This window comes from Kitasatospora sp. NPDC004272 (assembly GCF_053603035.1).
On the sequence record NZ_JBSGET010000010.1, the window covers coordinates 1 to 54,379 of the forward strand.

Sequence of the window (54,379 nt, forward strand, 5' to 3'; positions counted from 1 at the left end):
CGTGCCCGTAGCAGATCACCGCGTCGCCGAGCTGCCGTCACCGAGAGATGCGAGACCTGGCAGCCGATATCCGAGGCGGCGGCGCCGGTGTCGGCGGCGGGCAGCGCGGCCCCGCTGGCCCCCGCGGTGGGCTGCTGCGGCCCGCTCGGCGCGGTGGGCGACTCGGAGGCGGACGGGCAGCGCGCGGGCACCCAGGCGAACCGCACCACGTACGAGCCGCCCGGGGCGAGCAGCACCTCGGTGGGCAGCGCCGCCGGGTCGGGCAGCGAGTCGGCCGGGTCGCCCGCGCCGTGCGCGAGCACCTGGACGCCGCTCGCCCCGGCGCCCGGGACGAGGGTGCCGGCCCCGGCGAGGCGGCAGGCGTGCGGGCCGGTGTTGGTCAGCCGGAACCAGCCGTAGACCTTGCCGTCGGCCGGATCCGCGGCGGCCTGCCGGGCGTCGCCCCGGCCGAGGTCGGTGCGGGCGCAGAGCGGGGCGGCGGTGGGCGAGACGCCCGGACTGCCGGTCGCGGAGGGGCTCGCGGACGCCTCCGGGCCCGGGCTCGTGGCACCGGCGGGCGGCACCGCGGCCGAGCTGTGCGGGTGCCCGGGGTGGCTGCCGGGGGTCTTCACCGGGCTGCTGCCCGCCCCGGGGGCGGCCTGCCCACCGGTCGGGTCCCCGGACAGGTCGAACGGTCCGGTGACGTTCACCACCGGCAGCGCGGCGATCGCGGCGGCCAGCACCACCGCCCCGCCCAGCGCCCGTCGGCGAACGGCGCGTCGGCGCGGCACGGCGGCGCGCAGCCGGGGCAGCGCGCCGGGTTCGGGTTCGAGGGCGGCGACGGCGCGGTGCAGCCGGGCGCGCAGCAACTCCTCGGTCAGCGCGCCCGCGATCGGCGCGTCCGCGACGGCGTCGGCCCGTCCGCCACCGGACGGCCCGCCACCGGACGGCCCGTCACCAGCCGGTCCGCCACCGGCTGGTCCGTCGCCTGCCGCTCTCCCGCCGGGGTGGGAAGGTCGGCCCTCAGTCATCGCCGTGCTCCATCCGCGCCCGCAGGGCGGCGATCCCGCGCGACCCGTACGCCTTCACCGAGCCGAGGGAAATGCCGAGCACCTCCGCGACCTGTGCCTCCGTCAGATCGGCGTAGTAGCGCAGCACCAGCACCTCCCGCTGACGGCGTTGCAACCCCCGGAGCGCGGCCTTGAGTTCGTCGCGCTCCAGCGCATCGTAAGCCCCCTCTTCTGCACTGGCCATGTCAGGCATGGGCTTGGGCAGCAGGCGGAGGCCGAGCAGGCGGCGGCGCAGCGTGGACCGGGACAGGTTGACCACGGTCTGCCGCAGGTAGGCGAGGGTCTTCTCGGGGTCGCGGACCCGGCGCCGGGCGGCGTGCACCCGGATGAACGCCTCCTGGACGACGTCCTCGCAGGAGGAGAGGTCGTCCAGCAGCAGCGCGGCGAGCCGCAACAGGGAACGGTAGTGGGCCCGGTAGGCGTCGGTGAGCTGGTCGACGCTGGCCCCGGTCGCGTCCGCTGCCGCCGCAGCAAAGCCCATCCGACTACCGGCCCGCCGGGCCGCCCCGGGCAGGACGACCGCCACCGCCGCCCCCGTCACGTTCCTCACGATGGTTGGACACACGATCCCCTGTCCTGGTTGCCCCGGCCGGGGGCGTTGTTGCGCGGGAAGAAGGAATCCCCCTCCCGAGCGCACTGGCTCCGAAGGGGGATTCTGGCAGACCCGGCGGACGGGCCGGGTCCGCTTCACCCCTCCCGCACACAACCGTTGCGGTGTGGGTATCCGGGGCGGGCCCGGACGCGTGTCGTCCGGCGCCGACGGCGGCGGCTCAGCGGCCGGTGCCGCCGTAGACGACCGCCTCGTCGCTCTCGCTGTCCAGGCCGAACGCGCTGTGCACGGCGCGGACCGCCTCCGGCACGTCCTCCGCGCGGGTGACCACCGAGATCCGGATCTCCGAGGTGGAGATCAGCTCGATGTTCACGCCCGCCTCGGAGAGCGCCTCGAAGAAGGTCGCGGTGACGCCCGGGTTGGAGCGCATGCCGGCGCCGACCAGCGAGATCTTGCCGATCGCGTCGTCGAAGCGCAGCGACTCGAAGCCGATGCCCTCCTTGACCCGGTTCAGCGCGTCCAGCGCCTTCTGGCCCTCGTTGGTGGGCAGCGTGAAGGAGATGTCGGTCAGACCGGTGGCCGCGGCCGACACGTTCTGCACGACCATGTCGATGTTGACCTCGGCATCCGCGATCGCGCGGAAGATCCGGGCCGCCTCGCCCGGCTTGTCGGGCACGCCGACGACGGTGACCTTGGCCTCCGACGTGTCGTGGGCGACTCCGGAGATGATGGCCTGCTCCATCTCGCCCCCTTCGGGCTTCTGGTTCGGGTTGGTGCCGCTGACGATCGTCCCCGGCAGACCGGAGAACGACGATCGTACGTGAATCGGGATGTTGTAGCGCCGTGCGTACTCCACACAGCGGTCGAGCAGCACCTTCGAGCCGGACGAGGCCAGCTCCAGCATGTCCTCGAAGGCGATCCAGTCGATCTTGCGGGCCTTCTTGACCACCCGCGGGTCGGCGGTGAACACGCCGTCCACGTCGGTGTAGATCTCGCAGACCTCGGCCCCCAGCGCGGCCGCCAGCGCCACCGCGGTGGTGTCCGAGCCGCCGCGGCCCAGCGTGGTGATGTCCTTGGAGACCTGCGACACGCCCTGGAAACCGGCCACGATCGCGATGTTGCCCTCGTCCAGGGCGGCCCGGATCCGACCCGGCGTCACGTCGATGATGCGCGCCTTGTTGTGGGTCGAGTCGGTGATCACACCGGCCTGGCTGCCGGTGAACGACTGGGCGTCGAAGCCCAGCGTCCGGATCGCCATGGCCAGCAGCGCCATCGAGATGCGCTCTCCGGCGGTCAGCAGCATGTCGAACTCACGGCCGGACGGAATAGGGGTCACCTGTTCCGCGAGCTCGATGAGTTCGTCCGTGGTGTCACCCATCGCGGAGACCACGACGACGACCTCGTGGCCGGCCTTCTTGGTGTCCACGATGCGGCGGGCGACGCGCTTGATGCCTTCGGCATCCGCGACGGATGAGCCGCCGTACTTCTGCACGACAAGGCCCACGGGGGCTCCTCGACTTGGGGTGGTAGGTCGTCCTCAGTCTAACGAGCAGGGGTTCTCCGGCTGACGCCTTTCACATGCTGAGATACGAATATCGAACTCTGGTCACCGCCGACCGGCAGGTCTGCGGGCGCCGGCCGCCCGCTCCGAAGAATCGCCGCCGGAGCCCGGCCCGGCTCCCGGAATCTTCGCTTCCGGGCGGCCGATGACTGTTGCGTCACATCCGGACTCTTCCGACCACTTCCGATCGTTTTCGGTCGACCGTGGTCGATTTCCGGCCGGGCCCGAGCCGCGCCCGGGGCTGCTTCCGAGCCGCTTCCGGGCCACGCCCGAGCCGCTTCGGAGCCTTCTTCGGAGCCGCTTCGGAGCCGCTTCCGGCCCTGCCGGGGCCTGTGGACGGCTACAGGCCGAGCTCGGCCGCCATCAGGTCGCCCGCCTGCTGCTCCAGTTGCTCGTCCGTCAGCCCGTCGTCGTCGGTGTCCGCCCCGTCCGGGACCGCGCCGAGCGGCGAGTCCAGCCGGACGTGCGCGATCAGCGACTGCAGTGCGCGCAGCACCGCCGTGCAGGTCGAGCCCCAGTTGGACAGGTACGAGAACTGCCACCACCACAGCGCCTCGGAGACCCGGCCCTCGCGGTAGTGCGTCAGCCCGTGGTTCAGCTCGCTGACCACGCCCGCCAGGTCGTCCGAGATCCGGAACGCGCTCGGCTTCTCCGGCGGCCCGTACGGGTCGAACACCTCGTGGTAGACGTCGATCGGCGCCAGCAGCTCGGCGAGCCGCTCGCGCAGCTCCACCCCGTCCGGCTCCGGCCCGGCGTCCGGCTCGAAGCGGTCCTCGGGCAGCACGTCCTCGATCGCGCCCAGTCGGCCGCCCGCCAGCAGCAGTTGGGAGACCTCCAGCAGCAGCAGCGAGATCGCGCTGCCCGGCTCGTCGCCCTTGGCCACCTCGGTGACGGCCAGCACGAAGCTCTCCACCGAGTCGGAGATCTGCACCGCGAAGTCGTCCGGGGCCCCGGTCCGCCCCAGCGGGCCCGGAGTTTCGGTGGTGGTGTCGGTTCGGTCAGACATCGAGCAGTCGTCTCCCTTCGAACGCCCGGCCGAGGGTGACCTCGTCGGCGTACTCCAAGTCCCCGCCGACGGGCAGTCCGCTCGCCAGCCGGGTGACCTTGAGGCCCATCGGCTTGCACAGCCGGGCCAGGTAGGTCGCGGTCGCCTCCCCCTCCAGATTGGGGTCGGTGGCCAGGATCAGCTCGGTGACCGTGCCGTCCGCGAGCCGTGTCATCAGCTCGCGGATCCGCAGGTCGTCCGGACCGACCCCCTCGATCGGGCTGATCGCCCCGCCCAGCACGTGGTAGCGGCCGCGGAACTCGCGCGTCCGCTCGATCGCCACTACGTCCTTGGGCTCCTCCACCACGCAGATCACCGCGAGGTCGCGGCGCGGATCCAGGCAGACCCGGCAGTGCTCGGCCTCCGCGACGTTGCCGCAGACCGCGCAGAACCGGACCTTCTCCTTGACCTGCTGCAGTGCGTGCGCCAGCCGGCGCACGTCCACCGGATCGGCTTGCAGGATGTGGAAGGCGATCCGCTGGGCGCTCTTCGGACCGACCCCGGGCAGCCTGCCCAGCTCGTCGATCAGGTCCTGCACCACGCCCTCGTACACCTGCAACGCCTTCCTTCGAACCGGAGTCCGCTCCGGTGCCGTACCGGAGTCCGCTCCGGTGCCATCATCCAACGAATCGGGCGCCGGACACACCGCCCGACGCCCTACTGGCCCATAAATCACACAACTTGTCACTGCGGGTTCCGCCGCCTGCACCGGGTGTGCCCGGAGCCGCCGACCCCGGCCCGCCGATGCCCGGGCCTGGGCCTGAGCCTGGGCCTGGGCCGAGACCGGACGGGGTCGGCGGTCGGATCAGATCGGGTCGGGTCGGGTCGGATCAGAACGGCAGGCCCGGGATGCCGCTGCCGCCGCCCAGTCCCTGGGTCAGCGGGCCCATCCGCTCGGCCTGCAGCTTCTGCGCGGCCGCGGCGGCGTCGCGCACCGCGGCCACCACCAGGTCGGCCAGGGTCTCGGTGTCCTCCGGGTCGACCGCCGCCGGGGCGATGGTCAGCGCGAGCAGTTCGCCCGCACCCGTCACCGTCGCCTCCACCAGGCCGCCGCCCGCGGAACCGGACACCCTCGCCTCGGCCAGCTCCTGCTGGGCCCGGGCGAGGTCCTCCTGCATCTTCTGCGCCTGCTTGAGCAGCTGCTGCATGTTCGGCTGGCCACCAGGGAACACGGGACTCTCCTCGATCCGTCGACACTCCACACACGACTGCGCGGCACCGGTGCGCCCGGCCGGAACCGCCCGCACCCGCCCCTCGCCCCCGAGCCTACGCGGCCGCCCGTGAACCCCACGTCAGTCGCGGGACCAGGGACGGGCCGGGGCCGGGGCCGGGGCCGGCCCCGGGGGCGACCCGGCCGGGGCCGGGGGCCGGCCGGGCCGTCAGCTGCCCGGGCGGTGGTGGATCTCCTCCAGCACAGTGGCGCCCAGCTCGCGGACGATCAACTCCTGGGCGGAGAACACGTCCTCGACCAGATCCGGGTCGTCCTCCTCCGGGACGTCGTCCTCCGGCGCCACCACCGGCTGGGACTGCACCGGCTGCGGATTCGACCGGACCGGCGGCGCGGACGGGGCCCGGTGCGGCGGCGCCGACGCCTGCGGCTGCTGCTGCACGGGCGGGAACGCCGGGACGGGCGCCTGCTGCACCGGAGCCGGCACGACCGCCTGCGGGGCGGGCGCGGGGGCCTGCTGCACCGGAGCCGGCTGAACGGGACGGGGCGCCTGCGGGGCGCCCCAGCCACCGGCCGCCGGAGCGGGCGGCGCCGCGGACACCGCCGACGGCGCGTTGGTCGCGCCCGACGGGTCGACGATGCACTCCACCCGCCAGTCCACGCCCAGCGCGTCCGTGAGCGCCTGCCGCAGCACCTCGTCGCTGTGGCTGCCGACGAAGCTGTCCCGGGCGCCCGCGTTCACGAACGACACCTGCAGCGTGCTGCCGTCGAACCCGGCCACCTGGCCGTTCTGGCTCAGCAGGATCCAGGTGAACCGGCGGCGGTTCTTCACCGCTTCGAGGATCTGCGGCCACATCTGCCGGATCTGCGCCGCACCCTGCTGCGCCGCCGCCGAGGGCTGCGCACCGGCGGGCGGCTGGACCGGAACCGGGACGGGCGGCTGAACGGGCGCCGGGGCCTGGGCCGATGCCGCTGCCGGGGTCGGGGTCGGAACCGGGGCCGGGGCCTCCGGGGCGGGGGCCGCGGCCGGGGGCTGCTGGCCGCCGGGCGGGAAGCTGCGCGGGATCGGCCAGGCACCCGGGGCGGGGCCGGCCGGGGCGGGCGGCTGCGGGGCGGGCGCGAGGGCCTGCGGCGCGGGAGCCTGCGGCGCGGGCGCGGGCTGGAAGGACGTCGGCTGGACGGGGGCGGGCGCCGGGGCTTGCGGTGCGGGGAACCCGGGGGCGGCCGGCGCAACCGGCTGGAAGGCCGCCGGCGCGGCGAACCCGCCCGTCGCGGCCCGCCGTTCCAGCTTGTCCAGCCGGGCCTGCACCGAGAGCTCGTCCCCGTACGCGCCCGGCAGCATCACCCGGGCGCAGATCAGCTCCAACTGCAGCCGGGGCGCGGCGTTCCCGCGCATCTCGGTCAGCCCGGTGTTCACCAGGTCCGCGGCGCGGCTCAGCTCGGCCGGGCCGAAGCGGTCGGCCTGCGCCTGCATCACCGCGATCCGGTCGGCCGGGGCGTCGATCAGGCTCTTCTCCCCCGCGTCCGGCACGGTGGCCAGGATCACCAGGTCGCGCAGCCGCTCCAGCAGGTCCGTCACGAACCGGCGCGGGTCGTGCCCGCCCTCGACCACCCGGTCGACCACCTGGAACACCGTCGCGCCGTCCTGCGCGGCGAAGGCGTCCACCACCTCGTCCAACAGCGCCGCGTCGGTGTACCCCAGCAGCGCCGTCGCCATCTGGTACGTCACGCCGGCCTCGCCGGCGCCCGCCAGCAGCTGGTCCATCACCGACATCGAGTCACGCACCGAACCGGCGCCGGACCGCACCACCAGCGGGAACACCGCGTCCTCGACCTGGATGCCCTCCCGGCCGCAGACCTGCGTCAGGTAGTCGCGCAGCGTGCCCGGCGGGACCAGCCGGAACGGGTAGTGGTGGGTGCGGGACCGGATCGTCCCGATCACCTTCTCCGGCTCGGTGGTCGCGAAGATGAACTTCAGGTGCTCCGGCGGCTCCTCGACCACCTTCAGCAGCGCGTTGAAGCCGGCCGAGGTCACCATGTGCGCCTCGTCCAGGATGAAGATCTTGTACCGGCTGTGCACCGGCGCGAAGAACGCCCGCTCGCGCAGCTCGCGCGCGTCGTCCACACCACCGTGCGAGGCGGCGTCGATCTCGATCACGTCGATCGAACCGGGGCCGCCGGTCGCCAAGTCCCGGCAGGACTGGCACTCCCCGCACGGATCGGGGGTCGGCCCCTGCTCACAGTTCAGGCAGCGGGCCAGGATGCGGGCGCTCGTCGTCTTCCCGCACCCGCGCGGCCCGCTGAACAGGTACGCGTGGTTGACCCTGTTGTTGCGCAGGGCCTGCTGGAGCGGGGCGGTCACGTGCTCCTGCCCGATGACCTCCGCGAAGGTCTCGGGGCGGTAGCGGCGGTACAGGGCTAGGGACACACCCCCGAAGATATCGGGCCCAACCGACAAACGCGGCCGCCCACCCGCACTCCCCCGCACTCCCCCCGGAAACGCAAGGACCCCCCGTGCACCCGCCAGAGCCCACTTACCCTTGCTGCCTTCCGGCCCTGGGGGGGTTCAGCGAGATAGCGCCACACGAGGGGCTGCCCCAAGAGTAGCGGATCCCAGCCCCCGTTCCCCCCACCCACCCCACCCCGATCCACCGACCGCCCACCCCGCCACCCACCTGCGAGAGCATGGTCGCAACCACCCCTCGACATGTACTAAGCTCTCCCACGGAGGATTCGCCTAGAGGCCTAGGGCGCACGCTTGGAAAGCGTGTTGGGGGCAACCCCTCACGAGTTCGAATCTCGTATCCTCCGCCTGATCGGAGGCCCGGACCGCCCAGCGGTCCGGGCCTTCGGCGTTTCCTGGCGATCGATCAGAACGACTTGAGAGGGCATGCCGGAGATCGCGCCAGGAGCGCACCACGTCGGCCCCCAGCCGCAGGACCGTCCTCGTCGATCGGAGCAGCGCGGCGGCGACCGCCATGAACCCAAGTACTGCACTACCCACTACTGCTGCGGATCTCCACACGTCAGGTCCCTCCAGGCGTTCCCGCCATGCTCTCGAACTATGGCGCGGGAGTCTGCACCTAGTTAGGTGCATCTGCACATTGACTTCGGAACGTATTCCGAAGTAGCGTGGCCGCATGTCCACTCTCACCGTGTCGTTCTCCGACCTGTCGAAGAACTCGAAGCGCGTCGCGGACACCGTCGAGCAGGCCCAGCGCGTCCACGTCACCCGTCGTGACGGCGAGGACCTGTACCTGACCACCGAACGCCACGACCGTCAGCGCGAGGAGACCGCCGACGTCACCGCACGGCTCTTCGCAGCTCTGATCACCAGCGACGAGGGGGCGCGCGCAGTACTCCTCGCCCTCCCTGAGGTCTTTCCCTGGACCCGGCACCTGTCGGCCGAGGAGGTCCGCGAGTTCGTCGTCGACCTCGTGGACGCCACCCGCGACGTGGTGGAGCTGGACGTCCACGCCAACCTGCACCGCGTGATCGTCGAGTGGCGTGCCACCGCCAGGATCCTGGCGGACCCCGAACTGAGCGCCCAGCTCGCCGGACCGCTCTCGGGCGAGGACCACGGCGAGGTACTCGCTCCATGAGCCCCAAGCGCGGGGACGACGTCCCGCCGCCACCGGTCGGCGACGAGTGGCGGCTGCGGTTCGCCACCAGCGAGGCTGCCAAAGGATGGGGCGACCTCTGCACGGAAGCGCCGGGGAACACCCGGCGCTGCTTCGAAGCCCTCCGCACCGACCCCCTGTCCGCAAGTGACCCCGATCGGCAGCACCGGCTCCGAGGCCGCCTTTCGACGCGTGTTCTCGGCGGCGACGAACTACCGCAGTGGGAGTACGAGGTGACCGCCGGCGGGCGCGTGCGCTACCTCGTCGACGAGCCGGGCCGGACCGTCCACCTCGTCTACGCCTCACCCCGGCATCCCAAGGACACGGACAGCTGACCGGCAGCGGAGCGGATCGATCCGGCTCCAGGCGACAGGCGGCGCGGTCTCAGTTCTGGCCTCATTCCTACCCGTCCAATCAGGTTCAGCCGCCGCCCAGCTGTGCAATTCGCCGCAGGTCAGGACAGGGGTGAACCTCAGCGAACGGGGCCCAGGAGATTTGGAAAGCGTGTTGGGGGCAACCCCTCACGAGTTCGAATCTCGCACCCTCCGCCTGACCGAAGGCCCGGACCGCAGCGCGCGGTCCGGGCCTTCGGCGCTTCCGCCTCCTGCTGGTGCGCCATCCTGGTGTCTCCGGACGGCTTCGGCAGGGTGTTGGCGTCCTCCTACGCGGTGAGGTGTCCCATCGGTAAGAAGAGCGGATCGGCACTGGCCTCGTGGCTGCACGGTCTCGATGCCGCCGAGTTGGAGCGGATCCTGGCGGCGCGCCCTGACGCCGTGGCGGCTCCGGAGCCGCGGTCGGTCGGTGAGCTGGCGGATCGTCTTCAGCGCCCGGCGTCAGTGGCGCTGGTCCTGCCCCGGCTCGCGCTGCCGTGCCTGCAGGTGGCCGAGGCCCTCGCCGTGCTGACGGTTGCGTCGCCGGACGAACTGGCGTTCCTGCTGGGGGCGTCGCAGGGCGAACGCGCCCGCGGGTTCACCGCCACGGTGCAGGCGCTGATGGACCGCGCCCTGGTGTGGCCGGACGGCAACGGCCGGCTCCACATGGCGGCACCGCTGCGGAACGCGTGGGCCTCGCCCCTGGGGCTCGACGCACCGCTCGGGCAACTGCTCGCGGGCGTGAACTCCGACGAGTTGGGCCGGATGCTGGCGAAGCTCGGCGTCAAGCCCGCGGCCAACCGGAAAGAGCGGCGGCTGGCAGCACTGGTCGAGCACCACGGCGATCCGGCTCGGGTCGCCGCGTTGGTGGCCAAGGCGCCCAGCGCCACCCGCGAACTCCTCGATCGGCTCGCGCTCAAGGCTCCGAAGCGAACGGGCTTCGTCCTGTTCGGGGCGCCGCAGGCCGACGCCGGGCCCGGCGAACAGTGGGCGGTCGAGCGAGGGCTGCTGGTCCGGGACCGGTACCGCTACGGGCCCGCCCGGATGCCCGCGGAGGTGGCGCTCGTCCTGCGCGGCCCGGACTGGCACGCCCCGTTCGCACCCGTCCCGCCCGAGGTGCCTTCCGTTCCCGCCGCCGGCCCGGACGTCGAGCGGGAAGCCGCGGCCGCCTCCATGGCGCTCGCCGCCCACGCCGTGTCCGTCCTGGGAGTGTGCGCCGCCGCCCCGCCCGCCCGGCTCAAGACCGGCGGGATCGGCACCCGCGAGCTGTCCCGGATCGGGAAAGCGGCGCAGTGCGACGAGATCCCGGTACGCCTCGTGCTGGAGACGGCGAGCGCGGCCGGGCTGCTGGCCCGGGACGGCGACCGGGTCACGGCGACCACGGCCTACGACAGCTGGGCCGGGAAGGACCCCGCCGACCAGTTCGCGGTGCTGCTCCGGGCCTGGTGGGCACTCCCGCTGACCCCTGGCGGGAGCCGCGACGAGGACGGGAAGGCGCGGCCGGCCCTCGCCGGGACACCGCCCTGCGAGGGCTGCGTCCAGGCCCGGCACGGGCTGCTCACGGCCGCGTCACAGCTCCCGGCCGGCAAGGGCGCGGCAGGGTCGGCGGACCTCGGGGCGCTGCTGCGGTGGCTCCGCCCGCTCGCCGACGAACTCCCCCAGGACGCCACGCCGTTCGCCACCCTGGTCAGGGAGGCGGAACTGCTCGGCGTACTCGCCCTCGGGGCCGTGTCCCCGCTCGGGGCCGCCCTGCTCGCCGAGGACGCCGAAGCGCTCACCGACGCCTGCCGGCGTCTGCTGCCCGCCGCCAGCGGGACCGCCCGCTTCGGCAGCGACCTCACGGCCGTGGTCGCCGGTACGCCGTCGGCGCACCTCTTCGAACTGCTGGACTCCGTCGCGGACCGGGAGACTGCCGGTGCGGCGTCCGTGTGGCGGTTCAGCCCGGGCAGCGTCCGCCGCGCCCTGGACGCCGGCCGCACCCCGGACGCCCTCACGACCGACCTGGCCGCCGTCGCCGTCGAGCCGCTTCCCCAACCGCTCTCGTACCTGATCCACGACACCGCGCGCGGCCACGGCCGGGTGCGGGTCGTCTCCGCGGCCTGCGTGATCCACGGCCAGGAGCCCGCCCTGCTGGCCGAACTGGTCGCCCACCGCCGGCTCTCCCCGCTCGGCCTGCGACAGCTGGCACCGACGGTGCTGATCAGCCGGACCCCGGCGGACGAGACCCTCGCCGCGCTGCGCGCCGCGGGTTACGCCCCGGTCGCGGAGGAGCCCGACGGATCCGTCCGGATCGAACGGGCCCGGCGCCACCGCGCGGCGAGCCCGGTCCCGCCCCCTCGTCGTCCCGGTGGCGGGACCCGCACCCAGCGGACGGACGCCCACGCTGCGGCCGTGGGGGCGGCCGTCGACCTGCACGCCCTCGCCTGCCGGCTCCGGGACGCCCCACAGGACCTCGCAGAGCCCGACCCGTACGACGGCCGTCCGTACGCGAGCGACACCGAGGAGATCATCGCCGGGGACGCACGCAACCTCTCCTTCACCGATGCCCGCCAGCTGGCCCATGCCGTCGACGAAGGGCACTCGATCACCATCGAGTACGTCGCCACCTCGGGCAGCACGACCGTCCGCACCCTCAGCCGCCTCGAACTCGATTCCCCCTACCTCCACGCCTGGTGCCACCTGCGGAACGACGAGCGGGTGTTCACCCTCTCCCGCATCCACGCGGTGATGCCGGTGGTGTCGGTGGTGTCCTCGTAGCCCGCGACGCGCGCAGGGGCGCTCGGACTCCGTGGCCGTGGCCGTGGCCCGGGGTCGGGCCCCCGGGCCGCCGGACCCCGGGCCGCCGTCGCGGTCGGAGGCCCGGGCCGCGGGTGCGGTCCGGGCCTGTGGAGGTCGTGGCGTGGCGGGTGCGTCGGGGGCCGGGTGGGGCGGTCAGAGGGGGAACATTCCGCGGTAGGGCTCGGCGATGCGTTCCTGGTGGGATCCGAAGTCGACCAGGACGGCGCTGTCGCCCTCGGCGGCGATGACCCGGCCGAGGCCGTAGGCGTCGTGGGTGACGCGGTCGCCGACGGCGAAGTGCTTGCGGGGTGCTTCGGCCTTGGCCTTGAAGGGGCTGGTGGGCAGGTGTCGGCGGACTGCTTCAGGCTTTTTCATCCAGTCCAGTATGCGCCGCGGAGCGGGGGTGGCGCCCCTTTCTGACGGCTCGAATTCTGGATGCCCGATATGCCGGATGTGTCGAACGGCACTCTCCGGCGCGGTGGCGGGCCGGTCGGGTGACGGAGGGTGGCCGCCGCGTCCGGCGGGCGGATGATCGGATCAACTATCTTGAGGCGATGGTGGGTTGGTGGCGGAGGCGGGTCCGGTCCGCCGAAGCGGCGCGCGACCCGGTCGAAAACTGGGGGGAAATGTCCCCCCACTGCGGACTCCGGGCTGCTACAGTCGAAGGAGTTGCAGTAGTGGTTCCCATGAACTTGTGTGCGCCTGCTGATGAATCGCGGGCGCATTTTTGTTTTCCGGATGTTTTCCGGGCGGGCGCTCATCGCGGTGACTCGGTGCCCGTAACGTGCGGGTTCCGGAAGGTCCCTTGAAGGAGATTTTTTACATGGCTAATGGCACCGTGAAGTGGTTCAACGCGGAAAAGGGCTTCGGCTTCATCGAGCAGGAGGGTGGCGGCCCGGACGTCTTCGCCCACTACTCGAACATCAACGCCAGCGGCTTCCGCGAGCTGCTTGAGGGCCAGAAGGTCGAGTTCGACGTCACGCAGGGCCAGAAGGGCCCGCAGGCCGAGAACATTCGCCCGCTGTAGTTCCCACTGCCGCGGCGACCGCCTGGCAGCGAAGGGCCCGTACTGCGCACATCGTGCGCGGTGCGGGCCCTTTTCGGTTCCGGCTCCGGCTCCGGGAAAGGGTCGGTCGGGTCGGGTCAGGGGGCCGGCCGGTGGGGCGGGGTCTCCCGGGCGCCGACCCAGCCGGCGAAGTCTTCGATGCCGTCGATGAGGGCTTCGAAGCGGAAGGAGTGGAAGAGGTCGAAGGCGTGGTGGGCGCCGGGGAGCTCGGCGTAGACGACGGGGGAGGCGGAGACGGCGCGCAGGGCGCCGACGAGGGCTCGGGGGTTGTCCGTCTCGACCAGTTCGTCCAGGTCGCCGTGGGCGATGAGGAAGGGGGGCGCGTCCGGGCGGACGAGGTTGACCGGGGAGGTCGCGGGATTCCCGTCGAAGTAGGTCCCGAGGTAGCCGTTGAGGACGATGGCCGCGGTCACCGAGGTGTCCGCCTCCTCGAAGCCGGGCTGGTAGGCGGGGTCGTCGGCGGTGAGGGCGGCGAGCGCCGCCATGTGGCCGCCCGCGGAACTGCCCGAGACGTACACCGCGGCCCCGGGGTGCGCGCCGTACTCGGTGGCGTGCTCGCGGGCCCAGGCGATGACCTTCTTCGCGTCGATCAGGTGGTCCGGGTGCGAAGAGGCGGGCCGCAGGCGGTAGTTGGCGCTGATGCAGACCCAGCCCCGGCTGGCGAGGCGGTACAGCAGCGGGAGGGACTGGGTGTCCTTGCGGCCCTGGTCGTAGTGGCCGCCGTGGAAGTGGATCAGCACCGGGCCGCCCTCGGGGCGGGCGCGGTGGTGGTAGACGTCCAGCAGGTTGCGGACGCCCGCGTCGCCGTAGCCGAGGTTCGCCACCCGCCTGACCTCGCGGCGGCGGCGGAAGACCGGCCGGAGCAGGATGCGGGCCAGCGGCGGCCGGTGCCGGGTGGCCGCGCCTGCGCCGAGCGCCTCGTCCAGGGCCCCTCCGACCACGGCCGCGGTGCGCAGGCCGCGTCGGGCGACCACGGCGAGTCCGACGGCGGGGACGACGGCCAGGGCGACGGCGGCCCAGTCGGCCGCGGTGGTGATGTCGCCCTCCGCGAAGGCCAGGGCGGTGGCCGCCGCCAGGCCGTAGAGGGCGAGGAAGGGCAGCTCGTTGAAGACCAGCCCCAGCCGGTAGCTGAACCAGAACAGCGGGGCCGGCCCCCGGACCGGGACCAGGCAGAACACCGTGATCACGGTGGCCAGCACCACCGTCGTCAGATAACCCGCGGCCATCCGCGCCACTCCCCGTTCGACACTCGGTTCGTCCCACCCCGCCCGTGGTATCCCGTCCGTCCTATCACGGGCGGGCACCTCCGGAGCGGGGAAGGGGAGAAGACAGGGGATGGGGGGGATGGGGGCGGGAGGGACTGGGCGGGGAGGGCCGGGTCATCGGCGCAGGGCGCGCCAGCCGAGCAGGGTGGTGGCGGCCAGGGCGGCGGCCGCCAGGGCGAAACCCGCGCGGGGGCCGGCCAGCTGGATGGCGGCGGAGAGCAGCAGGCCGGTGAGCGGGAGGGTGCCGGGCAGGGCCATCGACCAGGCGGCCATCACCCGGCCGCGCAGGGCGTCGGTGGAGCGGAGCTGGACCAGGGTGTTCGCGGCGGTGATGAAGCGGATGCCGGTGAAGCCGGCCGCCGCGATGGCGGCGAAGGCGACGGGCGGGTCGGGGCTGGCCGCCAGCAGGAGGACGGTCAGCGCGGTGGCCAGGGCCAGGTTCCTGACCTGGCGGCCGGTGGGGTCGCCCCGGCCGGCGGCGAGGACCGCGCCGGGCAGGGCACCGAGGCCGAACGCGGCCATCAGGGCGCCGTAGCCGCCGCCGTCCAGGTGCAGGGTGCGGGAGGCGAAGAGCGGGAGGGCGACGCCGAGGTTGAAGAGCATCCCGGCGGCGGCCGCGATCGGCAGGCAGGCCCGGATCGGTGGGTCGTCCCGCACGTAGCGCAGCCCCGCCCGGAGCGCCCCGGCGGTGCGGACCGCCGGGGCGGCGGCGGAGGCTGCCGGGGCGGAGGTGGCGGGGGCGGCGGGGCGGACGGCCGCGGAGGCGGCGGGGCGGACGGCCAGCAGGACGGCCAGCGGTGGGAGGAAGGCCAGCGCGTTGGCGAGGAAGCAGGCCCAGGCGCCGACGGTGCCCAGCAGCAGGCCGCCGGCGGCGGGGCCGAGGACCCGGGAGGCGTTCATCGTCACCTCGTACAGGCTCACCGCGCCGGCGATCCGTTCGGCGCCGACCAGGTCGACCACATACACCTGGCGGGCCGGGGCGTCGAGGGCGGTGACCACGCCGCTGAGGGCGGCGGGCAGCAGCAGGACGGGCAGCGGGGGCCGCAGCGGGGCGAGCGCGGCGAGGGCCAGCCCCAGGGCGACGAAGGCGAGTTGGGTGGCGATCAGGAGCCGGCGCCGGTCGGTGCGGTCCACCAGGACGCCGGCCCAGGGGCCCAGCAGCAGGAGCGGGCCCCAGGTGACGACCGTGATCACGCCCAGCCACCACGCGCTGTGGGTGCGCTGCAGGACGAGCCAGGACATCGCCACGGCCTGGGTCATGGTGCCGGAGGCGGACAGCACCTGGGCGCCGAACCACCAGCGGAAGGCGGGGGCGCGCAACGGCTGGCCGATCCGGGCCAGGGCGCCCCGGCGGGTGGTGCCGGTGTGCCGCGGGGCGGAGCAGGTGTCCACGTGTCCCTCCCTCGTCTCGGGTCGCCGCGCGTACGCATCGGCGGGGCGGCCCGGCGGGCGGATCGACAGGGTGCGGTGCTGGGCGAGGTGGTACCGGACCGGGGGTGCCGGGCGAGGTGGTACCGGGCGGGGGTGCCAGCAAAGCAGCGCCGGGGCGGGGCGCGCACGGCCTCCGGTGGGCGTCCGGGCGAATTTCGGCCGTGCGGTGGTCCGGCCCGGGAGGCGCGGTCCCGCGACCGCTGCGGCCCCGGTTCGGCGCACGCCCGGTGTGGACGGCCGTCGGCCCGTACGTCCGGGGGAGAACGGACGGGCCGTTGGAACGGGCGTTGCCCGCGGCCGGTCAGGCCGTGTACGGGGTGTGCTCGCGGCCGGCCCGCAGGGTGCGGGCCCACCAGGTGAGCTGGTCGAGCATCCGCTTGGCGGCGCCGTTCGCGGTGGTGGCGTCGTGCGGCTGCCCGTCGGCGTCGAACTTCTCCCAGGCCATGTGGAAGCTGAGGCTGTCGCGGACGGTCGCGGCGTGCAGCTCGGCGAAGACCTGCCGCAGGTGCTCGACGGCGCGCAGGCCGCCGCTCATGCCGCCGTACGAGACGAAGGCGACCGGCTTGGCCTGCCACTGGCTGTAGTGCCAGTCGATCGCGGCCTTCAGCGAGGCCGGGTAGGAGTGGTTGTACTCGGGGGTGACGACGACGAAGGCGTCGGCGGCCGCGATCCGCGGGGTGAGGGCCGCGACCCCCGGGGTGGGTTCGGCACCCAGCCGGTGCGGGACGTCGGCGTCCGCGAGGTCGATCAGGTCGACGCCGAACTCGCCGTAGCCCCGGGCCTGTTCGGTGAACCAGCGGGCGACGGTCGGGCCGAAGCGGTTCTCCCGGGTGGAGCCGATGATGACGGCGAGCTGCAGGGGGGCGGCGGTGTCGGTCATGGCGGTGTCGGTCATGGCGGGTGTCCCTTCGCGGTCGGGCCGCTCGCTGCGGCCTGGCTGACGTCGGGAACGCTACGGAGCCGGGTACCGGGCGCGCATCCGTCGGATGACCTGGTCCGGTGCGGGGGCGGTCCCCGGTCATTCGACGGATGCGCGGGGCCGCGGCCGGTTCCTAGCGTCGACGGCATGGATGACACGACGCGGGCCAGGCGGCCGGGGGCGGCCCGGAACGGGACGGAGCGGGGCGGGCGACGGGCACTGACCCTCGGGGTGGTGCTGCTGGGCATGCTCACCCTGGCGATGTCGATGTCGGGGACGACCGTGGCGCTGTCCGACATCGGGGCCGAACTCGGCGCCTCCGGGCCCGCGTTGCAGTGGGTGGTGACCGGCTACTTCCTGACCGCGTCCAGCTTCATGCTGGTGTTCGGGGCGCTCGGCGACCTGTTCGGGCGGCGGCGCACCTACCGGGCGGGGGCCGCGGTGTTCGCGGTCGGGCTGGGGCTGAGCGCGCTCGCGCCCGGCGCCTGGTTCCTGGACGCGGCCCGGGCGCTGGCCGGGCTCGGCGCGGCGGGCGTGATGTCCGGCGGCGGCGCGCTGCTCGCCTCCGCCTTCGAGGGGCCGGCCCGGACTAGGGCGTTCGCGGCCTTCGGCACCACCGGCGGGGTGGGCCTGGCGCTCGGCCCGACGCTGACCGGCGCGCTGGTCGGGTCGGTGGGCTGGCGGGTCGCGTTCGGGCTGTTCGCGGCCGTCGGGGCGCTGGTCGCGGGCGGGGCCGGACTGCTCGCCGAGCCGCGCCCGGCCGGCCGGGCCCGGCTGGACGTGCCGGGCGCGGCGCTGTTCGTGGCGGGCCTCGGCCTGCTGATGGCCGGAGTCACCCAGGGGCCCGCCAACGGCTGGACCAGCCCGCCGGTGCTCGGCGCGTTCGGCACCGGTCCGGTGCTGCTGGCGGCCTTCGCGCTGCGGCAGGCCCGGGCCGCCCACCCGGTGCTCGACCTGACGCTGGTGCGCGACCGCCGCTACCTGGCCTGGACGGTCGCGGGCCTGGCCTCGTCGGCCGGCTTCGCCGGGTCGCTGACCTACCTGCCGACGTACTTCCAGGGCGTCGACGGGGCCTCGGCCGGGCGGGCGGGCGCGACCATGCTGTGGCTGACCGCGCCGGTCCTGGTCGTGCCGCTGCTCAGCGGGCGGCTGCTGACCCGGGGCGTGCCGGCCCGGGTCGTCATCGCGGTGGCGCTGGCGCTGGTCGCGGCGGGCAACGCCTGGCTGACCGTCCTGGCGCCGGGCGCGGGCAGCGCCGTCCTGGCCGGGCCGCTGCTGGCCGTCGGCACCGGCACCGGACTGGCCAACGGCATCGTCGACGGGCAGGCCATGAACCAGGTGGGCCCGGCCCGGGCCGGGATGGCCGCCGGGTTCCTCAACACCGTCCGCAGCGGCGGCCAGGCGATGGTGATCGCCGGGCTCGGCGCCGCCCTGCTCACCCTGGTCACCTCCCGGGTCGGCTCCGCGCGGGTGGCCGCCGAGGTGGTCTCCGGGCAGCTGACCGGCGGTGAACCCGCCTTCCTGGCCGAGCAGTTCACCTCGGCCTGGCACGTCGTGCTGTGGACCGTCGCCGCCCTGGTCGGCGCCGCGCTGGCCGCCGTCACGGCCCTGCTGCGCACCGGCCCGGCCCGGGGGACGGCCCCGAGCCGCCCGGCAGCAGCGGAGACGGGGACGGGGACAGGGGTGGGGGCGGAGGCGGAGGCGGGGGCTGCGGGGACCGTCCAGCAGGCTGGATGAACTCCTGCTACCGGCAAGGAATTTGGCCGATTCCACTGCCTCGCTGGGTAGTTGGGCGGCCGTCCGGGATGCGGTTCGCCACCCGGGCCCGGAACGGGACGCCAACTAGGCTGGTTCGCATGCTGCATGGACGCACGACGGAGACCGCCGCGATCGACCGGTTGCTGGACGGGGCCCGGGAGGGACGGGGCGGGGCCGTGGTCCTGCGCGGGGAGCCGGGGATCGGGAAGAGCGCCCTGCTGGCGTACGCCGCGCGGCGGGGCGAGCAGCGGGAGATGCGGGTGCTGCGCGGCGCGGGCATCGAGGGCGAAGGTGAACTGCCTTTCGCCGGGCTGCACTTGCTGCTGGCGGGGGTGCTCGACCGGCTGGGGTCGCTCCCCGGGGCGCAGGCCGCCGCGCTGCGCGGCGCGCTCGGGCTGCGGGCGGAGGCCGCGTCCGGCGACCGGTTCCTGGCCGGGCTCGGGGTGCTCACGCTGCTGTCCGAACTGGCCGCCGAACAGCCGGTGTTGGCGGTGGTGGACGACGCGCACCTGCTGGACGCGGAGTCGCTGCGGGTGCTGCTGTTCGCGGCCCGGCGGCTGGGCGCGGAGCGGGTGGCTGTGCTGCTGGCGGTGCGCGGGGGCACCGGCGACGGCGACGGCCCGGACACCCCCGGGCTGCCCGAACTGCCGGTCGGGCCGCTGGACGCGGCCGCCGCCGAACTGGTCCTCGCCTCGGCCGCGGGGGCCGACCGGCTGCCCGGTCCGGCCCGGACGCTGGTGCTCAAGGAGGCGATGGGCAACCCGCTCGCGCTGCTCGAACTGCCCGCCGCCCAAAGGTCGTCGGAGCACTACGCGTCCCCGTACGGGGTGGCCTGCCTGCCCGCGCACAGCCGGCTGCTGCGCACCTTCACCGACAGCGTGGCGACGCTGCCGCCCGGCACCCGGACGGTGCTGCTGGTCGCGGCGACGGACGAGCGGGGGCGGCTGGACGCCGTGCTGGCCGCGGCCGGGCGGCTGGGCGCCGGGCTGGACGACCTGGAGCCGGCCGAGCGGGCCCGGCTGGTGCGGGTCGAGGACGGACGGGTCCGGTTCCGGCACTCGGTGATCCGGGTCGCCGTCTACCAGGGGGCCGGTACCGCCCGGCAGGTCGCCGCGCACCGGGCACTGGCCGAGGTCCTGGCCGAGGCGCCGGGCGGGGCACCGGACGGAGCCCCTGGCGAGGTCCTGACGGGCGGCGGCGGGAGCGACGGGAGCGGCGAGGACTGCGGGGGCGACCCCGAGCTGGCCCGGCAGCGGGCCTGGCACCTGGCCTCCGCCGCGACCGGACCCGACGCCGAGGCGGCCCGGCTGCTGGAGCGCAGTGCCGAACACGCCCGCGCCCGGGGCGGGTTCGACGCCGTCGCGGCCGCCTACCAGCGGGCCGCCGCGCTCACCGCCGATCCGGCCGAGCGCGGCCGCCGGCTCTTCGAGGCGGCGTCGGCCGCCGCCGACGCCGGGCGCCTGGAGCAGGCCGACGGGCTGGCCCGGGAGGCCGGGCCGTACCTCGCCGACCCGGTGCGGCGGGCCCGGGCGGCCCGGCTGCGGGCCGCCGTCGCCGACGAGCAGGACCGCTCGCGCGACGCCCACGCCATGTTCACCGAGGCCGCCGGGGAGGTGGAGAGCGCCGACCCGGAACTGGCCGGGGCGCTGCTGTTCCAGGCCGCGCAGGCCGCCTGGCACGCGGGCGACCAGCAGGCGATCGAGCGCAGCGCCGAGCGGGCCGCCGAGCTCGCCCTGCCCGGCGCCGAACGGATCACCGCGCTGGCCCGGGTGGCCGCCGGCCAGCACCGGTTGGAGCCCGCCGCGCTCGCCGACGGCGCCGGTGCCGTCCGCGAACTCCTCTCCTCCGCCTACGGGTCGGACTCCCCGACGGCGCTGCGCGAGCAGGTCCGGCTGGGCTGGTGGCACCTGTTCGACGGCCGGACCGACCAGGCCCACGAGCTGGCCGCCGCGGTCGAGCGCCGCTGCCGGGAGACCGGCGCGCTCGGCGTCCTGGCGGTGGCCCAGATGCTGCTGGCCCGCACCCAGCTGATGCTGGGCCGGCACCGCGACGCGCTCACCACCGCCACCGACGGGCTGCGCTCGGCCGAGGACAGCGGGCAGGCCCGGGTCCGGATCCACCTGGCCACCGTGCTGGCCCAGTTGGCCGCGCTGCGCGGCGACGAGGACGCCTGCCGGGCGCACGCCGAGGAGGCGCTGGCCCGCGGCATCGCCCCGTCCACCGTGCACGCGGGCACCGCCCTGGCCGTCCTCGACCTGGGCCTGGGCCGCACCGAGGCCGCGCTGGACCGGCTGACCGCGCTCGCCGCGTCCCCCGACCGGCAGGGCATCATCGCCGCCCTGCCCGACCTGGTCGAGGCCGCCGCCCGGCTGGAGCGGCCCGAACGCGGCCGCACCGCCGAGAGCTGGTACCGGGAGCACGCCGCGCTCGGCGGGCAGCCCTGGGCCCGGGCGCTCGCGCTGCGCTGCCGCGCCCTGCTCACCGAGGACCCGGACACCGCCACCGCCCACTACGAGGAGGCGCTGCGGCTGCACCAGCAGGACGGCGGCTCCCCGTTCGACCTGGCCCGCACCCGGCTGCTGTACGGCGAACGGCTGCGCCGCCGGCGCCGCACCGCCGAGGCCCGCACCCAACTGCGTTCCGCCCTGCACGCGTTCGAGCAGCTGGGCGCCGCGCCCTGGGCCGAGCGGGCCCGCGGCGAACTGCGCGCCACCGGTGAGAGCACCGCCCAGGCCGCCGGTCCCGGCCCGCTGGACCTGCTCACCCCGCAGGAGCTCCAGGTGGCCCGGCTGGCCGCGGAGGGCCTCAGCAACAAGGACATCGGCAGCCGCCTGTTCATCAGCCCCCGCACCGCGGGCTACCACCTCTCCCACACGTACGCGAAACTCGGGATCACCTCCCGCACCGAACTGGCCCGGATCGCCTTCTGATCCGGCCGGGCGCGGGGAGGACGGACACAGGAGGCGGCATGGCGACGGACAGCGGTCCCACGGAGCGGACGGGAGCACCCGGGCAGCCGGCGGGAGCGCCCGGGAAGCGGGCGACGGTGCCCGGGCAGCCGGTGGCGGTACCCGGGCAGCGGGCGGCGGCGGGCGGGCGTCCCGCCGGGCCCCCGGTCGGGCGGCGGGTGGACCGGCGGGTGGCGATCCTGGTCGGCGTCCTGCTGCTGCTGTGCCTGCCGCCGTGGTGGACGCTGCTCGCGGCGGGCACCGGCTGGCCGCTGCCGGTGGTGCTCGCGGGCACGGCCGTGCTGCTGGCCTGGGCGGTCGGCTTCCCGGTCCTGATGGTCCGGGGCCACAGTCCGCGCAGCCGCGACGACCGGGCGGCCCGGATCGCGGACACCAGCCTCGGCGTGGTGTGGGTGCTGTGGACCTGCTCGGTGCTGGGCGCCCTGGCCGACCTGCTGCTGGCCGCGGCCGGCGTCGGCGGCACCGGCCGGGCCCGGCTGGTCGCGGCGGCGGTCGTGCTGCTGGCGGCCGGGGTGCTGGCGTGGGGCCACCACGAGGCGATGCGGGTGCCCCGGGTGCGGCGGCTGGACGTCCACCTGCCGCGGCTCGGCGCCGGGCTGGACGGCCTGCGGGTGGTGCTGCTGGCCGACACCCACTACGGGCCGATCGACCGGGCGGCCTGGTCGGCGGGCGTCACCGCGGCGGTCAACGCGCTGGACGCGGACGTGGTGGTGCACGCCGGTGACATCGCGGACGGCACGCCCGTCCAGCGCCGCGCCCAGTCCGCGCCGCTCGGGGCGGTCGAGGCCCGGCTGGCCCGGGTGTACGTGACCGGCAACCACGAGTACGGCAGCGAGGCGCAGGGCTGGCTGGACCGGATGACCGAGCTGGGCTGGGAGGCGCTGCACAACCGGCACGTGGTGGTGGAGCGCGGCGGCGACTCGCTGGTGCTGGCCGGAGTGGACGACGTCACCGCCGAGTCCTCCGGCCTGGCCGGGCACCGGACCGACCTGGACGGCGCGCTGGCCGGGGCGGACCCCCGGCTGCCGGTGCTGCTGGTCGCCCACCAGCCCAAGTACGTCCCGCAGGCGGCGGCCGCCGGGATCGACCTGCAGCTGTCCGGGCACACCCACGGCGGCCAGATCTGGCCGTTCCGCTACCTGGTCCGGATCGACCAGCCGGTGGTGCGCGGCCTGAGCCGGCACGGGGAGCGGACCTGGCTCTACACCAGCGGCGGCACCGGCTTCTGGGGGCCGCCGTTCCGGGTGTTCGCGCCGAGCGAGATCACCGTGCTGACGCTGCGCGCGGGCGGCGCTGCCGGGTAGCGCGGGCGGGTAGCGCGGGCACGGGCACGGGCGGGTAGCGCGGGCACGGGCACGGGCGGGTAGCGCGGGTGGCGCTGCCGGGTGGCCGCGCGGTCGCTCAGCCCGCCAGGGTCCGCGCGGTCGCTCAGCCCGCCAGGGTCCGGGACGGGGTCCGGGCGGGTGTCCAGGACGGCGTCCAGGCCCCGGCCGGGGTGGGGGTGGCGGCGGCCGCGGCGGCGAGGTGGGCGTGCAGGGCGGGCAGCGCCGGGTGCGGGTTGTCCCGGTGGTGCAGCAGCGAGTGCGGGTAGACCGGGACGGGGTCGGTGACCGGGACGCGGCGCAGGCCGTGGCCGGTGGGCCAGACCAGTCGGGTGTCCTCGCCCATGAAGGTGGCCAGCGCGGGGGTGTCGGCGATGGTGTCGAGCAGCACGTCGGAGCCGAAGTTGGGCCCGGTCGATTCGATGGTCAGGCCGAACTCGCCCGCCAGCGCCTCGTAGTAGGCGGCCCACTCGCTGCCGGGCAGCAGGCCGGGCATCCAGATCCGGTGCCCGGCGAGCTCGGCCAGCGGCACCGCGCGGGCGGCGGCGAGGGCGTGCCCCGGGCCGGTGAGCAGGTGCAGCGGTTCGTCCAGGACCCGGGTGGCGGTGAGGTCCTCGGGCAGCGGGCGGCCGGGCGCGCCGACGGCCCGGAACGAGGCGTCGACCGTGCCGGAGCGGATCGCGGCGACCGCGCTGTCGATGTCGAGCAGCATGACGATGTCCAGCTCGACGCCCGGGTGGGTGCGGTGGAAGGCGCGCATCAGCCGGGAGGCCGCGCCGCGCGAGTTGATCACGTCCACCCGCAGCGGCCGGGCGCCGGGCCGGACCGAGGCGGCGGCCCGGTCGGCGGCTCGCAGCAGCTCGCGGGCGTGCGGCAGGAACGCCTGCCCGTCGACGGTGGGTTCGGCCCCGCGCGGGGTGCGGGCGAACAGCCGGACGCCGAGGTCCCGTTCGAGCCCGGCGATCCGCTTGGAGACGGCCTGCTGGGTGATCGCCAGGTCGGTGGCGGCCTTCTGGAACTGGCCGGCCTCCGCGACGGCGACGTAGGTGCGCACGGCTTCGAGGTCCATGACGGGCCACCCTACCGAACAATGGTCGGTTGTCGATGCGATACATCAGCCCTGGTTCATACGCCTCACCAGGGCTCATTGCACAACGGATGGTTGTGCGGTGGTCCGTTCGCGGTCGTGCGCGGCACCGCGCCCGGCCGCCTCGGCGGCGATCCGCTGCAGGGCGGCCAGGTGCCCGGCCAGTGCCGCCCGGCCCTGCGCGGTCAGGCCCAGCCAGGTGCGCGGCCGCTTGCCGACGTAGCCGCGGCGGACCCCGACGTGGCCGACGGCCTCCAGGGCCGAGGCGATCTTGCTCAGCCCCGACTCCGACAGCCCGCAGCCCTCCCGGACGGCCCGGAACTCGGCCTCGGTACAGCCCGACAGGAACCCCACCACGGCGAGCCTGGTGGGGTGGTGGATCGACTCGTCGAACCCCGGGAGCAGCCCGCCGCGCCCCGCCGCAGGCGTGCTGCGAGCCGCTTCGACCTCGTCTTGGTGCCGTTCCATCAGTGCTCCGAACCTCCCGAGCCGGTAAGACCTTTGCCAGCCTGGCAGGTGCTTTCCGCCCGGGCAATCACCCGCGCGGCGCGCCACTTCGCGCAGTGGCCGAACAGCCACGGACCGGGGCGGCGTGAACCTGGCGTTCCGGCGGGAAGGGCCCGGGATTCAACCGGCGTACACGCTGTTTCCACGTCGTGTCGTCAGAGTTCCGGCCCGTGCCCACTACACACTCGCGTGTCGGCGTCGCCTCCGTGTGCGCCGCGTCCCTCACCTTCTCCGGCCTGATGGTCACCGGCCTGTTCGTCGCGCAGTCCGCGGCGGCGGCCGACCCGGCCGGCTACCAGAACGTGCGCGTCAACGAGGTCACCTCGGCCGGCAACGACACCGTCGAGCTCTACAACGCCGGTTCGGCGGCCGTGAGCATCAGCGGCTGGAAGATGTCCGACGACGGCTTCTCGCCGCAGACCTTCAGCCCGTCCGCGAGCAGCATCCCGGCCGGCGGCTTCGTCACCTTCAACTCGCCCAAGGGGCTGGGTGATTCGGACAAGGTGGTGATCTACACCGCCGGCGGCACGGTGGTCGACCGGGTCGACTGGGCCACCGACAAGGCCAAGCCCGCGATGGCCCGCTGCGGCGGCGACGGCACCGGCGCGTGGGTGACCACCACCACCGCCACCACCTTCGGCGCGGCGAACGCGGCCGGCTGCCCCGCCTCGCTGCCCGCCGCCAGCCGGGTCGTGGTCAACGAGGTCAGCTCGGACGGCTCGGACACCGTCGAGCTGTACAACGGCGGCACCGCCGCGGTCAGCATCGGCGCCTGGAAGTACCTGGACAACGACACCACGCACACCGCGGCCACGATCTCCGCCTCCTCGCCGAGCGCGACCAGCATCCCCGCGGGCGGCTACGTCACGTTCAACTCCAGCATCGGCCTGGGCGGCAACGACTCGCTGTTCCTGATCGACGGCAGCGGCAACACCGTCGACTCGGCCACCTGGGCCGCCGCGGGCGCCTCCCCCTCCGACGAACGCTGCGCCACCGGCTTCCAGACCTCCGCGAACGCCACCTTCGGCGCCGTGAACTCCTGCTCCGGCAGCACCCCCGGCGGCGGCACCGGCGGTACGGGCGGCACCGGCCGACTGCTCGGCGGCGGCGGCTCGCTCACCAGCGGCTGCACCCCCGAGGCGCCCGGCGGCACCGGCGCCACCCCGTCCGGCACCCTGGCCTGGCCCGGCGGCCTCGACGTCACCATCGCCGACAACGTCTGCGCATTCACCACCTCGACCGGCCCCGAGGGCCGCGACGTCAGCGGCCTGGCCTTCGACCCGGCCAACCCGTCCGTGCTGTGGGCCGCCAAGAACAAGAACTGGCTGTACAAGCTGGTCAAGAGCAACGGCAAGTGGGTCCCGGACGCCACCTGGAGCGCCACCGGCAAGCAGATCCGCTTCGCGGGCGGCACCGGCCAGCCCGACTCCGAGGGCCTGACCGTCGGCGGCAACGGCCACCTCTACGTGACCTCCGAGCGCGACAACGCCAACAACACCGTGCCGAAGGACACCGTCATGGAGTTCGACCCGGCCGCCACCGGCAGCACCCTCACCCCGCTGCACCAGTGGGACATGACCGCGCAGTTCCCGCAGCTCGACACCGGCAGCAAGGACGACGCCAACCTCGGTTTCGAGGGCGTCGGCTACGTCCCCGACAGCTGGCTGACCGCCAACGGCTGGACCGACCCGCTCACCGGCGCCGCCTACAACCCGGCGAACTACCCGCTGCACGGCTCCGGCCTGTTCTTCGCCGGCCTGGAGTACGACGGCACCCTGCACGTCTACGGCCTCAACTCGGACGGCACCTTCACCACCTTCGGCACCGTCTCCACCGGCAAGCCCGGCGTGATGGACGTGACCTACGACGCCGGCACCCAGCGGATCGTCGCCACCTGCGACAACACCTGCGGCGAGACCCACACCTTCCTGAAGGTCAACGCCGCCGGCGCGATCGTCCCGGACGTGACCTACACCAACCCGGCCGTCATGCCGGTCGACAACCTGGAGGGCTTCGCCCTCGCGCCGACCTCCACCTGTGCGGGCGGCTTCCGCGAGGCGGTCTGGAGCGACGACGGCATCTACGGCTTCGGCTCCGGCACCTCCTCGTACGGGCACGCCCTCTACAGCGGCACCTTCCCCTGCTGATTCCCTGCTGACCCCTGCTCCCGCTCGGGGCCCCGGCCGCGCACCCCGCGCGGCCGGGGCCCCGGCCCGTTCCCGGCGTTCCGCACCTGACAGGCTGTCAACCTGCGACCCTTGCAGCAGGGGAAGGACGGACAGACCATGCCGATGGACCGGACGGGGCTCGCCGACTTCCTCCGCCGCTCCCGCGAACGGCTGCGCCCGCAGGACGCCGGACTGCCCGACGGGCCCCGGCGCCGCACCCCCGGCCTGCGCCGCGAGGAACTCGCCCAACTCGCGGGCGTCTCCGCCGACTACGTGGTGCGGCTCGAACAGGGCCGCAGCTCACAGCCCTCGCCGCAACTCCTCGCCGCGCTCGCCCGCGCCCTGCGGCTGAGCACCGACGAGCGCGACCACCTCCACCTGCTGGCCGGCCACCGTCCGCCCGAAGGCCCCACCGCCGGGCCGCACGTCCGCCCCGCCCTGCGCTACCTGCTCGACCGGCTCGGCGACACCCCCGCCCAACTGCTCACCGACCTCGGCGACCTACTCGCCCAGAACGCCCTGGCCGAGGCGCTGTTCGGCTGCGTGTGCAAGGTCGCCGGACCCGACCGCAACATCGTCTGGCGCTGGTTCACCGACCCCGCCGTCCGGGAGGCGTACCCCGCCGAGGAACGCGACCCGCTCGGCCGCCTGCACGTCGCCGAACTGCGCGCCGCCGCCACCCGTCGCGGCTTCGACCCGCCCGCCCGCGCCCTGCTCGACCGGCTCACCGCCGCCAGCCCCGAGTTCACCGCCCTCTGGCAGCGCCACGAGGTCGCCGTCCGCCGCACCAGCCGCCTCCGCGTCCTGCACCCGGCCGTCGGCCCGATCGAGTTCGACTACGAGCTGCTCCAGACCCAGGCCGCCGACCAGCGCCTGCGCCTGTTCACGCCCCCGCCCGACTCGACCGACCCCGGCCCGCTGGAACTCCTGCGCCGGCTCGGGCCGGGGACGGCGCACCGCGGCCACCGCTAGCCTCCGCGGCGGCCGCCCGAACTCCCGGCGGCTCCCGGCAGCCCGCCCGGATCACCCCCGGGAGCCGCCGGCCCCGCCCCCCACCCTCGCGTTCACCCGGCCCCGAACTCCCCCGCCCGCACCCCCGCCACGAACACCGACCAGGCCCCGGCCGCGAAGACCAGCGCCGGCCCCTGCGGATCCTTCGAGTCCCGGACGGGAACCACTCCGGAGAAGCCGTCGGCCACCTCCACGCAGTTGCCCTGGTAGCCGCTGAAGCTGCTCTTCCGCCACGCGGCGCGGCTCAGGTCCGTGTTGTCCCGGTCGGTGTGCATCACTCGAATTCCTTTGCCATCCGTGCGCCCGCCGAAGCGCGGCCCGCAGCGTCCTGCCCCCGTCCGAAAGGACACCCTCCCCTCCGCCGCCGCACCGCACACCCGCAAAGCCCTTTCAAACATGGGAACTTCAAGATCGTCGGGCCACGACGGCGACCCGCGTTCCGGTCGGGAGGCCCTACGGCGTGTACTCGTAGCCGATCGTGAACCGGGCGGGGAGGCAGGACTCCGTGTACTCGATCAGCCCCTCCTCGTCCGACCAGCGGTGCACGAGGGCGAGGATCGGACTGCCGACGGGAACGGCCAACGCCGACGCCTCACGCTGGTCGGCCTCCCGGGCGTGCATGTCGTCGCGCGCCGCCGTGACGGTCCGCCCGGTGGCTTCGAGGACCTTCGCGGTGATGCCGTCGTTGCGCCCGGGCGCCGTGTTGAGCAAGTCCGGTACCAGCGCCGCGAAGTGGGCCGGGTACCACGACACCGCGAAGAGGGTCCGCGACTTGCCCCGGCCCGCGACGTACTCGCGCCGGACGAGTTGCGCCCCGTGTTCGAGGTCGAACAGATCGGCCACGTAGAGCGGGGGAACCACCAGACCCGCAGCCGTCACGCGACTGGTCTCCCCCTCCATCAGGCTCGACCGCACACGCTGGACCCGCTCCAGCCGGTCGCGGCTGCTGGCCGTCACCCGGGGATCGTCCGCGACGAAAGTCCCCCGGGGAGACGTCCGGAGGTAGCCCTCCACCTGGAGGTGCTGGAGCGCCCGGCTCACCGTCGCGACCGCGACGTTCCACCGCCCGGCGATCTCCTTGTTGCTGGGGAGCTTGGAGCCGGGTTCGAGCTCGCCCGACAGGATGCGCTGCCGGTAGTGGTCCGCGATGACGGACCAGGTCTTCGGAGTCCTACTGGGCATGAGTCCTCACCATCGCACTTGGGGGGCAAGTTCCCCTCAGAGCAGACTAGTTCACTCGAAACCGTTGCGGGAGAACTAGGCCACTCAACACACTGGACTAGTTCACTGACGGAGTGTCACGAAGAGTTTCCGGATCGGCACCGAGGGCGGCCCCGGCTGGAACCTGCCGCCCCGGCTCCACGCACCCATCTCGCACGGATCACAACGGAGCACGACCCATGACGACACGCCAACCCTTGCCGGAAAAGCCTTGCCCAGCGGCCAGGTTGACCATCCGGGTCTACCGGGTGCGGTCCGACGGCAGCCGGGTGCAGGTCTCCTCCTGCTTCTCGGACGAAGAAGAGACCCCGCCGCTGGTCTCGGCGCTGAGCTGGCCGGCCTGCGCCTGCCCGCGTTGCACCGCCGTGGCCGAAGTGGCCTGAACGCACTGCACCATCGAGGAAGGGAAGCACGTGCTGTACACCGGACAACCACTGGTGGCCGTCGACGTCCTGCGGCGGTTCCTGCGTGGCGGGTTCGTCGACTCCGAGCAGGCCGCCGACTCGCTGGAACGCGCGTTCCTGGCAGCCAGGTTGGACCCGCCGACCGGCCTCTCACCGGTCTACCGCGACGACGTCCCGCCGGAGCTGGCCGGCCTCGCGCTGGGGTGCGTCGGACTGCCCTGGGCGCAGCGGCTGTCCGAGGCGCTGCTCGAACTGGCTGTGCTGCGCGGTGAGTTCCCCGCTCCCGTCCGGCTCGCGGCCCCGGAGCTGGACACCGAGGCCCGTTCCGCGCTGGGGGTGGCCTCGTGAGCGGTGACACGTTGCGGCAACGCGCCTGGGAGATCGCCGAGCAGCTCGCCGAAGCGGGCGGCGGCGAGGCCAGGCTGACCGTCATCCCCGACGGCTACCGCGTCGAGCTGCGCATCTTCCGCCCCGAGGACGGCTCCCCCAGCCCCGAGGACCACATGGCCGTCCTCAAGGCCCTCGCCCTCGGCGACCGCTGGGGCCACCGCTACTCCCCGCCCTCCCGCAACAACGGCACCGCCCGCGAACTCGTCTGGAGCGAAGTCCACCACAACACACCCACCGAGCAGGGAAGTTGAGCGAAGTCGAACGGGTGGAGGCCCGCTCCCCCGCCCGGGTGGACGGAGGAGCGGGCCTCGCGGCCGGCGCCCCGGCAGTGGGATGGCGGGGGTCAGGCCGTGGGGGCCGTCAGTGGTCGGCCTTGCCGCCGCGCACCACGCAGGAGGCGCTGTTCTCCCAGCCCCAGCCGTCACCGTCCGGGTCGGACGAGGCGGAGGCGCAGTACGGGTAGCCGTTCGGCGCGGTGGTGGCGGTGGTGCCGGTGTCGGCCTTGCCGCCCCGGACCACGCAGGAGGCGCTGTTCTCCCAGCCCCAGCCGTCACCGTCCGGGTCGGACGAGGCGGAGGCGCAGTACGGGTAGCCGTTCGGCGCCTTGGACGCGGTCGCGCTCGGGGACGGGGAGGACGAGGCGGACGGGGAGGCCGAGGTGGTGGGCGTCCCGCCGGTGTAGACGGTCGCGGGGCGGGCCGTGGCGGCGATGCCGTTGGCGCCGTTGAAGAAGCGGTTGCCCCAGGCGGTCAGCGAGTTCTTGTCGAAGTTGTTGACCAGGTCGAGGTACTCGACGCCGCCGCCGTTGCCGCTCCAGGACCAGCCGAGGTAGCCGATGCCCTGGGCCTGGGCGGTGGCCATGATGGCGTCCTCGTCCGGGTCGCCGTCGCTGTGCTGGGCCCCGAACTCGCCGACCACGATGGGGAGTCCGGCCGAGGTGTAGGCGTTCAGGTAGTCCTGGACCTTGGCGGCGGTGTTGTAGACGCCGTACATGTGGATCGAGAAGATCGTGTTGCGGTCGGCGTCGGAGGCGAACACCGAGGCGGCGTTGTCGCGCATGGTGCCGGACCAGTCCTGGCCCCAGTTGGGGCCGTCGACCATCAGCGCGTTGTGGATGCCGGCGGCGCGGACCTTCGCGATCGCGCTCTTGGTGGCGGCGGTCCAGGCGGTGTAACCGCTGTTGCCCCAGGGCTCGTTGGCGATGTTGACGACGACGTAGTTCTCCTGGCCGATGATCGCGCTCTTGTTGTCGACCCAGAACTGGGCGGCCGCGTCCAGGGTGCCGGCGGCGGCGTCCTCGCCGTAGCCGGTGGCGTCGTGCACCTCCAGCACGCAGATGACCTTGGCGGCCTTGCACTGGGCGATCAGCGCGGAGACCTGCGCGGTGCTGGTGCGGGTCCAGCGCTGGCCGTCGCTGAGGACGACGCGGACGGTGTTGGCGCCCTTGGACGCGATGTCGGCGATCGCGGTGGTCTGGCTGGGGTACCAGGCGTACGCGTGGTTGACGCCGCGCATGACGAACTGGTTGCCGTTCGCCTCGTAGACGCGGCCGTTGCTGACGTGGATGCCGGAGGTGGCGGCCTCGGCGCTGCCGGGGGTGAACCCGAAGACGGAGAACAGCAGACCGAAGACGGCGGCGACTGCCGCGCCGACAGCCGTGAGCGCCCTGCGGCTCGGCGGCTTTTCCATGACTCTCCTCTGGGTGGGGGTGGGGAACGCGACCGGCCCGACACCCCGCCGCGGGCGGCCGCTCCGAGGGGGCGGGGGTGGCCGGGCGGGTGGTGGAGGGAGTACGGGCGGCTGCGGCGACAAGGTCTTGGCAACGTTGTCTGCGGGATCCTGGCATGCCGCACCAACCCGGTCAATGCTTTGCGCTTAACCGATTAATTTGCCATCGCAGCTAGCAATTCCACCGAACATCAGGGCGCGCGAAGTAAAGCGGTCAAGTGAAATAGAACTGACGCTCCGTCAAGTCACTCCGTCTCGCTAGGCTGCCGGTGTGACCACGACCTTCAGCGAGCCCTTCCTCCGCACCGCCGAACACCACGCCGCCTGGGGCGCCGAGCAGTTGGAGGCCCTGGGCCGCGTACTGCCGGACGCGCCGTGGACGGCCGACCTGGAACAGGGCGTCTACCGGACCGGCGAGCTGACCCTGCGGGTCGGGCTGCTCGGGACGTTCGACCCGGTGGACGGGTCGTGGCTGTGGGGCTGGGCCAACCCGGGGTTCGCCGAGGCGCCGGTGGCGGCCGCCTCCGCCCGGATCGCCGAGTTCGGACGGGCTCACGGCGTACCGGAGTTGGCGGAACCGGGGGTCGACCTGTCCGACTTCGCGGACCCCCGGCACGCGGCCGAGGCGCTGGCCTTCACCGGCATGGGCGTGCTCGGCGCGCCGGGCTACATCGGGCAGGCGGCCGGGCCGGACACCCGGGTCTACTTCGTGCCGCAGGACCCGGCCCTGCGCCCGGCGCCGCTCGACCCGGTCACCGTGCCGCGGATGCTGCTGACCGGCGCCGGACTGTTCGGGCGCGACGCCCGCACCGTGGTGCGCGGCTACTTCGGCCACCACGGCGCGCCCGTGACCGAGGAGCCGGACGCGATCAGCGCCGGACTGCCGGGCGGGCACACCGTCCGGGTGTCGTTCGACCCGCAGGGGCGGATCGCCTCCGTGGACGGGGTGCTCGGCGGCCACTGAGCACCCCACGAGGGGACGGACCGCCCCTGGACCAGGACGGCCGCCGTGCTCGGCGGCAACCGAGCACCCCGCCGGGGGAGTTCAGCGCTCGCCGGGTGCTCCCCCGTCGGCCTCGACCGGTCGGCTGAGGAGCACCTCGCGCGCCTGCTCGGCGGCGCGCAGCAGCATCTCGGAGAGGTGGTCGAGGAACCGGGCGACGCTCTCCAGCCGCGCCCCGGCGGGGGTCGCCGAGCCGAGGACGGAGACGCCCTGCCGGGCGGTGGCGGCCACCGTGGCGTTGGCGTGGGCGCTGGCCACCGCCGACTGGTACCAGATCTCGTCGTCCACCGCGTAGCTCTCGCGGCGCCGCTCGTCGCGCTTGCGGCGGATCATCGACTGCTCGTCCAGGAAGGCGACGGCCTTGGAGACCGAGGCCGGACTGACGTCCAGCCGGCGGGCGAGTTCGGCGGCGCTCAGGCAGCCGGAGTCGGTGAGCAGCAGGGCCGCCAGCACCCGGGCGGGCATCCGGCTGAGGCCGGACTGCATGAAGACGGTGGTGATCGCCTCCTCGAAGCCGGCCACCGCCTCGGGGTCGCGCCCGTCGGCCGGGCGGTCGGCCGGGCGCGGGCCGCGGGCGGGGGCGTTCCGGCGGTGGGCGCGGTGCTCGGTGGCGCGGTGGGCCAGGTCGGCCCGGTAGCCGGACGGGCCGCCGTTGCGCATGACCTCGCGGGTGACGGTGGAGGTCGGCCGGTCGATCCGGCGGGCGATCTCCGCGTAGGCGAGGTCGTCGGCCAGTCCCAGGGCGATCTGCTGGCGTTCCTGCTGGGTGAGCCTGCCTCCCGGCATCGGGGCCCCCTTCTTCGGCGCATGGCGCGTGCTGTTTCCGCGCCCAGCATAGCGTTCACCCTCATTTCATTGCAACGAACGGTCGTACTGACGTTGCGTTAGGTGCCGGATCATTGCAACGATTTTTCCACTTCCACCTGCAGTGATGCACTTCGATTGCAACAAGCACGTTGCCTGATCCTTGAACGCAACGTAGCGTTTCCAATGTCAGAAACAAGGCGGCGCACAACGGGGCGCCGCCCTCGACCCAGGGAGCACACCGTGCAGAAGTTCGCCACCCCCACCCCGGTCACCGTCGTCCTGGACGTCCCGGCCGGCCTGGTCCGCTTCATCGCCGCCGACCGCACCGACACCGTGGTCGACCTGCGGCCCGCCGACCCGGCGAAGAACCGCGACGCCGAGGCCGTCGCCCGGACCGAGGTCGGCTACGCCGACGGCGTGCTGCGGATCGTGACCGGCCCCGCCGCGCACCGCCTGCTCGGCCCGTCCGGCGCGCTGGACGTCACCGTGCAGCTGCCCGCCGGCTCGAAGGTCGAGGCGAAGAGCGCGGACGTCCAGCTCCGGGGCGTGGGACGGCTCGGCGACGTCACCTTCGAGAGCGCCCGGGGCACCGTGAAGCTCGACGAGGCGTCCGCCGCCAGCCTCACCCTGCAGGACGGCGACATCGAGGTCGGCCGCCTCACCGGCCCCGGCGGGTTCAGCACCCGGCGCGGCGACCTGACCGTCACCGAGGCGGTGCGCGGCGCGCTCGAACTGACCACCCTGTCCGGCTCGATCTCGGTCGGCGTGGCCCGCGGCGTCTCCGCCTCGCTGGACGCCGGCACCGCCCACGGCCGCGTCCACAACGCGCTGCGCAACGCCGACGACGTCCCGGCGGTCACCATCCGCGCCACCACCTCGAACGGCGACATCTCCGCCCGCACCGCCGCCTGACCAGCCGTCCCTCCGCCGGCCCCGCACCGCCGCACCGCCCCGCACCGACCCCCACACCCACAAGGGAGCACCTCATGACCGGCCTGGCCATCGCGGCGAACGGGCTGCGCAAGTCCTACGGCGACAAGACCGTGCTGGACGGCATCGACCTCGCCGTCCCGAGCGGAACGGTCTTCGCCCTGCTCGGCCCGAACGGGGCCGGCAAGACCACCGCCGTCAAGATCCTCTCCACCCTGGTCCGCCCCGACGCCGGCCGGGTCACCGTCGGCGGCCACGACCTGGCCGCCGCACCGCAGCGGGTCCGCGCCGCGATCGGCGTCACCGGCCAGTTCTCCGCCGTCGACGGACTGATCACCGGCACCGAGAACATGCTGCTGATGGCCGACCTGCACCACCTGCCCAAGGCCGAGGGCCGCAGGGTCGCCGCCGAACTGCTCGCCCGCTTCGACCTCACCGACGCCGCCGACAAGCCCGCCTCCACCTACTCCGGCGGCATGAAGCGCCGGCTCGACATCGCCATGACCCTGGTCGGCGGCCCCCGGATCATCTTCCTCGACGAGCCCACCACCGGCCTCGACCCGCGCAGCCGCCACGGCATGTGGCAGATCGTCCGGGAGCTCGTCGCCGACGGCACCACCGTCTTCCTCACCACCCAGTACCTGGAGGAAGCCGACCAGCTCGCCGACCGGATCGCCGTCCTGCACGACGGCGTGATCGCCGCCGAGGGCACCGCCGAGGAACTCAAGCGCCTCGTCCCCGGCGGCCACGTCCGGCTCCGCTTCACCGACCCCGCCGCCTACCGCGCCGCCGCCACCGCGCTCACCGAAGCCGCCGCCGACGACGACGCCCTCACCCTCGCCGTCCCCAGCGACGGCAGCCAGCGCGCCCTGCGCTCCGTCCTCGACCGCCTGGACGCCGTGGGCGCCGAAGCCGAGGAGCTCACCGTCCACACCCCCGACCTCGACGACGTCTTCTTCGCCCTCACCGGCGCCCCCGCCGTCCCCGCCCAGAGCACCGCCACCACCGCGCGGACCGCCACCGCCGGTACCGCCACCGCCGCTGAGGAGAACGCCCGATGAGCAGCCAACTCGCCCTCGCCGTCCGCGACTCGTCCACCATGCTGCGGCGCAACCTGCTGCACGCCCGCCGCTACCCCTCGCTCACCCTGAACCTGCTGCTCACCCCGGTGATGCTGCTCCTGCTCTTCGTCTACGTCTTCGGCGGTGCGATGAGCGGCGGCCTCGGCCGCTCCGCCTACGTCACCTACCTGGTGCCCGGCATCCTGATGATGACCATCGGCTCCACCGTGATCGGCACCGCCGTCTCGATGGCGACCGACATGAACGAGGGCATCGTCGCCCGGTTCCGGACCATGGCGATCCACCGCGGCTCGGTGCTGTTCGGCCGGGTGGCCGGCAGCGTGCTGCAGTCGGTGGCCAGCGTGGTGCTGGTCGGCGCGGTCGGGGTGGCGATCGGGTTCCGCTCGCACGACGCCACCGCCCTGGAGTGGCTGGCCGCGTTCGGACTGCTCGCCCTCGTCGCCCTGGCGCTCACCTGGATCGCCGTCGGCATGGGCCTGGGCAGCCCGAACGCGGAGGCGGCCAGCAACGCCGCGATGCCGCTGATCCTGCTGCCGATGATCTCCAGCGCCTTCGTCCCGCTGCACTCGATGCCCGGCTGGTTCCAGCCGATCGCCCAGTACCAGCCCTTCACCCCCGCCATCGAGACCCTGCGCGGCCTGCTGCTCGGCACCCACATCGGCAACAACTGGTGGATCGCCCTGCTCTGGTGCCTCGGCCTCACCGTCCTCGGCCACCGCTGGTCCCGCGCCCAGTACGACCGCGACCCGAAGTAGTCCGATCGGCGCCCCCGGGCCCTTTCGACGGCACGTCAAACCGCCTCGCCGCCACCGAATGCCGGTGCGCGGGACGAGGTGCGGGGATGACGGGTCGTCGAAAGGGCCGTACTGCGTGGCGTGGCGCCCTCGCACCCGGCACGTGCCTCACCGGCCCGACCGGAACGGGAACGGCGGGGGTGGGTGCTGTGGGGGGCGGGTGGCGCTGCGGCGCCGGGAGTCGACTGCCCGGGCGCCCGGGCGCGGACCGCCGCCACCGTTCTGCCGGGACCTTCGCGGGGAGCTCTCCGGCTACCCGGGCCCCGCGAGAGCGCGGGGCGTCCTGGAACGGGCGGCGCGTGTGCCACCGACTCGTACTACGTGCGAACTGCTCCTACTGGCAAGGGTGTTGGACGAGGTGACCCCTCTGTCGACACCGACCGGCCCGGTTCAGGTTCAGTGGGCGGCCCCCTGGGTCCAGACCGGGTCGAGGGCGAGCGCGGTGAGCAGCTGGCCGTCCAGCGCGGGCGGTCCGGCGTACAGCTGCTGGCCCTGACCGGGCAGCGGGACGGTGCCCGACTCGGCCGTGATCGTGACGCCGTCGGTGCGGTAGAGCAGTGCCTCCCAGACCTGCGGGACCTCCGGCCCGTACGACGGGAGGGTGACCACCAGCGTGCTGCCGTCCGGCTGCTTGGTGACGCTGCAGTACGGGATGGTGCACCCGGTCGGCGGCTGGACGACCGGCCCGTGGCTGATGGTGATCTGCACGGTGCTGGTCTTCGACCCGTTGGCGATGGTGTACGCGGCGCCGATCGGGCCGCCGCTCCGGTCCTGCTCGGTGAGCAGCTTCCGCACGTCCTCGGGGAGGTTCGGGTTGGCCAGGCGCGGGTCGTCGCCCCGGGGGTCGACCAGGAACGGCTCGCCGACCGCCTGGTAGCCCTTCGGGAAGTGGCTCTTGAGCAGCGCGGCGACCTCCGCCCCGGTGGTCGGCCCCTGCCGGACCGCGCTGTCGGACGTCGCGGAGGCGGACGCGGAGGCGGAGGCAGATGCGGAGACGGAGACGGACGCGGTGCCCTGAGCGGCCGGGCCCGTACCGGTCTCCGCCGGCCCGCCCGAGAGGGCGATCCCGCCGAACACCGCGACCGCGGCAACGGCGGCGACGCTGCTCGTGACGGCGGCGGTGCGCAGCCCGCGACGGCGGCGGCCGCGGTGCATCAGCTCGGCGATCGGGGCGGGCCCGGCGGGACCCTGGCTGTCGACCAGGTCCCGCAGGGCGCGGGACATCTCCTGGTGCTCGGTGTCGTTCATCGGGTGACACTCTCCTGGTTCTTCTGGTTCTTCGTAGGGTCGTGCGACTGGTCCTGCGCGTACTCCCCCGCCCGTTCCTCGGCCCGGCTCCGGGCCAAGGCGGTGCGCAGCCGGGCCATCGCCCGGGAGTGGTGGCTCTTGACGGTGCCGACCGAGCACCCGAGGATCGCGGCGGTGTCCTTCTCCGTCAGGTCCTCGAAGTGCCGCAGCACGATCACCGCCCGTTGCTTGAGCGGGAGTTCGCGCAGCGCGCGGTACAGCTCGTCCGCGGCTTCGATCCCCGCCGCACCGCCGGAAGGCCTGTCCGGCGGTTCGGCGATGAGCAGTTCCCGGCGACGACGCCGCCACCAGCTGATGTGGTTGTTGACCAGCATCCGCCGCAGGTACGCGTGCGGGTCGTCGGTCCGCGCCCGCCGCCAGCGCACGTACAGCTTGACCAGGCAGTCCTGGAGCAGTTCCTCGCCCCGGTGCCGGTCGCCCGCGATCAGCGTCGCGGTGCGCAGGTGCCTGGACCAGGCGGTCGCAGCGAACTCGGCGTAGGCGTCGTCCTCGGTTTCTCGGCTCACACCGACCAGACGTCCGGGTACCGGCGAAAGGTTGTCAGCGATTTCCCCGCCCGAACCGGACCGCGGGGCCACGGTGGGCGCCCATTAGCAGCGTTCAACTTCACCTCCGCCGGGGTCGTCCCGGATGCCCCGGCGCGGCCCGGCCGGAAGACGTCACAGCATCAAGGGACTCGAAGGACAACGGGGTTGGGGAGCACGGGGATGCGCGTGCGGACGACGGCGGGCAGGCCGGCGGGGGCGGCCGCGACCGGTGCGCTGGTGGTGTCGCTCACCGCCGGAACGTCCGGGGGCGCGCCGATCGCGGCGCACCGGGCCGCACCCGCCGCCGCGTTCGACCTGCCCGCGCGGTGAACACGCGCGGGCCCGCACCGCGGTCGCGGTGCGGGCCCGTCGCCGGACGGCGTCAGCTCGCGGCGAGCAGCTCCAGGGTGTCGATCACCCGGTTGGAGAAGCCCCACTCGTTGTCGTACCAGGCGACCACCTTGATGTGGCGGCCGTCGACCCGGGTCAGCTCCGAGTCGAAGATCGAGGAGGCCGGGTTGCCGGTGATGTCGGAGGAGACCAGCGGGTCGTCCGAGTACTCCAGCACGCCCGCCAGCTTGCCGGCCGCGGCCTCGCGGTAGGCGGCGAGCACCTCCTCGCGGGTGACGTCGCGGGCGACGACGGTGTTCAGCTCGACGATCGAGCCGACCGGCACCGGCACCCGGATCGAGTCGCCGGACAGCTTGCCGTCCAGCTGCGGCAGCACCAGGCCGATCGCCTTGGCGGCGCCGGTGGTGGTCGGCACGATGTTGACGGCGGCGGCGCGGGCCCGGCGCGGGTCGCGGTGCGGGCCGTCCTGGAGGTTCTGCTCCTGGGTGTAGGCGTGCACGGTGGTCATGAACCCGTGCTCGATGCCCGCGAGTTCGTCGAGGACGGCGGCCAGCGGGGCGAGCGCGTTGGTGGTGCAGGAGGCGTTGGAGACGATGGTGTGCGCGGCCGGGTCGTACGCGTCGGTGTTGACGCCGTAGGCCAGCGTCACGTCGGCGCCGTCCGAGGGGGCGGACACCAGCACCTTCTTGGCACCGGCGGTGAGGTGGGCGCGGGCGGCCTCGGCGGAGGTGAACCGGCCGGTGGCCTCCAGCACGATGTCGACGCCGAGCTCGGCCCAGGGCAGGTCGGCCGGGTTGCGCTCGGCCAGGACCTTGATCCGGCGGCCGTCGACCACCAGGGTGTCGCCCTCGACGGTGACCGGGCGGCCGAGCCGGCCCGAGGTGGTGTCGTAGGCGAGCAGTCGGCCGAGCGCGGTGGGCTCGGTCAGGTCGTTGACGGCGACGACCTCCAGCTTGCTGTCGCGCTCCAGCAGGGCGCGCAGCACGTTGCGGCCGATGCGGCCGAATCCGTTGACGGCGATGCGGGTCATGGGTGGTGCCCTTCTCTGCGGCTCTCCTACGGGGTGGTGCTTCCACTCTCGCTCGCCGGGAGGGCCGTCGGCAGTGGCGTCAGTGCCATGGTTCGCAAGGATCGTGCCAGCCGGTCACCGACCCCTGGTGAACGTCCTGCGGTACTCGCTGGGCGTGGTCCCGAGGATCTGCTGGAAGTGGGCGCGCAGGTTCGTGCCGGTGCCCAGGCCGGTCTCGGCGGCGATCCGCTCGACGCTGTAATCGGAGCGTTCCAGCAGCTCACGGGCCAGGTCGACGCGGGCCCGGAGCACCCACTGCATCGGCGTGTAGCCGGTGTCCTCGACGAAGCGGCGGGAGAAGGTCCGCGGCGAGACGGCCGCGTGCCGGGCCAGGGCGCGCACCGTCAGCGGCCCGTCCAGCCGGTGCAGCGCCCACTCCCGGGTGGCCGCGAACCGCTCGCCGACCGGCTGGGGCAGGCTGCGCGGCACGTACTGCGCCTGGCCGCCGCTGCGGTACGGCGCGGCGACCAGCCGGCGCGCGGTGTGGTTGGACGCGGCCACCCCGAGGTCGCCGCGCAGCACGTGCAGGCACAGGTCGATGCCGGACGCGGCGCCCGCCGAGGTGAGCACGCTGCCCTCGTCGACGAACAGCACGTTCTCGTCCACCCGCACCTGCGGGTACTTGGCGGCCAGCGCCCGGGTGTAGTGCCAGTGCGTGGTGGCCCGGCGCCCGTCCAGCAGCCCGGTCGCGGCCAGCGCGAACGCCCCGGTGGAGATCGCCGCCAGCCGGGCCCCGCGGGCGTGCGCGGCGCGCAGCGCCTCGACCACGGCGGGCGGCGGGTCGTCCCGGTCCGGGTGCCGGTAGCCGGGCACGAACACCGACTCCGCCCACTCCAGCGCCTCCAGCCCGTGCGCCACGTGGTACGACAGGCCGTCCCCGCCCGCGACCAGCCCGGGCGCGGCCCCGCACACCCGCACCTCGTACGGCATGCTGCCCCGGGTGGAGAACACCTGCGCGGGGATGCCGACGTCGAGCGGTTTGGCGCCGTCCAGGACCAGCACGGCCACCCGGCGCAGGCGAGGGGCTGACATCCCTTCAGCGTAGGCGCCGTCCGTGTCGTGCCGTAGCCTCACCGGCAGCCTCACCGGCAGCGCGGGAAGGGAACAGGCATGGCCGACGCCGCACACACCGAGCAACCGCCCGGGCAGCCGCCCGAGCGGCCGTCCCGGCTCGACCCGGAGCAGCGCCGGTCCGCCCCGGAGACCGGCACCGGCCTGGCCGCCCTGCGCGCCCTGGTCGAACCGCCCGCCCGGCCCTACCTCGGCAGCGGCCGCACCTGGGCCGACCTCGCCGCCGACCTCGGCACCGAACTGCCCACCGAGTACCGGGCGTTGATGGAGCTGTACGGCTCCGGCCAGTGGGGCGGGCACCTGCGCTTCCACACCCCGCTGCGCAAGGGCGGGCAGGACTTCATCGAGCACCAGCGGGGCACCTGCGAGGACTACCCGATCTTCCGCGAGGACTTCCCCGAGCAGTACCCGCTCGCGGTCTGGCCGGAGCCCGGCGGCTTCCTGCCCTTCGCCACCTCCACCTACGGCGACGAACTGGGCTGGCTCGGCGAGGGCCCCGACCCGGACCGCTGGCCGCTGATCGTCTACCCCCGGAACGTCGACCAGGGCCCGCCGCTGGAGGGCGGCCTGGTCGACGTCCTGCTGGCCTGGCTGCGCGGCGCCCTCGAAGCCCCCGGCCTGCCGCGGTTCGGCCCGGACGACGACCCGGCCGAGTACGCGGTCTTCGAGCCGTTCGACGACAACGCCTACTGGTGACGCGCCCCCGGCGGGCCCGCCGGTCAGTACGCCGGTCAGTACGTCGGCCCGCCGTCGGCCCGCGGGCCCGGCCCGCCGGTCAGTACGCGATGCCGAGGATCCGCCCGGCGGTGTCCGGGTCGCCGACCGAACGCAGCATGCAGTGCGCGACGTCCGCCCGCGACACCTTCGAGCCGCCGCGCAGGTTCTGCCCGTACGCCACCCGGTAGTCGCAGGTCAGCGGCCCGTCGGTGAGCCGGGGCGGGCGCACCACCGTCCAGTCCAGCCCGCTGCCCAGCACCACGTCCTCCATCCGGGCCAGGTCCGCGTAGTGCGCTCGCAGCACCCGCTTCACCGCCGGCGTCAGGACGTACCGCATCACCGGCCCCTCCCCCGGGTCGTGCCGCGGCGGGTGCGGCCGCTCCGGTGAGGCCACCGTTCCGATCGGCGCGGCGCTGACCACCACCAGCCGCCGTGCCCCGGCCTCCCGCATCGCCCCCACCACGGACCGGGTGCCGGACTCGGCCACCCCGAGCCCGGCCTTCCCCACCGCCCCGAGCCCGGACAGCACCGCGTCCGCCCCCGCCACCGCCTCCCGGAGCTCCGCCGCCCCGGCCCGCGCCAGGTCCGCCCGCACCACCCGGACCCCGGCCACGTCCCCCAGTTTGCCCGGATCGCGCACCACCGCCGTCACCTCGTGCCCGGCCCCCACCGCCTGTTCCAGCACCTGCCGCCCGATCCCTCCGGTGGCGGCCACCACGGTCAGCTTCATCGCTCTCGCCTCGTCTCTCTCAGTTCTCTTCTGCGGCAATGGAGTTCACGCCCTGCAACTTGTCGGGGTTGGTCACGAAGTAGATGTCCGTGACCTGCTCGCCGTCCGCCGCGAGGTCCAGCACCAGCACCGCGAACGGGGCCTCGCCGATGAACAGCACCGCCGACGGGTCGCCGTTGGCGGTGGCCCAGCGCACCCGCACGCCCTGCGCCCGCCCGGCGCTGCCGACCAGCAGCCGGGCGACCTGCCCCCGGCCGTGCACCGGTCGGGCCCCGGCCGCGGTCGCCTTGCCGCCGCCGTCCGCCCAGAGCGTGACGTCGGGGGCGAGCAGCCGGAGCAGCGCGTCGAGGTCGCCGCCGCCGACGGCGGCGGCGAAACGTTCGGTGGCCTGCCGCCGGACGGCCGGATCGGCGCGGTAGCGGGGCCGTCGGGCCTGGACGTGTTCGCGGGCCCGGTGGGCGAGTTGGCGGACGGCGGCGGGGCTGCGGCCGAGGATCGCGGCGGTCTCGGGGTGGCTGTACCCGAAGACCTCGTGCAGCACGAAGACGGCGCGTTCCAGCGGGGTGAGCGTCTCCAGCACCACCAGCAGCGCGATCGACACCGCCTCGGCCCGTTCGCCCGCGTCCTCCGGCGTCTCGGCGCCCGCCGTCCCGGCCGGGGCCCCCGCCGGGGCGAGGAGCGGTTCGGGCAGCCAGGGCCCGAAGTAGCTCTCTCGCCGCCGGCTGATCTCGGCGCGCCGGGCGAGCGCGGTGTTCACGGCGGTGCGCACCAGGTAGGCGCGCGGGTGGAGGACCGGCCCGGCGTCGGCGGACCGGTGCCGCCCGGACCAGGCGAGCCAGGTCTCCTGCAGGACGTCCTCGGTGTCGGCGACCGTGCCGAGCAGGTTGTAGACCATCGAGAACAGCAGTTCCCGGTGCCCGGTGAACACCTCGGTGGCCTCGTCCGTGCCGTCCGCCTCGTCCATGCCGCCCGCCTCGTCCATGCCGCCCGCCTCGTCCATCCCGTCCGCCTCCTCCGCCGCCCGCTCTCCGGGCCGTCCGCTTCCGTCCGCATCCCGAGAGTGGCGGATGCCCCGGGGTGTGACACGGATCCGGGGCAGAACGAGAAAAGGGGTCCGCACCGCCACCGGCGGCACGGACCCCTGCGCGAACGGACCGGGCGGTCAGCCCATGCTCTTCTGCCCGTCCAGGGACTCCCGGATGATGTCGGCGTGCCCGGCGTGCTGGGCGGTCTCGGCGATGACGTGCATCACGGTGCGCCGGGCCGACCAGCTCGCGCCGGGGGTGAACCAGGGCGCCGAGGGCAGCGGGTGCGAGACGCCCAGGTCGTCCAGGCCGGCCAGCAGCTCGTCGGTGCCGCGGGCCACCGCCTCGTACGCGGTGAGCACGCCGAGCAGGGTCTCGCCGGGCAGCAGCCGGAACTCGTCGACCCGGGCCTGGAAGTCGGCCTCGGCCATCGCGTCGAAGTCGGGCATCGCCGAGGGGCCGACCGCGATGAACGCCGCCCAGGTCCGCTCCATCGAGGTGACGTGCTTGATCAGGCCGCCGATGGTGAGTTCGCTGACGGTGGTGCGCTGCCGGGCCTGCTCGTCGTCGAGGCCGCGGGCGGTGAACCGCAGGAAGTGCCGAACGGCGCGGAGCTCGGCGATCAGGTCGGCGTGCTCGGGGGTCGGGCCCTCGGCGGTGGCGTCGGGGTACTGGCCCTCCGCGGTCTCCAGGCCCTCCGCGCTCTCGACGGTCTCGACGGTCTGGGCGGTCTCGATGCTCATGGTGTGCCTCTCTGTTCCCCGGTCACGGTGCGCTGTCCTGCTCGCTTCGTGTTCCACGCTACGGACCATTGCGGCCACTTTCCGTCCGCAATTGCGGGAGGATGGGAGCCATGGCCGACACCAGCGCCCGCACCCTGCGGCTGATCACCCTGCTGCAGTCCCACCGCTTCTGGCCCGGCGAGGAGCTCTCCGCCCGGCTCGGCGTCTCCCCGCGCACCCTGCGCCGGGACGTCGACCGGCTGCGCGAGCTCGGCTACCCGGTGGAGGCCCGGCGCGGCGTGGACGGCGGCTACCAGCTGGCGGCGGGGGCCGCGCTGCCGCCGCTGGTGATCGACGACGAGGAGGCGGTCGCGCTGGCCGTCGGCCTGCAGGTGGCGGCGGACCACGCGGTCGAGGGTCTCGCGGAGGCGTCGGTCCGGGTGCTGGCCAAGGTGGTGCAGGTGATGCCCGCCCGGCTGCGCCGCCGGGTGGAGGCGCTGCGCTCCGTCACCGTCCCGATGAGCTGGCGCACCGACACCGCCGCCCGGATCGACCCGGACGCCCTGACCGCGGTGGCCCTGGCCTGCCGGGACACCGAACGGCTGCGCTTCCGGTACGAGTCGGCCGACGGGACCGCCACCGAACGGCACACCGAGCCGCACGGCCTGGTCCGGCTCGAACGCCGCTGGTACCTGGTCGCCTACGACCTCACCCGGCAGGACTGGCGCACCTTCCGCCTCGACCGGCTGGCCGCCCCCGAGCCGACCGGCGCCCGCTTCCTGCCCCGCGCCCTGCCGACCGCCGACGCCGCCGAGTTCGTCCGGGCCGGCCTGCAGGGCCAGTCCCACCCGTACCGGGTCGAGGCGCTGGTCGACGTCCCGGCGCCGACCGTCCGGCAGCGGATCGGCAGCTGGGCCGAGGTCGAGGAGGTCGCCCCGGGCCGCAGCCGGGTGCGGATGAACGCGGACTCGCTGGAGTGGCCCGCGATGGCGCTCGGCTCGCTGGGGGCCGACTTCCGGGTCCTGGCCCCGCCCGAACTCACCGCCCTGCTGGCCGCCTGGGGCGAACGCTTCACCCGCTGCACCACCCCCGGCGACGACGGCGACGACGACGGCGATCCCGGCGGGCCCAACCACCGGGCAGAATCGGAACGGTGACGACTCAGCAGCTGCTCACTCCCGCCGAGGCCGCCGAACGCTCGGGGTTCAGCCTGGACACCCTGCGCTACTACGAACGGATCGGCCTGCTCACCTCCATCACCCGCGCCACCAGCGGCCACCGCCGGTTCAGCCCGGACGACATCGGCTGGCTGGGCATCCTGCGCTGCCTGCGCGACACCGGCATGCCGATCGCCGACATGCGCCGCTACGCCGAACTCGCCCGCGCCGAGGGCCCGGAGAGCCTGCTCGGCCGGATCGAACTGCTGGAGCGGCACGACACCGCCGTCAACGACCGGATCGCCCTGCTGGAGCGCCAGCGCACCCACCTCCGCGACAAGATCGACTACTACCGGAGCGTCCTCCCCACCGACCCGACCCCCGACCCGACCCCGACCCCGGCACCGACCCCGGCACCGGACCGCAGCACCGCCCCCAGCCCCGCCCGCCGCACCGCCTGAGCAGCCGCGCGGGGCTCCCGTCCGGGAACCCCGCGCGATCGCCCCGCCCCCGCCCCGCCCCTACGGCGTGACCATCGGGAAGTTCGGGTCGAACTCGTCCAGCAACTCCCAGTACCGGTGCAGCAGTTGCCCGTCCCCGTCCAGCTCGGCCGCCTTCGCCGCCGCGGCCTGCCCGAGCAGCACCCCGGCCAGCACCGCCTTCGACCCGGAGACCGTCAGCCCCGCCGTCCCCCAGGCCCCCGGCCGGGCGTTCAGCACGCCGTGCCGCACCCGCATCGCCCAGGTCTCGTCCAGGTCGGTGAACCGGAAGTCGACGGCCAGGTCGACGGCGGCCGCCCGGTCGCCGACCACGTGCACGGCGGCGAAGTCGAACAGGATGTCCACCGGCATGGCCAGCACCGTGTCCTGGCTGGCGGTGGCGAACCTGGCGGGCTGCACGCCCTCGCGCAGCTCCTTCGCGGCGGTCAGGTAGATGCCGCGCCACTGCGGGCCCTCCGCCTGGTAGCCGAGCTGCTCGTACGCGTCCGCCTGGAGCTCGCGGGCCTCCCGGTGCTCCGGGTCGGCGAACACCAGGTCGTGCAGCAGCTGCACCGCCCACCGGTAGTCGCCCGCCTCGAACGCCTTCCGGCCCTCCGCCAACACCTTCTCCGGGCCGATCAGTTCGACGTACCGGCGGGCGGTCTCCACCGGCGGGTGCGGGTGCAGCGAGACCGGGTCGCCGTCCCACAGGCCCAGTTCCTTGTGGAACACCGCCCGCACGTCGTGGTGCAGCGTCCCGTGGTAGCCCCGGTTGTGCCAGCGCCGGCCCAGCGCCTCGGGCAGCTCGACCTGCTCGGCGGCCTCCAGCGGCGTGGCGCCCTTGTTGGCCAGCCGCAGCGCCTGGTCGTGGATGAACTTGTAGGTGTCGCGCTGCGACTCCAGCAGGTCGACCACCGCGTCGTTGCCCCACACCGGCCAGGTGTGCGGCCCGTAGTGCACCTGCGCGGCGTCGCCCCAGCGCTGCAGCGTCTCGTCCAGGTAGCGGGCGAAGTTGCGGGCGTCCCGGGTGCGGGCGCCGCGCAGGGTCTGGATGTTGTGCAGCGTGTGGTTGGCGTTCTCCGCGCAGGTGAGCGCCGCCAGTTCGGGGATCCAGATGTGCATCTCCTCCGGCGCCTCGGTGTCCGGCGCGTACAGGAACTCGAACTCCAGGCCGCCGAGTTCGCGCTTCTCCCCGGTCCGGGTGATCCCGTCGGTCGGCGACAGGTACGACACCGTCACGCCCGGAACGGTCTGGATCCCGATCCCGCAGGTGACGTGCCCGCACGGGTCCAGGTCCAGCAGGCTCCCGAACGCGTACGCGGCCCGCCGCGACATCGCGTTGCCCGCGATCACGTTCTCGCCCAGCGCGTGCTTGTCGAAGGACCGCACCGTCCCCGGCGCGACGATCGGCACCCGCCCGGACGCCACCTCCTCGGCCGTCACCACGCCCTTCACCCCGCCGTAGTGGTCGATGTGGGTGTGCGTGTAGACGACCGCCGCCACCGGCTTGTCACTGACGTGCTCGCGGATCATCGCCATGCCCTGGGTGGCGGCCTCCACCGAGGCCATCGCGTCGATCACCACCAGCCCGGTCGGCCCCTCCACCACCGTCAGGTTGGCGATGTCGTTGTTGCGCACCTGGTGGATCCCGTCCACCACCCGGTACAGCCCGCCCTTGCGGATCACCCGCGACTGCCGCCACAGGCTCGGGTTCACCGTGTCCGGCGCCTCCTCCTGACCCTCCAGGTAGTCGAACGCCGCCGGATCGAAGATCACCTCCCCGCCCCGGCCGTACAACTTGTCCGGCAGCGGCGCGATCAGCCCCCGGTCCGCGTCCGCGAAGTCCCGCCGGTCCTCCATCGGGTAGCGCCCCACCGCCGCCCGGTTGACCGCCGCCGTCTCCCCCGTGGCCCCCTTGCCCTGGTACGCCATGCCCGTCACCCTCCGTCGCTCGGCACCCACACCTCCCGCCACCCTCACCACCCCCGCCGTCCCCCGGCAAAGCCACCTACGCCGTCCGGGTGACCCGTTCCCGTGCCGCCGCGGTTCCCCGCCGCTCCCAGCTCTCCGCCCGGGCCATCACCTCACCGACCCGGTCGATCGCCCGGGCGATCTCCTTGGCCGGCTGCCGGAGCGGCGCGCTCATCCCGGCGAGCACGGCCAGCAGCGCCCGGAACTGCTCCAGCACCGCCAGCCCCTCCCGGATCGAGACCGCCATGCCCACCAGTTCCCCGACGAACGAGTCCGCGCCCGGCAGGTCGCCCAGCTCCGACGCGCGCTGGAGCAGGTCCAGCGCCGCGCCCACCGCCTGGTCGATCTGCTCCATGTGGGTGGCGAACCGGTCCGCCCGCACCCGCAGTTCACCGGCCGGCGCGTTCAGCGCCGCCGCCATCCGCTTGGTCACCGCGAGGTTCGCGGACGCGGGCGTGCCGGGGCTCCACGCCCGCTGGATCTGCGGGCCGAACTGCTCCATCACCTCGGCCAGGTCGTTGATCGAGCGGGTCATCGCGTTCATGTCCTCGCCCATCAGCTCCATGTCCGCCTCCACCGCGGCGAACCGTTCGAACAGCCCGGGGGCGTCCGGATCGCCCTGGTCGTCCGGGTCGTCCGGGCCGGTCCCCGGCCCGGGGTCCGCGGGCGCCCACGACGCGGTGCCGCTGAGCACCCGGGCCGGGGTCGGAAGGCCGAACCCGTCCCGCAGACCGCTGCGCAGCGCCTGTTCCAGCTCCTTGCGCGCGTCGACCAGTCCGCTCCTGGAGCGTTTGAACTGGATGGTCCTGATCAACGAGATGTCGAACGGCAGCCGCCCGTGCTCGCCGAGCTGGACGGTCGGCCGTCCCAGCAGGTGCCGGATGCCGAGCTCGTACATGACGTTCGGGTTCCCGCCCGTGACGTCCGCGATCACCACGTCGGCGTGCATGACGTGCCGGCAGACCTGTTCGGTGATCTCGCCGGGCTGGGCGATCAGGTCGGCCCGGGTCGGCTCCAGGCCCACACTTCCGCAGGCCGGCAGCACGACCTTCTCGTAGATCTCCAGCGCCTCCTCGTACGAGAGGCGCTCCGGGCTCCCGTCGTCCTTGTGGCGGTCGCCGATCGGGCCGATGACGAAGCAGCTCAGCGCGGGCGCGCCCTGCTGGGCGGACCGGCCGGGAACGGGGGCGTTCATGTCCGGTCCTCCGGATCGGCGTCCTCGGCGGCCGCGTACCCGGCGCCGCGTTGCAGGTCCTCGGCGTGGACCGGGACCTCGTCGATGCCCATCGCCCGGAGCATGCTGGCGGTGGGGATGCGGTACTGCCGCCCCGGGCGCAGCACCGGGCAGGGGAAGTCGTCCTCCTTGAGCCGGCGGTACACGGTGGCCGGGCAGAGCCCGAGCATCCGCGCCGCGGTGCGCACGTCGATCGTCAGCGGCAGGTCGAACACCTCGCTGAACCGCATCCCGCCCCCCGTTCCGCTCATCGCGCCGCCCCCGCCGGACGCAGCGAGAGGGTGCCGACCACGGGGCCGCGCGGCCTGCGGGCCCGCCACACCACCTCGGCCAGGCCCATCCGCTCGGCCAGCGCGCCGAGCCGCTCCCCCTCGCGCACGGTGGGCGAGACGGTGAACCTGAGCTGCGCCGCGAGTCCGTCCGACCGGTCCGGCGGACTGATCGCCAACTCCCAGTCCGGTTCCCAGGGCCGCGCCGGTGCCGGAGTGCCGTCGCGCAGCGCCTTCCGGTCGGCGATCAGCACCGCCTCCTCGTCCGGCCGCTCCGGCCGGGCCGACCTCGCCGCGTCCCAGGCCCGGCGGGCGGCCCGCCGGGCCAGCCAGCGGGACGCCTCGGGGTGGTCCGGGTCGGCGTCCGGCACGGCGTCCAGCAGACCGGTGACGGCCTCGGCCTCGACGTCCCTGCGGTCCGCCGCGAGCCGGCCGGAGACCTTCCAGACGGTGCGCCGCAGGATCGGCGAGCACAGCCAGACCAGGTAGGTCGACCACTCCCCCTCCGGCCGCTGGGCGCGCTGGGCCCGCCGGATCGCCCCGGCCCACACCTCCCGGCCCTCCTCGGGAGCGGGCCGGTAGGCGAGGTCGCGGGCGGCGAGCGGGTCGAGCAGCCGCCGGCCCCCGGCCGGGCCGGGGACCTCCAGCCGCAGCCGCCGGTCCGGGTCGGGGTGGAGCACCCGGTGGTGGATGCTGTCGAGCAGTCCGGTGAAGACGAGGGTCGTCACGGGTCCGTTCCTTCCGCTGCGGGCTCGTCGGTCGGACGGCCCTGCTGTGGTGTGTGTCGGTCGAGGAAGTCGGCGGTGGCGCGGGTCACCCGGGCGAGCCGGCCGGCCGCCTCGCCCAGCCCGCTGCGCATCAGGGTGCCGAGCCCGGGGAACACCCGTACCTGCCCGATGTAGACGTTCAGCTCCCCGATGTCCCCGCCGACGGCGAGGCCGCTGCCGACCTGCTGGTGCTCGCAGTCGGCGCAGGCGCGGGCGGGTCCGGGTCCTGGTTCGGGCCCGTCGGTCACGGGCGGTGGACGATGGTCAGGCCGCCGTACACGTCCCCGGCGACGGCGGTCCCGTTCCCCACGCTCTGGCTGAGCCGGGGCCGGCGCGGGAAGCGCCACGGGCCGTCCGGCGCCCCGCCCGCGGCGGGCGCCGCCGCCCCGCCGTCCGAGGGCGAAGGGACGTACAGCCAGGCCGTCTGCCGGAAGGCGGCCTTCCCGCTGACGGTGGCCTCCACCCGGGTGCACGCCCCCGGCCGCAGCTTGCTGTAGCCGCCGACCAGGACGTCCTGGTACACCCGGTCGGAGAGGACCGAGACCAGGTGGGTGACCTCGGGGTCGGACTCGTCCAGCACCCGCTTGAGCGGTTCGCTGTCCAGCAGCCGGTGCAGGTCGTTGCGGGCGGTGCCGTTCGCGTCGGGCGGGTTGCCGTCGATCGTGACCGGCCCGAGGTGCAGGCTCATCCGCAACCGCACCGGCGCGTCCCGGTAGCAGGCGTTGTACGCGGCGGCGGCCCGGTCCAGGAGCGGGATGAACCAGTCGATCACGGCGGGGAGGTGCTTCGGTGGGAAGCCCATCGCGAGGCCGTCACCGCGCGGGGCCGTGAACGACCGTTCGTCGAGCACCTGCTGGAGTCCCGCCTCGACGAAGCTCTCGTCGACCAGTTCGGCGATCAGCCGGCTCGCCCCCGGCTGGGTCAGGGACGGCAGTTCGGAGAAGCCCTTCGCGTCGAACGCCGCCATCCCCTGGGTGTCGGGCATCGGAACGGTTCGGTGTCCGGGCGCAAGCGGTGGAGTGGGCACTGGCACTCTCCTCGTGGTCGGCGGCCTCGTCGTCCCCACGAGGATGCGCGGCGCGGGCCGGCGGCGTCCGTTCCCGGGGCCGGACCAGAAGTGACGAGGGCGGCAAATCGAACTGCCGCCCCGTTGCCCGTCAATCCGCGTTCCGGCCCTTCCTCCCTTCGGGAATCCCGGCGCGTCCACCTTCCGCCACCCCGTAGCCTCCCCGGCATGGACAGGCCGCCCCCGCCCTCCCGTTCCTTCGAATTCGGCCCCTGGCGCGCGCTGGTCGGCGAATCGACCTGGCACGCCGTGACGACCGGGTTCGAGCGGATCGTCCGGGCACCGCGCCACCGGCTGCTGAACCAGGGCGAACCGGGCCCCCACGTCTTCCTCGTCCTCAGCGGCCTGGTCTGGATCGAGCAGTACGCCAGGCACGGCGGCACCTCGTGCCACCTGCGCGGACCGGGCGACCTGCTCGGGGAGGCCGCGCTGTTCGACGAACCCCGCACCGCCACGGCCGTGACGCTGACCGACTGCCAGCTGGTCCGGGTCCCGGTCACCGAACTGCGCGAGTTCCTGCGCCGGCCCGGTCTGGAGCACTCGGTCGCCGCCCTGCTCCACCACCGCCAGCACGTCGACCACCTGCTCCGGCAGTTCGAGGACCCGCTGAAGCGCCTGGCGGTCGGGGTGCACCCGGCGGTGCGGGTGGCCGACGGCACCTCCCGGGACTTCCGCGCGATCAAGCTGGCGCTGAGCAACGAGCAGGTGAGCCGCTGGCTGGGCCTCCGGCGGGCGACCCTCGTCCGGGCCCGCGACCGGCCCGAGTTCGTCCAGAACTTCGCCAGCCACCGCGGCGCGCTGGAGGTCCTGCGGCGGGACTGGATCCTGCGGACCGCGTCCCTGGAGTGCCGCTGACCGCGCTCACAGCCGGGTGACGAGGATCGCCGCGACCAGCAGCGCCCCCTTGTGCAGCGCCTGGTCGGCCAGGTACATCCCGTTCATCCCGGCCGTCCGCAGTTCGGCGAAGGCGGCGGAGCCGACGCGCCGCAGCAGCCGGCGCACCGGCCAGCGGCGGTCGAGCCAGGCGTGCGTGGTCATCGACCAGGCGAACCCGGCGGCCGTCCCGACCGGTGACAGCGGCAGCGGGATGAACAGCCGCACCAGCACCAGCAGGGCCGCCATCACCAGGTGGTACTGGGCGACGTGCGCCAGGCAGGCCCGCCAGCCGCGGCGGGGGTCCGCACCGGCGGCGACCTCCTCCGGGGTCGGGGCGGCCTTGTTGGCCGCCTGGTGGTCGGTCTGCCCGAGGACGTGGTCGGCGAGGGCGTGGCCGGTCGCGAGGACCGCCCACACCGCGCCGAAGGCCGCCAGCGTCTCGATCCGCTCGATCCCGTTCACCGCTCACCGCCGCGGTGCCGGGCCGCGGACGCGTCCGCGGCGGTGTTCCGGAGGTCGTGTTCTGTCATGTCGTCTCCTGGTGCTGGGGCCTGGGCAGCGGTCCTACTCGGCGGTAGGGTCACCGGCACGCGCGGGCTGGGTGATCTCTCGGAGGGTTGCGGTGGAGTACGGCGAGTACCGGCGGTACGACGCGGTGGGGCTGGCCGCCCTGGTGGCGGGCGGGGAGGTGTCGGCCGGGGAGCTGCTGGAGACCGCGATCGGGCGGGCCGAGCAGGTCGGCGGACGGTTGAACGCGGTGGTGCGGCCGATGTACGAACCGGCCCGGGCCCGGGCGGCGGGGGAGCTGGCCGGGCCGTTCGCCGGGGTGCCGTTCCTGGTCAAGGACCTGATCCAGGACTACGCGGGCCTACCGACCGGCAGCGGCTGCCGGGCCCTGCAGGACGTCCCGGCGGCGGCGCACAGCGAGTCGGTGCGGCGCTGGCTGGACGCCGGGCTGGTGGTGTTCGGGAAGACCAACACGCCGGAGTTCGGCAGCAAGGGCGTCACCGAGCCGGAGGCGACCGGCCCGGCCCGCAACCCGTGGGACACCGGGCGGACGCCGGGCGGCTCCTCGGGCGGTTCGGCGGCGGCGGTCACCGCGGGCGTGGTGCCGGTGGCGGGGGCGAACGACGGCGGCGGGTCGATCCGGATACCGGCGGCCTGCTGCGGCCTGTTCGGGCTGAAGCCGGGCCGCGGCCTGGTCCCGGCCGGTCCGGCGGCGGCCGAGCACCTGCACGGCGCGGCGACCGACGGCGTGCTCTCGCGCAGCGTCCGGGACACCGCCGCGATGCTGGACGTGCTGGCGGGCGCCCCCGACCCGGCCGGCCCGTACCTGCCGCACCGCCCGGACACCCCGTACGCCGAACTGGCCCGCCGCGCCCCGGGCCCGCTGCGGATCGGTTTCAGCACCCGCTCCCCGCTGGGCACCGCGGTGCACCCGCAGGCGCTGGCCGCCGTCGCGGACGCCGCGGCGCTGCTGGAGGGGCTCGGCCACCACGTCGAGGAGGCCGACACCGGCATCGACGAGCGCGGCCTGGCACTGGACTTCCTGGCCATGTGGGCCACCGAGACCGCCGCCACCGTGGACGAGGTCAAGCGCCTGACCGGCTCCGGCGACGCGGGCTTCGAACTGGACACCCACGTGCTGGCCGCCGCCGGCCGCCGGATGCGCGCCCCCGCCTACTACGCCGCCCACCAGCGCTGGAACCTGTACAACCGGCAGCTCGCCGCCTTCCACACCCGACACGACCTGCTGCTGACCCCGACCCTGGCCGAACCCCCGGTCCGGATCGGCCGGTTGGACACCCCGCCGGCCGTCCGGGCGCTGGCCCGGCTGCTGCTGCCGCTCGGCCTGCTGGGCCTGCTCAGCCGGACGAAGGCGTACGAGAAGGCGGTGATCACCAACCTGGCGCCGGTCCCGTTCACCCAGCTCGCCAACATCACCGGCCGCCCGGCCGCCAGCGTCCCGCTGTACCGCACCCCGGACGGCCTGCCGCTGGGCGTGCAGTTCGTGGCGCCGCTGGGCGGCGAGGGCACCCTGCTCGCCCTCGCCGCCCAGCTGGAGTCGGCCCGGCCCTGGGCCCACCTGGAGCCCGCGCTCTGAGCGGCCGTCAGCCCATCGTCCGCTGTCCGTCCAGCGCCTCGCGCAGGATGTCGGCGTGCCCGGCGTGCTGCGAGGTCTCCGCGATGACGTGCAGCAGGACGCGCCGCACGCTCCAGGCCGCGTCCGGCTCGAACCAGGGCGCGGCGGGCAGCGCCTGCTCGCTGTCCAGGTCGAGGGTGGCGACCAGGTTGTCGGTGTGCTCGGCGACCGCCCGGTAGCGCTCCAGCAGGACGTCCAGGGTCTCGCCGTCGGTCATCCGGAACTGCTCGGCCCAGGATTCGGCGTCGTCCGGCGCGCCCTCGGCGCGCATCGCCTCGGCGCCGCCGACGGCGAACCGCAGCCAGCGCTCCTCGACCCCGGCGACGTGCTTGATCAGCCCGCCGAGGGTGAGTTCGCTGACGGTGGTGCGCCGCTGGGCCTGCTCGTCGGTGAGGCCGCGGGCGGTGTAGCGCAGGAAGCCGCGCTGCTTGTCGAGCGCGGCCAGCAGGTCGGCGCGTTCGCCGGTGAGTTCGGGGAGCGGGGTGACCATCGTTCAGGCCACCTCCACCGTGCTCGGCGGTTCGCCCTCGGCGGCGCCCGGGTCGATCAGCGAGAACGCCGCGCCCTGCGGGTCGACGAAGGACGCGGACCGCCCGAACGGGGTGGTCATCGGCCCGAACACCAGCTGTCCGCCGGCCTGGACGGCCCGCCCGGCCGCCGCGTCGCAGTCGTCCACCACGAAGTACACGCTGACGTACGGCGGCACCTGGACGGGCACGTCCGGCCCCATGCCCATCGCGCCGAGCGCGGGCGCGTCGCCCAGGCTGTAGACGCTGTAGTCCACCCGGTCGTCGACGATCCTGCGCACCCGGTACGGGAACACCTGCGGGAAGAAGGCGTTCGCGGCGGCGGTGTCCCGGGTGAACACCTCGGCCCAGCCGTAGCCGCCGGGC

Annotated in this window: 55 protein-coding genes, 1 tRNA gene and 1 other RNA gene (1 of these 57 cut by a window edge); 23 read left to right on the forward strand and 34 right to left on the reverse strand. The window is 74.3% G+C overall.

The features are described 5' to 3' along the window. From ACWEO5_RS05315 to ffs, 8 genes are all read right to left on the reverse strand, one after another. The coding region (locus tag ACWEO5_RS05315; protein ID WP_452160331.1) for a hypothetical protein at positions 1-1,010 on the reverse strand (1,010 nt) is incomplete at its 3' end. Next, complete coding sequence (locus ACWEO5_RS05320; RefSeq protein ID WP_344549819.1) at positions 1,003-1,530, reverse strand: SigE family RNA polymerase sigma factor; 528 nt, start codon at positions 1,528-1,530, stop codon at positions 1,003-1,005. The genes ACWEO5_RS05315 and ACWEO5_RS05320, both read right to left, overlap by 8 nt. Positions 1,531-1,819: 289 nt before the next feature. Beyond that, the gene (locus ACWEO5_RS05325) at positions 1,820-3,103 is read right to left on the reverse strand and encodes an aspartate kinase (protein ID WP_344549575.1); all 1,284 of its coding nucleotides are present in this window, start codon (positions 3,101-3,103) and stop codon (positions 1,820-1,822) included. A gap of 397 nt (positions 3,104-3,500) precedes the next feature. Then, positions 3,501-4,166, reverse strand: a complete 666-nt coding sequence (locus ACWEO5_RS05330; protein ID WP_344549576.1) for a DUF5063 domain-containing protein — start codon at positions 4,164-4,166, stop codon at positions 3,501-3,503. Next, complete coding sequence (gene recR / locus ACWEO5_RS05335) at positions 4,159-4,758, reverse strand: recombination mediator RecR (RefSeq protein WP_030463236.1); 600 nt, start codon at positions 4,756-4,758, stop codon at positions 4,159-4,161. The genes ACWEO5_RS05330 and recR overlap by 8 nt, the downstream gene beginning before the upstream one ends. Positions 4,759-5,035: 277 nt before the next feature. After that, complete coding sequence (locus ACWEO5_RS05340; protein WP_380276388.1) at positions 5,036-5,353, reverse strand: YbaB/EbfC family nucleoid-associated protein; 318 nt, start codon at positions 5,351-5,353, stop codon at positions 5,036-5,038. A gap of 231 nt (positions 5,354-5,584) precedes the next feature. Continuing rightward, a complete protein-coding gene (locus tag ACWEO5_RS05345; protein ID WP_452160333.1) occupies positions 5,585-7,801 on the reverse strand; it encodes a DNA polymerase III subunit gamma and tau in 2,217 nt (738 codons plus the stop codon). 72 nt (positions 7,802-7,873) lie between these two features. Next, positions 7,874-7,970: signal recognition particle sRNA small type (ffs, locus tag ACWEO5_RS05350), an RNA gene on the reverse strand. 129 nt (positions 7,971-8,099) lie between these two features. Between ffs and ACWEO5_RS05355 the strand changes: the two genes are divergently transcribed. From ACWEO5_RS05355 to ACWEO5_RS05370, 4 genes are all read left to right on the forward strand, one after another. Continuing rightward, positions 8,100-8,184, forward strand: a tRNA-Ser gene (locus tag ACWEO5_RS05355). Positions 8,185-8,513: 329 nt separating this feature from the next. Beyond that, on the forward strand, positions 8,514-8,975 hold the full coding sequence (locus ACWEO5_RS05360) for a prevent-host-death family protein (protein WP_452160335.1): 462 nt from the start codon (positions 8,514-8,516) through the stop codon (positions 8,973-8,975). Continuing rightward, positions 8,972-9,328: a hypothetical protein gene (locus ACWEO5_RS05365; RefSeq protein ID WP_452160337.1), complete on the forward strand. Its 357-nt coding sequence runs from the start codon at positions 8,972-8,974 to the stop codon at positions 9,326-9,328. Before ACWEO5_RS05360 ends, ACWEO5_RS05365 begins: the two co-directional genes overlap by 4 nt. A gap of 501 nt (positions 9,329-9,829) precedes the next feature. Then, positions 9,830-12,121, forward strand: a complete 2,292-nt coding sequence (locus tag ACWEO5_RS05370) for a helicase C-terminal domain-containing protein (RefSeq protein WP_452160339.1) — start codon at positions 9,830-9,832, stop codon at positions 12,119-12,121. Positions 12,122-12,295: 174 nt separating this feature from the next. Here the strand turns inward: ACWEO5_RS05370 and ACWEO5_RS05375 are convergent, their stop codons facing one another. Further along, on the reverse strand, positions 12,296-12,517 hold the full coding sequence (locus ACWEO5_RS05375; protein WP_344549587.1) for a hypothetical protein: 222 nt from the start codon (positions 12,515-12,517) through the stop codon (positions 12,296-12,298). A gap of 448 nt (positions 12,518-12,965) precedes the next feature. Between ACWEO5_RS05375 and ACWEO5_RS05380 the strand changes: the two genes are divergently transcribed. Beyond that, positions 12,966-13,169, forward strand: coding sequence for a cold-shock protein (locus ACWEO5_RS05380; RefSeq protein ID WP_030916923.1), 204 nt, complete (start codon positions 12,966-12,968; stop codon positions 13,167-13,169). A gap of 116 nt (positions 13,170-13,285) precedes the next feature. On the opposite strand, the gene ACWEO5_RS05385 is transcribed toward ACWEO5_RS05380, so the two are convergent. From ACWEO5_RS05385 to ACWEO5_RS05395, 3 genes are all read right to left on the reverse strand, one after another. Then, positions 13,286-14,434, reverse strand: coding sequence for an alpha/beta hydrolase (locus ACWEO5_RS05385; RefSeq protein ID WP_452160341.1), 1,149 nt, complete (start codon positions 14,432-14,434; stop codon positions 13,286-13,288). Positions 14,435-14,587: 153 nt separating this feature from the next. Then, positions 14,588-15,865 (reverse strand): MFS transporter, encoded by a 1,278-nt coding sequence (locus ACWEO5_RS05390; protein ID WP_452160343.1) that lies wholly within the window; start codon positions 15,863-15,865, stop codon positions 14,588-14,590. A 340-nt stretch (positions 15,866-16,205) separates the two neighbouring features. Next, positions 16,206-16,799 (reverse strand): NADPH-dependent FMN reductase, encoded by a 594-nt coding sequence (locus ACWEO5_RS05395; protein ID WP_452160345.1) that lies wholly within the window; start codon positions 16,797-16,799, stop codon positions 16,206-16,208. A 171-nt stretch (positions 16,800-16,970) separates the two neighbouring features. On the opposite strand from ACWEO5_RS05395, the gene ACWEO5_RS05400 reads away from it, so the two are divergent. The 3 genes from ACWEO5_RS05400 to ACWEO5_RS05410 all read left to right on the forward strand — a co-directional run bounded on the left by ACWEO5_RS05400 (position 16,971) and on the right by ACWEO5_RS05410 (position 22,854). Beyond that, entirely contained in the window at positions 16,971-18,560 is a 1,590-nt protein-coding gene (locus ACWEO5_RS05400; protein ID WP_452160347.1) for an MFS transporter, read from the forward strand. Positions 18,561-18,679: 119 nt separating this feature from the next. After that, positions 18,680-21,511: a helix-turn-helix transcriptional regulator gene (locus tag ACWEO5_RS05405; protein ID WP_452160349.1), complete on the forward strand. Its 2,832-nt coding sequence runs from the start codon at positions 18,680-18,682 to the stop codon at positions 21,509-21,511. A gap of 209 nt (positions 21,512-21,720) precedes the next feature. Continuing rightward, positions 21,721-22,854 (forward strand): metallophosphoesterase, encoded by a 1,134-nt coding sequence (locus tag ACWEO5_RS05410; protein WP_452160351.1) that lies wholly within the window; start codon positions 21,721-21,723, stop codon positions 22,852-22,854. Positions 22,855-22,978: 124 nt separating this feature from the next. Here ACWEO5_RS05410 and ACWEO5_RS05415 read toward each other — a convergent pair whose 3' ends face one another. Continuing rightward, the gene (locus ACWEO5_RS05415) at positions 22,979-23,941 is read right to left on the reverse strand and encodes a LysR family transcriptional regulator (protein WP_452160353.1); all 963 of its coding nucleotides are present in this window, start codon (positions 23,939-23,941) and stop codon (positions 22,979-22,981) included. Positions 23,942-24,016: 75 nt separating this feature from the next. Then, on the reverse strand, positions 24,017-24,427 hold the full coding sequence (locus tag ACWEO5_RS05420) for a transcriptional regulator (RefSeq protein ID WP_452160355.1): 411 nt from the start codon (positions 24,425-24,427) through the stop codon (positions 24,017-24,019). Between the two features lie 209 nt (positions 24,428-24,636). Here ACWEO5_RS05420 and ACWEO5_RS05425 point away from each other — a divergent pair, with 209 nt between their 5' ends. Together ACWEO5_RS05425 and ACWEO5_RS05430 are read left to right on the forward strand one after the other, a co-directional pair. Next, on the forward strand, positions 24,637-26,613 hold the full coding sequence (locus ACWEO5_RS05425; protein WP_452160357.1) for a lamin tail domain-containing protein: 1,977 nt from the start codon (positions 24,637-24,639) through the stop codon (positions 26,611-26,613). A 138-nt stretch (positions 26,614-26,751) separates the two neighbouring features. Then, complete coding sequence (locus ACWEO5_RS05430) at positions 26,752-27,606, forward strand: helix-turn-helix domain-containing protein (RefSeq protein WP_452160470.1); 855 nt, start codon at positions 26,752-26,754, stop codon at positions 27,604-27,606. A 92-nt stretch (positions 27,607-27,698) separates the two neighbouring features. Here the strand turns inward: ACWEO5_RS05430 and ACWEO5_RS05435 are convergent, their stop codons facing one another. Then, positions 27,699-27,920, reverse strand: a complete 222-nt coding sequence (locus ACWEO5_RS05435) for a DUF397 domain-containing protein (RefSeq protein WP_344549598.1) — start codon at positions 27,918-27,920, stop codon at positions 27,699-27,701. A gap of 178 nt (positions 27,921-28,098) precedes the next feature. Then, positions 28,099-28,827 (reverse strand): GntR family transcriptional regulator, encoded by a 729-nt coding sequence (locus ACWEO5_RS05440; protein WP_344549599.1) that lies wholly within the window; start codon positions 28,825-28,827, stop codon positions 28,099-28,101. Positions 28,828-29,093: 266 nt separating this feature from the next. Between ACWEO5_RS05440 and ACWEO5_RS05445 the strand changes: the two genes are divergently transcribed. The 3 genes from ACWEO5_RS05445 to ACWEO5_RS05455 are packed head-to-tail and all read left to right on the forward strand — an operon-like array spanning position 29,094 to position 29,911. Then, complete coding sequence (locus ACWEO5_RS05445; RefSeq protein ID WP_452160360.1) at positions 29,094-29,249, forward strand: hypothetical protein; 156 nt, start codon at positions 29,094-29,096, stop codon at positions 29,247-29,249. Between the two features lie 30 nt (positions 29,250-29,279). Continuing rightward, positions 29,280-29,618, forward strand: coding sequence for a hypothetical protein (locus tag ACWEO5_RS05450; RefSeq protein WP_452160362.1), 339 nt, complete (start codon positions 29,280-29,282; stop codon positions 29,616-29,618). Further along, positions 29,615-29,911, forward strand: coding sequence for a hypothetical protein (locus tag ACWEO5_RS05455; protein WP_452160364.1), 297 nt, complete (start codon positions 29,615-29,617; stop codon positions 29,909-29,911). The genes ACWEO5_RS05450 and ACWEO5_RS05455 overlap by 4 nt, the downstream gene beginning before the upstream one ends. Before the next feature lie 109 nt (positions 29,912-30,020). Here ACWEO5_RS05455 and ACWEO5_RS05460 read toward each other — a convergent pair whose 3' ends face one another. Beyond that, positions 30,021-31,349, reverse strand: coding sequence for a cellulase family glycosylhydrolase (locus ACWEO5_RS05460; RefSeq protein WP_452160366.1), 1,329 nt, complete (start codon positions 31,347-31,349; stop codon positions 30,021-30,023). A gap of 310 nt (positions 31,350-31,659) precedes the next feature. Here ACWEO5_RS05460 and ACWEO5_RS05465 point away from each other — a divergent pair, with 310 nt between their 5' ends. After that, on the forward strand, positions 31,660-32,352 hold the full coding sequence (locus ACWEO5_RS05465; RefSeq protein ID WP_452160368.1) for a DUF6882 domain-containing protein: 693 nt from the start codon (positions 31,660-31,662) through the stop codon (positions 32,350-32,352). An 81-nt stretch (positions 32,353-32,433) separates the two neighbouring features. On the opposite strand, the gene ACWEO5_RS05470 is transcribed toward ACWEO5_RS05465, so the two are convergent. After that, positions 32,434-33,177: a helix-turn-helix domain-containing protein gene (locus ACWEO5_RS05470; RefSeq protein WP_452160370.1), complete on the reverse strand. Its 744-nt coding sequence runs from the start codon at positions 33,175-33,177 to the stop codon at positions 32,434-32,436. Between the two features lie 261 nt (positions 33,178-33,438). On the opposite strand from ACWEO5_RS05470, the gene ACWEO5_RS05475 reads away from it, so the two are divergent. The 3 genes from ACWEO5_RS05475 to ACWEO5_RS05485 all read left to right on the forward strand — a co-directional run bounded on the left by ACWEO5_RS05475 (position 33,439) and on the right by ACWEO5_RS05485 (position 35,965). Further along, positions 33,439-34,110: a DUF4097 family beta strand repeat-containing protein gene (locus tag ACWEO5_RS05475; protein WP_452160371.1), complete on the forward strand. Its 672-nt coding sequence runs from the start codon at positions 33,439-33,441 to the stop codon at positions 34,108-34,110. A 74-nt stretch (positions 34,111-34,184) separates the two neighbouring features. Continuing rightward, positions 34,185-35,189, forward strand: coding sequence for an ATP-binding cassette domain-containing protein (locus ACWEO5_RS05480; RefSeq protein WP_452160373.1), 1,005 nt, complete (start codon positions 34,185-34,187; stop codon positions 35,187-35,189). Next, on the forward strand, positions 35,186-35,965 hold the full coding sequence (locus ACWEO5_RS05485) for an ABC transporter permease (RefSeq protein WP_344549607.1): 780 nt from the start codon (positions 35,186-35,188) through the stop codon (positions 35,963-35,965). Before ACWEO5_RS05480 ends, ACWEO5_RS05485 begins: the two co-directional genes overlap by 4 nt. Positions 35,966-36,400: 435 nt before the next feature. Here ACWEO5_RS05485 and ACWEO5_RS05490 read toward each other — a convergent pair whose 3' ends face one another. Both ACWEO5_RS05490 and ACWEO5_RS05495 read right to left on the reverse strand, forming a co-directional pair. Next, positions 36,401-37,252: a hypothetical protein gene (locus ACWEO5_RS05490; protein ID WP_452160376.1), complete on the reverse strand. Its 852-nt coding sequence runs from the start codon at positions 37,250-37,252 to the stop codon at positions 36,401-36,403. Continuing rightward, the gene (locus ACWEO5_RS05495) at positions 37,249-37,818 is read right to left on the reverse strand and encodes a SigE family RNA polymerase sigma factor (protein WP_452160378.1); all 570 of its coding nucleotides are present in this window, start codon (positions 37,816-37,818) and stop codon (positions 37,249-37,251) included. The genes ACWEO5_RS05490 and ACWEO5_RS05495 overlap by 4 nt, the downstream gene beginning before the upstream one ends. Before the next feature lie 201 nt (positions 37,819-38,019). On the opposite strand from ACWEO5_RS05495, the gene ACWEO5_RS05500 reads away from it, so the two are divergent. Further along, the gene (locus ACWEO5_RS05500; RefSeq protein ID WP_452160380.1) at positions 38,020-38,169 is read left to right on the forward strand and encodes a hypothetical protein; all 150 of its coding nucleotides are present in this window, start codon (positions 38,020-38,022) and stop codon (positions 38,167-38,169) included. Between the two features lie 52 nt (positions 38,170-38,221). Here the strand turns inward: ACWEO5_RS05500 and gap are convergent, their stop codons facing one another. Continuing rightward, a complete protein-coding gene (gene gap / locus ACWEO5_RS05505; protein ID WP_452160382.1) occupies positions 38,222-39,220 on the reverse strand; it encodes a type I glyceraldehyde-3-phosphate dehydrogenase in 999 nt (332 codons plus the stop codon). 114 nt (positions 39,221-39,334) lie between these two features. Beyond that, complete coding sequence (locus ACWEO5_RS05510; RefSeq protein ID WP_452160384.1) at positions 39,335-40,291, reverse strand: GlxA family transcriptional regulator; 957 nt, start codon at positions 40,289-40,291, stop codon at positions 39,335-39,337. A gap of 78 nt (positions 40,292-40,369) precedes the next feature. Here ACWEO5_RS05510 and ACWEO5_RS05515 point away from each other — a divergent pair, with 78 nt between their 5' ends. Continuing rightward, the gene (locus tag ACWEO5_RS05515; RefSeq protein WP_452160386.1) at positions 40,370-41,026 is read left to right on the forward strand and encodes an SMI1/KNR4 family protein; all 657 of its coding nucleotides are present in this window, start codon (positions 40,370-40,372) and stop codon (positions 41,024-41,026) included. Between the two features lie 79 nt (positions 41,027-41,105). Here the strand turns inward: ACWEO5_RS05515 and ACWEO5_RS05520 are convergent, their stop codons facing one another. The 3 genes from ACWEO5_RS05520 to ACWEO5_RS05530 form a co-directional block, all read right to left on the reverse strand. After that, on the reverse strand, positions 41,106-41,777 hold the full coding sequence (locus tag ACWEO5_RS05520) for an NAD(P)-dependent oxidoreductase (protein WP_452160388.1): 672 nt from the start codon (positions 41,775-41,777) through the stop codon (positions 41,106-41,108). Positions 41,778-41,796: 19 nt separating this feature from the next. Further along, positions 41,797-42,777 (reverse strand): sigma-70 family RNA polymerase sigma factor, encoded by a 981-nt coding sequence (locus ACWEO5_RS05525; RefSeq protein WP_452160390.1) that lies wholly within the window; start codon positions 42,775-42,777, stop codon positions 41,797-41,799. Between the two features lie 162 nt (positions 42,778-42,939). After that, a complete protein-coding gene (locus ACWEO5_RS05530) occupies positions 42,940-43,545 on the reverse strand; it encodes a DinB family protein (protein WP_452160392.1) in 606 nt (201 codons plus the stop codon). 110 nt (positions 43,546-43,655) lie between these two features. On the opposite strand from ACWEO5_RS05530, the gene ACWEO5_RS05535 reads away from it, so the two are divergent. Then, a complete protein-coding gene (locus tag ACWEO5_RS05535) occupies positions 43,656-44,681 on the forward strand; it encodes a helix-turn-helix transcriptional regulator (protein ID WP_452160394.1) in 1,026 nt (341 codons plus the stop codon). Further along, positions 44,678-45,142 (forward strand): MerR family transcriptional regulator, encoded by a 465-nt coding sequence (locus ACWEO5_RS05540; RefSeq protein WP_452160396.1) that lies wholly within the window; start codon positions 44,678-44,680, stop codon positions 45,140-45,142. Before ACWEO5_RS05535 ends, ACWEO5_RS05540 begins: the two co-directional genes overlap by 4 nt. A gap of 60 nt (positions 45,143-45,202) precedes the next feature. Here ACWEO5_RS05540 and ACWEO5_RS05545 read toward each other — a convergent pair whose 3' ends face one another. The 6 genes from ACWEO5_RS05545 to ACWEO5_RS05570 all read right to left on the reverse strand — a co-directional run bounded on the left by ACWEO5_RS05545 (position 45,203) and on the right by ACWEO5_RS05570 (position 50,386). Then, complete coding sequence (locus tag ACWEO5_RS05545) at positions 45,203-47,092, reverse strand: alkyl/aryl-sulfatase (protein ID WP_452160398.1); 1,890 nt, start codon at positions 47,090-47,092, stop codon at positions 45,203-45,205. Positions 47,093-47,168: 76 nt separating this feature from the next. After that, positions 47,169-48,326, reverse strand: coding sequence for a hypothetical protein (locus tag ACWEO5_RS05550; protein ID WP_452160400.1), 1,158 nt, complete (start codon positions 48,324-48,326; stop codon positions 47,169-47,171). Then, entirely contained in the window at positions 48,323-48,616 is a 294-nt protein-coding gene (locus tag ACWEO5_RS05555) for a helix-turn-helix transcriptional regulator (protein WP_452160402.1), read from the reverse strand. Before ACWEO5_RS05555 ends, ACWEO5_RS05550 begins: the two co-directional genes overlap by 4 nt. Next, complete coding sequence (locus tag ACWEO5_RS05560; RefSeq protein ID WP_452160404.1) at positions 48,613-49,362, reverse strand: hypothetical protein; 750 nt, start codon at positions 49,360-49,362, stop codon at positions 48,613-48,615. The genes ACWEO5_RS05555 and ACWEO5_RS05560 overlap by 4 nt, the downstream gene beginning before the upstream one ends. Further along, positions 49,359-49,649: a hypothetical protein gene (locus ACWEO5_RS05565; protein WP_452160406.1), complete on the reverse strand. Its 291-nt coding sequence runs from the start codon at positions 49,647-49,649 to the stop codon at positions 49,359-49,361. The genes ACWEO5_RS05560 and ACWEO5_RS05565 overlap by 4 nt, the downstream gene beginning before the upstream one ends. After that, a complete protein-coding gene (locus ACWEO5_RS05570; RefSeq protein ID WP_452160408.1) occupies positions 49,646-50,386 on the reverse strand; it encodes a hypothetical protein in 741 nt (246 codons plus the stop codon). The genes ACWEO5_RS05565 and ACWEO5_RS05570 overlap by 4 nt, the downstream gene beginning before the upstream one ends. Positions 50,387-50,635: 249 nt before the next feature. Between ACWEO5_RS05570 and ACWEO5_RS05575 the strand changes: the two genes are divergently transcribed. Further along, complete coding sequence (locus ACWEO5_RS05575; RefSeq protein WP_452160410.1) at positions 50,636-51,322, forward strand: Crp/Fnr family transcriptional regulator; 687 nt, start codon at positions 50,636-50,638, stop codon at positions 51,320-51,322. A gap of 6 nt (positions 51,323-51,328) precedes the next feature. On the opposite strand, the gene ACWEO5_RS05580 is transcribed toward ACWEO5_RS05575, so the two are convergent. After that, a complete protein-coding gene (locus tag ACWEO5_RS05580) occupies positions 51,329-51,805 on the reverse strand; it encodes a hypothetical protein (protein ID WP_452160412.1) in 477 nt (158 codons plus the stop codon). A gap of 160 nt (positions 51,806-51,965) precedes the next feature. On the opposite strand from ACWEO5_RS05580, the gene ACWEO5_RS05585 reads away from it, so the two are divergent. Then, entirely contained in the window at positions 51,966-53,447 is a 1,482-nt protein-coding gene (locus ACWEO5_RS05585) for an amidase (RefSeq protein ID WP_452160414.1), read from the forward strand. 7 nt (positions 53,448-53,454) lie between these two features. Here the strand turns inward: ACWEO5_RS05585 and ACWEO5_RS05590 are convergent, their stop codons facing one another. Beyond that, on the reverse strand, positions 53,455-53,976 hold the full coding sequence (locus ACWEO5_RS05590; RefSeq protein ID WP_452160416.1) for a DinB family protein: 522 nt from the start codon (positions 53,974-53,976) through the stop codon (positions 53,455-53,457). 3 nt (positions 53,977-53,979) lie between these two features. Next, on the reverse strand, positions 53,980-54,379 hold the 3' portion of the coding sequence (locus tag ACWEO5_RS05595) for a VOC family protein (RefSeq protein ID WP_452160418.1). 398 nt of this gene lie beyond the right edge of the window; the window shows 400 of its 798 coding nt (coding positions 399-798); its start codon lies off the right edge, out of view — the gene reads right to left on this strand; it ends in the stop codon at positions 53,980-53,982.

Excerpts from the sequence above, each read along its gene's own strand:
- ACWEO5_RS05575 (WP_452160410.1), top strand. The coding sequence starts at position 50,636 with ATGGACAGGCCGCCCCCGCCCTCCCGTTCCTTCGAATTCGGCCCCTGG.
- ACWEO5_RS05380 (WP_030916923.1), top strand. The coding sequence starts at position 12,966 with ATGGCTAATGGCACCGTGAAGTGGTTCAACGCGGAAAAGGGCTTCGGC.
- ACWEO5_RS05430 (WP_452160470.1), top strand. The coding sequence starts at position 26,752 with ATGCCGATGGACCGGACGGGGCTCGCCGACTTCCTCCGCCGCTCCCGC.
- ACWEO5_RS05470 (WP_452160370.1), bottom strand. The coding sequence starts at position 33,177 with ATGCCGGGAGGCAGGCTCACCCAGCAGGAACGCCAGCAGATCGCCCTG.
- ACWEO5_RS05375 (WP_344549587.1), bottom strand. The coding sequence starts at position 12,517 with ATGAAAAAGCCTGAAGCAGTCCGCCGACACCTGCCCACCAGCCCCTTC.
- ACWEO5_RS05460 (WP_452160366.1), bottom strand. The coding sequence starts at position 31,349 with ATGGAAAAGCCGCCGAGCCGCAGGGCGCTCACGGCTGTCGGCGCGGCA.
- ACWEO5_RS05365 (WP_452160337.1), top strand. The coding sequence starts at position 8,972 with ATGAGCCCCAAGCGCGGGGACGACGTCCCGCCGCCACCGGTCGGCGAC.
- ACWEO5_RS05420 (WP_452160355.1), bottom strand. The coding sequence starts at position 24,427 with ATGGAACGGCACCAAGACGAGGTCGAAGCGGCTCGCAGCACGCCTGCG.
- ACWEO5_RS05500 (WP_452160380.1), top strand. The coding sequence starts at position 38,020 with ATGCGCGTGCGGACGACGGCGGGCAGGCCGGCGGGGGCGGCCGCGACC.
- ACWEO5_RS05530 (WP_452160392.1), bottom strand. The coding sequence starts at position 43,545 with ATGAGCATCGAGACCGCCCAGACCGTCGAGACCGTCGAGAGCGCGGAG.
- ACWEO5_RS05440 (WP_344549599.1), bottom strand. The coding sequence starts at position 28,827 with ATGCCCAGTAGGACTCCGAAGACCTGGTCCGTCATCGCGGACCACTAC.
- ACWEO5_RS05395 (WP_452160345.1), bottom strand. The coding sequence starts at position 16,799 with ATGACCGACACCGCCATGACCGACACCGCCGCCCCCCTGCAGCTCGCC.
- ACWEO5_RS05525 (WP_452160390.1), bottom strand. The coding sequence starts at position 42,777 with ATGGACGAGGCGGGCGGCATGGACGAGGCGGGCGGCATGGACGAGGCG.
- ACWEO5_RS05485 (WP_344549607.1), top strand. The coding sequence starts at position 35,186 with ATGAGCAGCCAACTCGCCCTCGCCGTCCGCGACTCGTCCACCATGCTG.
- ACWEO5_RS05400 (WP_452160347.1), top strand. The coding sequence starts at position 16,971 with ATGGATGACACGACGCGGGCCAGGCGGCCGGGGGCGGCCCGGAACGGG.
- ACWEO5_RS05415 (WP_452160353.1), bottom strand. The coding sequence starts at position 23,941 with ATGGACCTCGAAGCCGTGCGCACCTACGTCGCCGTCGCGGAGGCCGGC.
- ACWEO5_RS05555 (WP_452160402.1), bottom strand. The coding sequence starts at position 48,616 with ATGAGCGGAACGGGGGGCGGGATGCGGTTCAGCGAGGTGTTCGACCTG.
- ACWEO5_RS05510 (WP_452160384.1), bottom strand. The coding sequence starts at position 40,291 with ATGTCAGCCCCTCGCCTGCGCCGGGTGGCCGTGCTGGTCCTGGACGGC.
- ACWEO5_RS05545 (WP_452160398.1), bottom strand. The coding sequence starts at position 47,092 with ATGGCGTACCAGGGCAAGGGGGCCACGGGGGAGACGGCGGCGGTCAAC.
- ACWEO5_RS05490 (WP_452160376.1), bottom strand. The coding sequence starts at position 37,252 with ATGAACGACACCGAGCACCAGGAGATGTCCCGCGCCCTGCGGGACCTG.
- ACWEO5_RS05570 (WP_452160408.1), bottom strand. The coding sequence starts at position 50,386 with ATGCCCGACACCCAGGGGATGGCGGCGTTCGACGCGAAGGGCTTCTCC.
- ACWEO5_RS05360 (WP_452160335.1), top strand. The coding sequence starts at position 8,514 with ATGTCCACTCTCACCGTGTCGTTCTCCGACCTGTCGAAGAACTCGAAG.
- ACWEO5_RS05320 (WP_344549819.1), bottom strand. The coding sequence starts at position 1,530 with ATGGGCTTTGCTGCGGCGGCAGCGGACGCGACCGGGGCCAGCGTCGAC.
- ACWEO5_RS05385 (WP_452160341.1), bottom strand. The coding sequence starts at position 14,434 with ATGGCCGCGGGTTATCTGACGACGGTGGTGCTGGCCACCGTGATCACG.
- ACWEO5_RS05590 (WP_452160416.1), bottom strand. The coding sequence starts at position 53,976 with ATGGTCACCCCGCTCCCCGAACTCACCGGCGAACGCGCCGACCTGCTG.
- ACWEO5_RS05330 (WP_344549576.1), bottom strand. The coding sequence starts at position 4,166 with ATGTCTGACCGAACCGACACCACCACCGAAACTCCGGGCCCGCTGGGG.
- ACWEO5_RS05550 (WP_452160400.1), bottom strand. The coding sequence starts at position 48,326 with ATGAACGCCCCCGTTCCCGGCCGGTCCGCCCAGCAGGGCGCGCCCGCG.
- ACWEO5_RS05515 (WP_452160386.1), top strand. The coding sequence starts at position 40,370 with ATGGCCGACGCCGCACACACCGAGCAACCGCCCGGGCAGCCGCCCGAG.
- ACWEO5_RS05520 (WP_452160388.1), bottom strand. The coding sequence starts at position 41,777 with ATGAAGCTGACCGTGGTGGCCGCCACCGGAGGGATCGGGCGGCAGGTG.
- gap (WP_452160382.1), bottom strand. The coding sequence starts at position 39,220 with ATGACCCGCATCGCCGTCAACGGATTCGGCCGCATCGGCCGCAACGTG.
- ACWEO5_RS05480 (WP_452160373.1), top strand. The coding sequence starts at position 34,185 with ATGACCGGCCTGGCCATCGCGGCGAACGGGCTGCGCAAGTCCTACGGC.
- ACWEO5_RS05435 (WP_344549598.1), bottom strand. The coding sequence starts at position 27,920 with ATGCACACCGACCGGGACAACACGGACCTGAGCCGCGCCGCGTGGCGG.
- ACWEO5_RS05340 (WP_380276388.1), bottom strand. The coding sequence starts at position 5,353 with ATGCAGCAGCTGCTCAAGCAGGCGCAGAAGATGCAGGAGGACCTCGCC.
- ACWEO5_RS05405 (WP_452160349.1), top strand. The coding sequence starts at position 18,680 with ATGCTGCATGGACGCACGACGGAGACCGCCGCGATCGACCGGTTGCTG.
- ACWEO5_RS05535 (WP_452160394.1), top strand. The coding sequence starts at position 43,656 with ATGGCCGACACCAGCGCCCGCACCCTGCGGCTGATCACCCTGCTGCAG.